General features: G+C 33.0%; 40 protein-coding genes, 1 pseudogene and 1 riboswitch. Of the genes and pseudogenes, 32 read left to right on the top strand and 9 right to left on the bottom strand.

The window, feature by feature from the left end; genetic code table 11:
* Positions 1 to 354 precede the first annotated feature (354 nt).
* From RWM24_RS06385 to RWM24_RS06355, 7 genes are all read left to right on the top strand, one after another.
* The gene (locus RWM24_RS06385; RefSeq protein WP_314112614.1) at positions 355 to 789 is read left to right on the top strand and encodes a NusG domain II-containing protein; all 435 of its coding nucleotides are present in this window, start codon (positions 355 to 357) and stop codon (positions 787 to 789) included.
* A gap of 366 nt (positions 790 to 1,155) precedes the next feature.
* A complete protein-coding gene (locus RWM24_RS06380) occupies positions 1,156 to 3,294 on the top strand; it encodes a PBP1A family penicillin-binding protein (RefSeq protein WP_314112612.1) in 2,139 nt (712 codons plus the stop codon).
* Between the two features lie 148 nt (positions 3,295 to 3,442).
* Positions 3,443 to 4,534 carry a hypothetical protein gene (locus RWM24_RS06375; RefSeq protein WP_314112610.1) on the top strand — a complete coding sequence of 364 codons (1,092 nt, stop codon included), beginning with the start codon at positions 3,443 to 3,445 and terminating at the stop codon, positions 4,532 to 4,534.
* Positions 4,535 to 4,661: 127 nt separating this feature from the next.
* Complete coding sequence (locus tag RWM24_RS06370) at positions 4,662 to 5,939, top strand: MFS transporter (RefSeq protein ID WP_314112608.1); 1,278 nt, start codon at positions 4,662 to 4,664, stop codon at positions 5,937 to 5,939.
* Positions 5,929 to 7,002, top strand: coding sequence for a winged helix-turn-helix domain-containing protein (locus RWM24_RS06365; protein ID WP_314112607.1), 1,074 nt, complete (start codon positions 5,929 to 5,931; stop codon positions 7,000 to 7,002). The genes RWM24_RS06370 and RWM24_RS06365 overlap by 11 nt, the downstream gene beginning before the upstream one ends.
* A gap of 43 nt (positions 7,003 to 7,045) precedes the next feature.
* Positions 7,046 to 8,851 (top strand): oligoendopeptidase F, encoded by a 1,806-nt coding sequence (gene pepF / locus RWM24_RS06360; protein WP_314112605.1) that lies wholly within the window; start codon positions 7,046 to 7,048, stop codon positions 8,849 to 8,851.
* Positions 8,852 to 9,502: 651 nt separating this feature from the next.
* Positions 9,503 to 10,864 carry an ABC transporter ATP-binding protein gene (locus RWM24_RS06355; RefSeq protein ID WP_314112618.1) on the top strand — a complete coding sequence of 454 codons (1,362 nt, stop codon included), beginning with the start codon at positions 9,503 to 9,505 and terminating at the stop codon, positions 10,862 to 10,864.
* 96 nt (positions 10,865 to 10,960) lie between these two features.
* Here the strand turns inward: RWM24_RS06355 and RWM24_RS06350 are convergent, their stop codons facing one another.
* Positions 10,961 to 11,956 (bottom strand): biotin--[acetyl-CoA-carboxylase] ligase, encoded by a 996-nt coding sequence (locus RWM24_RS06350; RefSeq protein WP_314112604.1) that lies wholly within the window; start codon positions 11,954 to 11,956, stop codon positions 10,961 to 10,963.
* A gap of 161 nt (positions 11,957 to 12,117) precedes the next feature.
* Between RWM24_RS06350 and RWM24_RS06345 the strand changes: the two genes are divergently transcribed.
* Positions 12,118 to 13,380, top strand: coding sequence for a UDP-N-acetylglucosamine 1-carboxyvinyltransferase (locus tag RWM24_RS06345; protein ID WP_314112616.1), 1,263 nt, complete (start codon positions 12,118 to 12,120; stop codon positions 13,378 to 13,380).
* A 1-nt stretch (position 13,381) separates the two neighbouring features.
* A complete protein-coding gene (gene rho / locus RWM24_RS06340; protein WP_314112603.1) occupies positions 13,382 to 14,647 on the top strand; it encodes a transcription termination factor Rho in 1,266 nt (421 codons plus the stop codon).
* 613 nt (positions 14,648 to 15,260) lie between these two features.
* Here rho and RWM24_RS06335 read toward each other — a convergent pair.
* The 7 genes from RWM24_RS06335 to RWM24_RS06305 all read right to left on the bottom strand — a co-directional run bounded on the left by RWM24_RS06335 (position 15,261) and on the right by RWM24_RS06305 (position 20,145).
* Positions 15,261 to 15,902, bottom strand: coding sequence for an HD domain-containing protein (locus RWM24_RS06335; protein WP_314112602.1), 642 nt, complete (start codon positions 15,900 to 15,902; stop codon positions 15,261 to 15,263).
* Between the two features lie 62 nt (positions 15,903 to 15,964).
* Entirely contained in the window at positions 15,965 to 16,696 is a 732-nt protein-coding gene (locus RWM24_RS06330; protein ID WP_314112600.1) for an amino acid ABC transporter ATP-binding protein, read from the bottom strand.
* A gap of 1 nt (position 16,697) precedes the next feature.
* On the bottom strand, positions 16,698 to 18,137 hold the full coding sequence (locus tag RWM24_RS06325) for an ABC transporter substrate-binding protein/permease (RefSeq protein ID WP_314112598.1): 1,440 nt from the start codon (positions 18,135 to 18,137) through the stop codon (positions 16,698 to 16,700).
* 118 nt (positions 18,138 to 18,255) lie between these two features.
* Positions 18,256 to 18,411 (bottom strand): YvrJ family protein, encoded by a 156-nt coding sequence (locus tag RWM24_RS06320; RefSeq protein ID WP_314112597.1) that lies wholly within the window; start codon positions 18,409 to 18,411, stop codon positions 18,256 to 18,258.
* Positions 18,412 to 18,478: 67 nt separating this feature from the next.
* On the bottom strand, positions 18,479 to 19,351 hold the full coding sequence (locus RWM24_RS06315) for an HAD family hydrolase (protein ID WP_314112595.1): 873 nt from the start codon (positions 19,349 to 19,351) through the stop codon (positions 18,479 to 18,481).
* Positions 19,348 to 19,692, bottom strand: a complete 345-nt coding sequence (locus RWM24_RS06310; RefSeq protein ID WP_314112593.1) for a YtxH domain-containing protein — start codon at positions 19,690 to 19,692, stop codon at positions 19,348 to 19,350. The genes RWM24_RS06315 and RWM24_RS06310 overlap by 4 nt, the downstream gene beginning before the upstream one ends.
* Positions 19,693 to 19,722: 30 nt before the next feature.
* Positions 19,723 to 20,145 carry an HIT family protein gene (locus tag RWM24_RS06305; RefSeq protein WP_314112592.1) on the bottom strand — a complete coding sequence of 141 codons (423 nt, stop codon included), beginning with the start codon at positions 20,143 to 20,145 and terminating at the stop codon, positions 19,723 to 19,725.
* Between the two features lie 156 nt (positions 20,146 to 20,301).
* Between RWM24_RS06305 and RWM24_RS06300 the strand changes: the two genes are divergently transcribed.
* The 11 genes and pseudogenes from RWM24_RS06300 to RWM24_RS06250 all read left to right on the top strand — a co-directional run bounded on the left by RWM24_RS06300 (position 20,302) and on the right by RWM24_RS06250 (position 30,899).
* Positions 20,302 to 21,045 (top strand): ABC transporter ATP-binding protein, encoded by a 744-nt coding sequence (locus tag RWM24_RS06300; protein ID WP_314112590.1) that lies wholly within the window; start codon positions 20,302 to 20,304, stop codon positions 21,043 to 21,045.
* Positions 21,038 to 22,270: an ABC transporter permease gene (locus RWM24_RS06295; protein WP_314112588.1), complete on the top strand. Its 1,233-nt coding sequence runs from the start codon at positions 21,038 to 21,040 to the stop codon at positions 22,268 to 22,270. Before RWM24_RS06300 ends, RWM24_RS06295 begins: the two co-directional genes overlap by 8 nt.
* 101 nt (positions 22,271 to 22,371) lie before the next feature.
* The gene (locus RWM24_RS06290; protein ID WP_314112586.1) at positions 22,372 to 23,169 is read left to right on the top strand and encodes a phosphotransferase family protein; all 798 of its coding nucleotides are present in this window, start codon (positions 22,372 to 22,374) and stop codon (positions 23,167 to 23,169) included.
* 5 nt (positions 23,170 to 23,174) lie between these two features.
* Entirely contained in the window at positions 23,175 to 23,840 is a 666-nt protein-coding gene (gene trmB, locus RWM24_RS06285) for a tRNA (guanosine(46)-N7)-methyltransferase TrmB (RefSeq protein WP_314112584.1), read from the top strand.
* Positions 23,841 to 23,852: 12 nt separating this feature from the next.
* Positions 23,853 to 24,185 (top strand): PepSY domain-containing protein, encoded by a 333-nt coding sequence (locus tag RWM24_RS06280; RefSeq protein WP_314112583.1) that lies wholly within the window; start codon positions 23,853 to 23,855, stop codon positions 24,183 to 24,185.
* Positions 24,186 to 24,283: 98 nt separating this feature from the next.
* Positions 24,284 to 25,369, top strand: coding sequence for a glutamyl aminopeptidase (pepA, locus tag RWM24_RS06275; RefSeq protein WP_314112582.1), 1,086 nt, complete (start codon positions 24,284 to 24,286; stop codon positions 25,367 to 25,369).
* A 27-nt stretch (positions 25,370 to 25,396) separates the two neighbouring features.
* Positions 25,397 to 26,011 carry a YtpR family tRNA-binding protein gene (gene ytpR, locus RWM24_RS06270; RefSeq protein WP_314112581.1) on the top strand — a complete coding sequence of 205 codons (615 nt, stop codon included), beginning with the start codon at positions 25,397 to 25,399 and terminating at the stop codon, positions 26,009 to 26,011.
* Between the two features lie 23 nt (positions 26,012 to 26,034).
* Positions 26,035 to 26,769 (top strand): hypothetical protein, encoded by a 735-nt coding sequence (locus RWM24_RS06265; protein WP_314112579.1) that lies wholly within the window; start codon positions 26,035 to 26,037, stop codon positions 26,767 to 26,769.
* Positions 26,770 to 26,790: 21 nt separating this feature from the next.
* On the top strand, positions 26,791 to 28,122 hold the full coding sequence (murC, locus tag RWM24_RS06260; RefSeq protein WP_314112577.1) for a UDP-N-acetylmuramate--L-alanine ligase: 1,332 nt from the start codon (positions 26,791 to 26,793) through the stop codon (positions 28,120 to 28,122).
* Positions 28,123 to 28,198: 76 nt separating this feature from the next.
* Positions 28,199 to 28,346: riboswitch (Lysine riboswitch) on the top strand.
* A 144-nt stretch (positions 28,347 to 28,490) separates the two neighbouring features.
* Positions 28,491 to 30,156, top strand: a pseudogene (locus tag RWM24_RS06255) (ABC transporter permease subunit).
* 5 nt (positions 30,157 to 30,161) lie between these two features.
* A complete protein-coding gene (locus RWM24_RS06250) occupies positions 30,162 to 30,899 on the top strand; it encodes an amino acid ABC transporter ATP-binding protein (RefSeq protein WP_314112575.1) in 738 nt (245 codons plus the stop codon).
* Between the two features lie 77 nt (positions 30,900 to 30,976).
* Here RWM24_RS06250 and RWM24_RS06245 read toward each other — a convergent pair whose 3' ends face one another.
* Entirely contained in the window at positions 30,977 to 31,219 is a 243-nt protein-coding gene (locus RWM24_RS06245) for a ferredoxin (RefSeq protein WP_314112573.1), read from the bottom strand.
* Positions 31,220 to 31,437: 218 nt separating this feature from the next.
* Between RWM24_RS06245 and RWM24_RS06240 the strand changes: the two genes are divergently transcribed.
* The 12 genes from RWM24_RS06240 to RWM24_RS06185 all read left to right on the top strand — a co-directional run.
* Positions 31,438 to 32,016, top strand: coding sequence for an SAG1386/EF1546 family surface-associated protein (locus tag RWM24_RS06240; RefSeq protein ID WP_314112571.1), 579 nt, complete (start codon positions 31,438 to 31,440; stop codon positions 32,014 to 32,016).
* An 80-nt stretch (positions 32,017 to 32,096) separates the two neighbouring features.
* Positions 32,097 to 32,756 carry a (d)CMP kinase gene (gene cmk / locus RWM24_RS06235; RefSeq protein WP_314112570.1) on the top strand — a complete coding sequence of 220 codons (660 nt, stop codon included), beginning with the start codon at positions 32,097 to 32,099 and terminating at the stop codon, positions 32,754 to 32,756.
* Between the two features lie 131 nt (positions 32,757 to 32,887).
* Complete coding sequence (gene rpsA / locus RWM24_RS06230) at positions 32,888 to 34,081, top strand: 30S ribosomal protein S1 (protein ID WP_314112568.1); 1,194 nt, start codon at positions 32,888 to 32,890, stop codon at positions 34,079 to 34,081.
* Positions 34,082 to 34,152: 71 nt separating this feature from the next.
* Positions 34,153 to 35,466: a ribosome biogenesis GTPase Der gene (der, locus tag RWM24_RS06225; protein WP_314112567.1), complete on the top strand. Its 1,314-nt coding sequence runs from the start codon at positions 34,153 to 34,155 to the stop codon at positions 35,464 to 35,466.
* Between the two features lie 138 nt (positions 35,467 to 35,604).
* On the top strand, positions 35,605 to 35,883 hold the full coding sequence (locus tag RWM24_RS06220; RefSeq protein WP_006702317.1) for an HU family DNA-binding protein: 279 nt from the start codon (positions 35,605 to 35,607) through the stop codon (positions 35,881 to 35,883).
* 102 nt (positions 35,884 to 35,985) lie between these two features.
* Positions 35,986 to 37,260: a tetratricopeptide repeat protein gene (locus tag RWM24_RS06215; RefSeq protein ID WP_314112565.1), complete on the top strand. Its 1,275-nt coding sequence runs from the start codon at positions 35,986 to 35,988 to the stop codon at positions 37,258 to 37,260.
* A 12-nt stretch (positions 37,261 to 37,272) separates the two neighbouring features.
* Entirely contained in the window at positions 37,273 to 37,800 is a 528-nt protein-coding gene (locus tag RWM24_RS06210) for a YpiB family protein (RefSeq protein WP_314112563.1), read from the top strand.
* 19 nt (positions 37,801 to 37,819) lie between these two features.
* Entirely contained in the window at positions 37,820 to 39,031 is a 1,212-nt protein-coding gene (locus tag RWM24_RS06205) for a CCA tRNA nucleotidyltransferase (protein ID WP_314112561.1), read from the top strand.
* 108 nt (positions 39,032 to 39,139) lie between these two features.
* Complete coding sequence (locus RWM24_RS06200; protein ID WP_314112559.1) at positions 39,140 to 39,613, top strand: hypothetical protein; 474 nt, start codon at positions 39,140 to 39,142, stop codon at positions 39,611 to 39,613.
* A gap of 251 nt (positions 39,614 to 39,864) precedes the next feature.
* Positions 39,865 to 42,612 (top strand): AAA family ATPase, encoded by a 2,748-nt coding sequence (locus tag RWM24_RS06195; RefSeq protein WP_314112557.1) that lies wholly within the window; start codon positions 39,865 to 39,867, stop codon positions 42,610 to 42,612.
* Position 42,613: 1 nt separating this feature from the next.
* A complete protein-coding gene (locus RWM24_RS06190; RefSeq protein ID WP_314112555.1) occupies positions 42,614 to 43,372 on the top strand; it encodes a hypothetical protein in 759 nt (252 codons plus the stop codon).
* Between the two features lie 427 nt (positions 43,373 to 43,799).
* Positions 43,800 to 44,388, top strand: a 589-nt coding sequence (locus tag RWM24_RS06185; protein WP_314112553.1) for a YSIRK-type signal peptide-containing protein, incomplete at its 3' end; no start/stop codon positions are given.

Here is a 44,388-nt window from a genome sequence, read left to right as displayed (position 1 = left end):
TACACTAAAATAGGGTTGGTGGATTTTCTCCATCAACCCTATAAATTATAGAACCCTTTTTTATCGGAAGTTTTAGGAGAGTGCGTAATAAATTAGACTTCTTTCATAGTAGTATTGGACGCAAGCTTCCTAGTAACAGTAGCCACAAGTGTGGCTGCTGTTACGCATACTGCTATAAGAAGTCTTTTCTGTTTTATTGGGTATTTATGAGAGTTCGTAACTATTTAGACTTCTCTATATAGTAGTAAAGGACGGCAGCTACTATGGAGAAGTCTTTTTTGTTTTGTCTTTTTGGTTGTGTAAATTTGTATTTTTTTGTAAAATAGAAGGGCTAATAATTTTAATGGAGGATTTATGAGAGAGAAATTTAAGAAGTATCAACATTTAGTGAAGCCTTATGACATTATTATTGTAATTGCCTTATTTATTTTATCATTTTTACCAAATGCTATTTTTGCAGTACAACAGATGACGACTTCAACTGAGGAAGCGAAGATTTATGCTGTTGTTACGATTAATGGTGAAGAAGTGCAACGTTTTGAATTGAAAGAGGATACTCCGAGAGAGGAATTTATTTATTTTCCTAGTGATGAGCAATATAATATTATTGAAGTAGATGGGACTAGAATTAGAGATAAGGAAGATAATAGTCCTGACCAAATTGCTGTTAAGACGGGTTGGATTTCAAGAGTGGGGCAAACGAGTATTTGTTTGCCGCATGGGTTGATGATTGAGATTGTTTCAACTCAGGAACCTACCGAAGAAACGGATACTATCATTCCCCTGTAAGAGGAACAGAATTTGACTTCCCTGTATAGTAGTATAGGACGCCAGCAAACCTACGGTTTCATGGCTAAACTTTGAGCCTAAGGTCTCAAAGTTTCCTAGTACAAGTAGCCAAAAGAGGCTACTTGTACGCATACTACTATGGGAAGTCTATTCTGTTTTGACGTATATTTATGAGAGAGCGAATAAAAGTTAGACTTCTTTCATAGTAGCAAAGGACGGCAGCAAACCTTCGGTTTCATGGCTTGCTACTATGAGAAGTCTTTTTTGTTGTTTAATAAATGGTAAAATCTTGTTCTATTATTTGTCAGGTAAATTTATTCATGATACGATAATATTATATTGAAATTAAAGAAATGAGAGAATTTTATGAATGACAATCAACCTTTAGAACCGCAAAAAATTCCTTCTCGTCATGACAAAATAGAGAAAGAAATTGGTTCAAAAGATAAATGGTATAAAAAAATATGGAATCATCCTTGGTTTAAAAAATTCAGAAAATTTTGGAAGAAATTTTATATTACAAAACTTTTTTGCACAATTTTTTTAACTTTCACAGCTTTCTTTTTAGCATATTTAGTATATGGAGCAAAGACTGCTGATGTGAGTGGTTTAAGAGCGGGGATGATCCAAGAAACTGTTATTTATGATGCGGATTTAAAAGAAGCAGGTGCTTTAAATATCTCGAAAGCAGAATATGTATCAATAGATAATATTTCCACTTCAATGAAAGATGCCGTCATCTCTACAGAGGATAAACGGTTTTATGATCATAAAGGTTTTGATCTGATTGGGATTGTTCGTGCTTTTGCTGGATTAATTCTTCATCGTGGAAATATTGTTGGTGGGGGTAGTACGTTAACACAGCAATTAGCAAAAAATGCTTTTTTAACATTAGATCAAACATTTTTAAGAAAAGCAAAAGAGTTATTTTTAAGTTTTGAAATTGAAAAGCATTATACAAAAGATCAAATTTTAGAGATGTATTTAAATAATGCATATTTTGGTAATGGTGCATATGGGATTGAAAATGCTGCTCAACGTTATTTTGGGAAAAGTGCTGCAGATTTATCTATTAGTGAATCAGCCATACTTGCAGGTTCTTTAAAAGCGCCAAGTTATTATAATCCTATTGATCATTATGATGCTACCATTAAAAGACGAGCTACGGTATTACAATTAATGGTGACAAATGGCAAGATTAGTGAGCAAGATGCTACTATTGCTTCAGAATCAGATATTGTTCTTGTAGATAGTTATGTAGCCAATTCAAGATATCGTTATCCTTATTATTTTGATGCAGTGATTAATGAAATTACTCAACAATATGGGATTAAAGAAGAGGATTTATTTAATAAAGGGTATCGTATTTATACTGGTTTAAATCAAAAATTACAAGCAGATATGGAAGAAACATTTGGAAATACGCAATTATATCCTGCTTATGATGATGGGACAAAAGCTCAAGCTGCTTCTATTGCAATGGAACCACAAACGGGGAATGTGTTAGCTGTCGTTGGAGGAAGAATTGATGGAGCAGGGAAGCATACGTTTAGAGGATTTAATCGTGCGACACAAATGAAAGTTCAACCTGGTTCAACTTTTAAACCATTAGCAGTCTATACTCTTGCATTAGAAGAAGGATATGAACCTAATTCAACATTAATAGATGAAAAACGTTCGTATGGTCCAGAAAAATATACTCCTGAAAATTGGAATCATCAAAATAAGGGAACTGTAACAATGACTGAAGCATTAAGTTTGAGTTGGAATGCTCCTGCAGTTTGGTTATTGGATCAATTAGGCTTGAAAAAAGGAATTGAAAAAGTTCATCAATTTGGAATTTCAACAGTTCCAGAGGATGAATATTTAGGCATTGCATTAGGGGGATTAACAAAAGGAGTTTCTCCAATGGAAATGGCATCTGCTTATACAACTTTTGCCAATAAAGGAGTCCGTGCAAAAGGTAGATTTGTGACTAAAATTGTAGATGCTACGGGTGCAGTGATTGTTGATAATACAACTCCTCAAACAAATAAAGTGACGAGTGAAACAGTAGCTGATAAAATGACAAGTATGTTATTAACGGTGTATGCACCAGGTGGTGGTGGAGCGAATGCTGCGCCAGCGGGTTATACGATTGCAGGGAAGACAGGTACAACAGAAACAGTAAATGGAGAAGATGGTGCTAGAGATCAGTGGATGATCGGATATACTCCGGATATGGTTGTTGCAACTTGGATGGGATATGATGATTCTGCAAAATATTCTCTTGCTGTATCAAGTACACATGGAGTGGGACCTTTATTCCAATTAGAAATGTATGGATTATTAAGTAGCTATCCAAAAAATACACCATTTGGAGTCGCTCCTGCTGTAACTACTGAGAAAAAAGATTCGTCATTAAATGTAGATGACTTGATTCAAAAAGTAGAGGAGACTGGTAAACAATTATGGTCAAAAGTCCAAGAATGGACAGGACAATTGTGGAAAAAAGTAGGGCAATAGGATACAATAGAAACGAAGAGCCTGTTTTGTATATAGAATTAATAGATAAGTAATGATATTAAAATGACATCAAATTGTTACATAACTGGTCCATGATTGACATTATTTTTGTGTATACTAGTTGCAAAGTTTGAATAGGGGGAAAACTATGAAATATAAAAAACTATTTATTGGCTGTCTCACAGCTTTAACACTTTTTACAGTTAGTACGTATAGTCAGAATACAACGGCATTTGCTGAAGAAACAGCTGTAAGTGGAACATATGTATCTGATAGTAAAGAAGCGATTATTAATCGTATTAATGAAATTCGTAAAGAAGCGTATGAGGAAGGGTTAGTAGACCGTTATGTACCCATTAAATGGTCAACTGCTTTAGAAAAAATTGCAGAAATTCGTTCTGTAGAAGCTTCAGTATTATTAGCACATAGTCGTCCGAATGGAGAAAGTGATCCATTTAGTATTGTAAAAGATAATGTCCGTAGTTATGGTGAAAACTTAGCTTGGAATCGTTCTGGAGTTCTGGAAGGAATTGAGTATTTCTATGGTGAAAAAGCTGCTTATGTTAAATCGAAAGTAAATAACCAACCATTAGAAGTTGGGGAACAAACAGGACATTATTGGAATTTAATTCGCCCAGATTTTACTCATACAGCTTTAGTAGCTTTCCAACAAGATGGAAAAGGAATTATTACTGCACAAGCTTTTACAAATACTGAGTGGCTAAAAGCAAATGGATTTGATTCAAATCTTGAAGAAAACTATTTAGGGAAAAATGGTTCTGCTACCGTTAATATTGAAATGAGTGGAGATACTTCAAAAATTTCTGCTTCAAAAGGAAATTATCGTAGTATTAGAACTGCCTTTAAATCTGCAACTTCAAATAAAGTGTTAAATGGTTGGGTAAATCGTCATTATTATAAAAATGGTGAAAAAGTTGTTTCTCAATGGATTTATGATGATAATTACTCAAGTTGGTTCTATTTAGATGAAAATGGAGAATACCTTGAAAATACGTGGAAAGGTGACTACTATTTAGAAGCTGGCGGTTATATGGCTAGTGGAGAATGGGTCTATGATTCGAATTATCAAAACTGGTTCTACTTACATGGTAATGGAAAATATGCTCGTGACTATTGGCAAGATTCATACTATTTAGGGCAAAATGGGGCATTAGCTCGTGATACGTGGATTGGAAGTTACTATGTAGATTCAACTGGTAAATGGAATCCTGAAATGTAATTATATTGAACGTCAACAAAAGTTAGATAAAAGTCTAATTTTTGTTGACTTTTTTATTTCTAGGTAGTAAAATTCTAATAAAGTTAGACAATCATCTAATTTGTTTAGAAAGTGAGGTTGAAATTTTATGGATATCATATTAAATAATGCGAATTTTAGAAAATTATGGTTAAGTAGTACATTTGCGGGAGCAGCAAGTAATATTATTCAATACGCTTTATCGCTCTATGTGTTAGATAAGACGGGGTCTGCAACGGCTTTTGCTAGTATTCTTTCGATTATTATCTTCCCTAGAATACTATTTTCTCCAATTGCTGGTGTGTGGGGAGATCGAGTGGATCGTCAAAAAGGTTTAGTATATACAACACTGATGACGGTTATTACGTTATTGATTTTTGGAGTGGGGACTTATTTGACAAGTAATTTATCTCTTGTAGCGATTTATTTTTTGGTCATTATTTTAGAATTAGTAGAGGTTTTTCAATCGGGTCCGATGATGAGTGTTTTGCCAGCAATTGTAGAAGAAAATCAATTAGCTCTAGCCAATACTTGGATGCAAGTGGATAATGGAATTGTGAATATTATTACACCGTTTGTTGCAGCATTTATTTATTCGACTTTTTCCATTACAGGTTCTTTATTTATTTCAGGAAGTATTTTATTTTTGACAATGATTGGTTATGCATTGATGAAAATTCCTGAGCGTAAAGTTCAAAAACAAATGGGTGAGGAGCAATCTGTTGTGAATAGTTTTTGGACAGATTTCAAAGATGGCATTAAAATTGCGTTCGACATTCCAAATCTTATTATTATTGTATTATTAGCCTTATTTATTAACTTTTTAATGTCTCCTATATTTGGTATTGTGATTACTTACTTTATCAGGGTTACGTTGGAATTTTCAAATACAGAATTTAGTATGTTTCAATCATTTGTAGCAGTAGTGAGTATGATTTCTCCATTAATTGCGTATCGTTTAATCAAAGACAGTAAAGAACCCGTTCACTTATTATTGAAATATACTGGGGGATTTGTCGTTGGATTATTTGTGGTTATGTGTGGAACAATGGCTCGTGATATTTTATCAATGAATCAATGGATGTCGTTAGCTGGTATTCTTGTTGGATTTATCCTTGTTTCTGTTTTAGCAACGTATATTAATATTCAATTATCAACTTTAGGTGCTAAAATGGTTCCAGAAGAGTATTTAGGAAGAATTGGAACAACAATGGGAATGTTAGCTACGATTTCTGTTCCAATTGGGCAGTTAGTTTTTGGAATGTTATTAGATATTTCGAATGCTACAGTTTGTTTAGTTGTTTCGATTGTGGGATTAGTGGTATTCTTAATAGTAGCGAATCGAATGTATCAAGATTCTAGTAAGGAGGCACAAAATGCAATTTAAACAAGAGCAAATGGAGTTTGTCAATCAGCTGCTGTATCCAATATTAATATTGAAAAAGGATAGAGATGAAGAACGTCCATCCTCACTATTGGAAGAGCAATTAGAAGTTATTGTGGAAGAAATGAGACAGATGAGTGTTCCTTTGGAACCTTATAAAGATAATATTCTTTATTTCTATAAGGATGATGCTTTACGAATGTTTTTTGTCAATGTAAAAAATGTACTTCGTTATCATTCATTTGAAGAGTATGCTAAAGTTTTACATTCGATGGATGAAGGTCAAATTAAGCAACAATTAATGACAACTATTGTGAAGCAAGATGAAGAGGAAGCGAGTGTCGAAGATAAAGTTACAGAATTATTAGGGAATCAATTTGCATTTTTAGATTTCTTAAAAAATCTGCCGATTGATGATACTGTACGTTGGAATTACTTTACGATTATGTCGCAGCCTAAAAAGTTTGTTGAAGATTTTATTTCTTTGCATCAAACATTGAAGCCGATATTTGAGAAAGTGTATGCGGAATATTTACCAATTTTAGAGAAATCTTATCAGGAATTTGAAACGACTATTCAAGAACACCCAACGATTTTAGCAGAAGCATTTTCAGGAACGAAAGTGATCAAGGAAATTGAGTGGGCTTCAGATGAAATTTCAGTCATTCCAACCTTATTATTATCTGACTTCTATTTTCAAGATTCAGAAATCTTAATACTAGGGGCAAAATCATTAGAAGTGATTCAACACGTAATCCAGACTAGATTGGATAAACAACAAGAACGGATTAATGTCTTCAAAAATTTAGGAGATAAAACAAGATATCAAATTTTTTGCGAGATTGCTAAAGGTACAAAGAGTGTGAAAGGAATTGCGGAACAATTGGGCATTACTTCTGCCACGGTTTCGTATCATATTAATGAATTAGTCTTATCTAATTTAGTTGTTCATGGTTGGAATAAGAAGGATTGTAAGCAGGCAATTCATACGGAATTGATTACAGAAGTGATGAATGGATTAATGGAAGATAGTTTTATGACGAATACACTAGAGAATGAAAAATAATGTGCTATAATAACAATACAAAAGATTGTATGGAGGGATACAGATGAGTGATGTAAAATTAGTAAAACGTAGTGAAGTCGATCAATCGATTACTTGGGATATGAGTCTATTATATCCAAATGATGAAGCATATCGTACAACATTAAAGGAAACAGAAGCTCAATTAAAGAGCTTTAAAGAAAAATATGAAGGTAAATTGGCAGATTTAGAAGTATTAACTGCAGCTACTGCAGAATATGAAGCTTTATATGAAACTTTTTATCGTTTATCTCATTACGCAGAATTGCCAATGACTGTTGACCGTTTCAATGATACAGTGGTTGAAAATGCGACTTTATTTGAACAAGTAGCTAGTGCATGGGCTTTGAATATGAGTTTCTATGATACTGAAATCGTAGGACTAGAAGAAAGTTTATTACGCCAATTTGTGGTAGAAAAACGTCCAGATTTAGCATATTTCATTGAAAAAATTATTCGTGCTAAAGCTCATACATTATCAAAAGATGCTGAACAAGTTTTATCAAATATGTCAAGTTTACCTAGTTTCTATCAATTATATGAAGTAACCAAACATGAAGATATGGAATTTGATTCATTTGAAGCAGATTGGAAAACGTTTGAAAATAGTTTTGTTTTATATGAAAACTTACATGAAATGGATAATCGTACAGAAGTTCGCCGTAATGCAGCAAAAAGTTTCTATAAAACATTAAATCGCTATAAAAATACAGTTGCAAATGAATATATTTCAACGATTAAAAAAGAAAAAATGCTTGCAACAATGCGAGGGTATGATAGTGTCATTGACTACTTATTAGAAAAACAAGATGGTGATCGTGAATTATATGATCGTCAAATTCGTACATTAATGACAGATTTAGCACCACATATTCAACGTTATATTCGTTTATTAGCAAGAGAACATAATGTAGAGGATATGCAATTTGCAGATTGCAAAATCAATTTAGATCCTAATTTTGAAGTGGATATGTCCATTGAAGAATCAAGAGACTATTTGAAGAAAGCTCTTGGGATTTTAGGGGAAGATTATAAAGATATGATTGATGAAAGTTACGACAAACGTTGGACGGACTTTCCACAAAATATTGGTAAGAGCACAGGTGGATTCTGTGCGACTGTTCCAAAAGTAGCGAGCTATATTTTATTATCATGGACTGGAAAAATGAATGAAGTATTCGTATTAGCCCATGAATTAGGACATGCTTACCACTTTAAACGTGTTGGAGAAGAGTTAACAATGTTTAATAATGAATGTTCATTATACTTTGTAGAAGCTCCATCAACTTGTAATGAAGTGATTGTATCAAATTATTTATTGAAAAATAGCACAGATGCTCGTTTCAAACGTTGGGTTATTAGTAATATGATTAGTCGTACTTATTTCCATAATATGGTAACTCACTATTTAGAAGCAGTATTCCAAGATCGTATTTACAAGATGGTAGATAATAATGAAATGTTAAATGCAGATGTGTTATCTAAAGTAAAACGTGAAGTGATGGAAGAATTCTTTGGTGATAGCCTTGTTGTGAATGAAGGAGCTGAACTAACTTGGATGCGTCAACCTCACTATTATATGGGATTATATCCATATACTTATTCTGCTGGTTTAACAATTGGTACAGCAATTGCAAATAAGATTGAGGAAGATCCTTCTCAAGCTCAAGTTTGGAAAGATACATTAGCATTAGGCGGTAGCCTTTCAGCGAAAGACTTAGCACGTCATGCTGGATGTGATGTTTCAACAGAACAACCACTAAAAGAAGCAATTGCTTATGTAGGAAAATTAGTGGATCAATTATACAACCTTACTGAGGAATTAAAATAGGACTTGTCTAATGTAGCAAAGGACGGCAGCAGCCTCGCTTGTGCGAGTCTCATGCCTAAATTTCGAGCCTAGGTCTCGAAATTTCCTTATGGAAGAAGCCAAGAGATGGCTTCTTCCATTTTTGCTACTGCGAAAGTCCATTTTACTTGAACGGGAATTTATGAGAGAACGTAAAAAATAAGACTTATCTGATGTAGCAAAGGTTATAAATCCTTATGGCAGGAGCCGATAGTTTGGCTTCTGCCATTTTTGTTACTGTTAAGAAATAATACATTGACATCACTCAAAATAGTGATATGATTGACATGAAAACGTTTATAAATAGGAGATGTTTCTTATGATTAAGTCAATAAAAAAATAGAAAAGTTAGATAGCTTACAACAATTTATATTAGGGTGTGGTGGTAATCATGATATATAAAGTATGGAATGTCCCTAAATATGTACTTATATTTTTTATTATGATATTGGCTTCATTAGATGGAGTTCTAATATCTTCGTTGTTTAAAAATTTAATTGACTTAACTAGTCAAGATAATTCTCAAGATTTTATGAAATTAATCATTAGTATTCTTCTGATTTATGCTATAGTGTTATTGTCAAATTACATTTACAACCGTATGAAATATCAGTTTGTTTTTGATGCTAATCTATATATAAAGCAAAAAATTATGCAAAACTTTTTGTTGCAAGATTCGAGGTCTTACTCAGAAGCAGAAGTAAAAAAAGAAACCATTTCTTTTTTTATGAACGATCTAAAATTATTAGAAACAAATTATATTATCCCTTTTTTGATATGTATTTGTATATTTTTTATGCCTTTACAGCTTTTGTTTATAGTTTTTTTATAGATTCTGCTTTAGCATTCATCTTTTTAGCATTTTCTCTCATTCCATCTATAGTACCAGTGTTGTTTAAAAAAGTCTTAGCGGATAGAACGAAGAATTGGTCAAATTTAAATCAAGACTATACTGAAACCCTAAACGAAACTATTGAATCTTCAGAAGAAATTAAAGAATTTCATACCGAAACTATCTTTATCAAAAGATTTTTTTCAAGAGTATTAGAAACAGAAAAATCTTTTTTGATGCTTAATAATATGCAATCTTTATCAATACTTGTAATTGGATGTATATCTATTTTATGTTATATTTTTCCACTTGTTATAGGGGGATATTTTGTGATGTCACAGCAAACAAGTTTGTCAAATTTAATTGCCGTATTTTTTGCCTCAAACAGAATTATCACACCCGTAAAATTAGCGATTAATATTTATAATCAATTTAATTCGGTAAAAACTATTAGAGAAAAAGTTGAGGAAGTGTTACAAAAGGATATTACTAAGTCTCAGCAAAAGTATTTGCCTGTAGAAAAAATATCAATAAAGTCGGGTAACGTTTCACTTGGAGGAAATCTGATTTTAAAGAATATCCAACTAGATTTAACTAATAAAGATAAGGTACTGGTGGTAGGAGAAAGTGGAGCCGGTAAAAGTATTTTATTAAACCTTGTTAAAGGGAACTTACCCTTAGATGAAGGAGATTATATTATTGAACCTAAAAATTCAATTTTAAATATAGCTTATCAAAAAGATTTTATCTTTAAAGACTCGTTAAGTTTTAATATTTTATTTTCTAATGAATTAGTTTCAGAAGAGTTGAATAACATTTTTGAAATTGATAATAAATTTCCAAAAATGATTGACTATCAAGGAAAAAATCTATCAGGTGGACAAATAAAACGTATTAATTTAGCAAGGATTTTAAGTCATGGAAGTAGCCTACTTTTAGATGAACCTTTTCAAGGGTTAAGTACTAAGCAGTCAAGTTCTATTGAAAAATATTTATTGAAACATACGGATTTCTTGATGATATCAAGTCATGTTCTTCATGAAGAAAATCTTTCAAAGTATTCTAAGTATATTGTGGTAGAAAATAAAACAATTACTGTATATAAGGAACTTTCTGAATTTAAGAAAACTAATTATTATCAACAGAATATTCATAGAATTTAAAGAAGAATTCTCTTAGAAAAGTTGAAAAAAAGAAGTTTCGCTTTTGCGAGACTTCTTTTCTCTATACAACTATTGATAAACCTATATATTCATTAATTATTTCGTACGAATACTAACCTCACCATATGACAATGTGTACAAACTGTTATCTTCTTTTTCGACAACCAAATGTCCATTTTCATCAATGTCTTTTGCATAGGCAGAATATGTTTGGCTTCCTTCGAATACATTCACAAATTTACCAATTATATTTGAATGTTCCTTATAAGTAGAGATAAATTCTCTCTTAGAAAGATTTTGATAATAAAATGTCCATTTTTCTAAAAACGTTGCAATAAAATGGTTACGATTGAAAGAAGATTCATTATATTCTTCTTTTGAAGAAAAAATACTGCCAACAACTGAGTGTAATTCTTCAGGGAATGATTGAGGTGAGTCAATTAAATTAATTCCGATTCCAACAATGAGTGCTTGAACTTGTTGAGATTCAAAATCACTAATTACTTCTGTCAGAATTCCACCGACTTTCTTTTCACGATAAAATAAATCATTTACCCATTTAATATCTAGAGATTTATCGGTTAATTGTTTAATCGTTTCTAAGTAGGCAACTGCTGTAGCACAAGTAATCAGTGATAAATCTTCCATTGGTGCAGTTGGGAATAAGCAAAGACTAATATATAAACCAGTTTTTGCAGGTGAAACGAATACTCTTCCTAATCGACCTCTTCCTGCAGTTTGTTCTTCACTAATAAAAATTGCAGGTGTAGTAGAGTGTTGATTCGCATAATTTTTTGCTAAATCATTTGTTGAAGTAGTGCATTCCATTGTTTGAATATGCCATTCAATAGGATGATGTAAATTAATTAGTTCTTGTAAAATTTCTTTATCGGATAAAACATCATTATTTTCTGACAATGTATATCCTTTATTAGTAGTAGAATCGATTGTATACCCCTCCTTTTTTAAAGATTGAATAGCCTTCCAAATGGTAGTTCTAGATTTGTTTAGTTCTAGTGCTATTTTTTCTCCAGAGATTGCTTCTCCTATATGTTCTCGAAGATATTGTAAAACTGCTTCTTTTGTGGTCATAAAAATCCCTCCCCTTATGTTTCTGATTTTATACAGGAAAAATACGATTGTCAACGCTATCTTTTAGGATGGTTGACAGCTAAAAAAGGTAGTTTTAAGTATGCCTTTTTACTGAGGCATGGTATAATGGAATAGAAGATGTTATGAGAGGATTTGAATCAATGAGAAAATTAGTCATTAATGGAGGGAAACCACTAACTGGAGAAGTAACCATTAGCGGTGCTAAAAATAGTACAGTAGCTTTAATTCCAGCTGCTATTTTAGCATCAGAACCAGTTGTATTAGAAGGTGTTCCAGATATTCAAGATGTAGCCGCATTAATTGAAATTTTGAAAGATTTTAATGTTCATACTACTTTTGAAGAAGGAGTATTGACCATTGATCCAACGAATATGTTATCCATTCCAATGCCAAGTGGAAAAATTCAAAGTATGAGAGCTTCGTATTATTTTATGGGTGCGACTCTTGCAAAATTTGGTGAAGGAGTTGTAGGACTTCCAGGAGGATGTTTCTTAGGACCTAGACCAATTGACCAACATATTAAAGGATTTAAAGCATTAGGAGCAGATGTTCGTAATGAAATGGGAGCCATTTATTTATCAACGAACGGACAAGGATTAACAGGAACTCGTATTTATATGGACGTTGTATCTGTAGGAGCAACAATTAATATTTTATTAGCAGCTGTTCGAGCAAAAGGTAAAACAATTATTGAAAATGCTGCAAGAGAACCTGAAATTATTGATGTCGTGAATTTATTAAATAAAATGGGCGCTAATATCAAAGGTGCAGGTACAAGTGTGATTCGTATTGAAGGTGTGGAAGCATTACATGGATGCCGTCATACGATTATTCCAGATAGAATTGAAGCAGGAACGTATTTATCGATTGCAGCAGCAGTGGGTGAAGGAGTTACTGTAAAAAATGTAATCTTCGAACATATTGAAGGATTTTTAGCAAAAATGGAAGAAATGGGCGTAAAAATGGCGATTGGTGAGGAAGATATTCATGTTTTCCCATCTAAAGAATTGAAAGCAGTGAGTATTAAAACTCTGCCTTATCCAGGTTTTGCAACAGATTTACAACAACCGATTACGCCATTATTAATGAAAGCCACAGGAGAAGCTAAAATTATCGATACGATTTATCCAAAACGTGTCAATCATATTCCTGAATTAAATCGTATGGGAGCATTAGGACGTGTGGAAAATGATGTCATTTCAATTACGGGTCCAACTGCTTTAACAGGATGTGAAGTAGCAGCTAGTGATTTACGAGCTGGTGCAGCATTAGTCATTGCTGGTTTAATGGCTAAAGGAACAACAAAAATTAGTAATATTGAACATATTTTAAGAGGGTATTCTCATATTGTTGAAAATTTACAACAACTAGGAGCTGATATCCAAATGATTGAAGAGGATTAAGATGTCAGAAACAATTGAAACAGTAACTTTACCCGTCTTGCAACAAAAGACTTTAAAAGAAATGTATGGTTTTGCTAAGCACTATAAAATCCCTTATTATGGGCAGATGAATAAAAAAGAATTAGCTTTAGCGATTATGAGAGCTCAAGAAGAAGCAACTGGCTTTTTCCAAGTAGAAGGGGTATTGGATATTAATAATGCGGAAGGATATGGTTTCTTACGTCCAATTAATTATTCTACTAGCCAGGAAGATATTTATATTTCTTCTTCTCAAATTCGTAAATTTGCCTTAAGAAATGGAGATTTAGTATCAGGTCCTGCCCGTCCTCCACGTACGGGGGAAAAGTTTAACGGCTTGATGCAAGTTGGTGCAGTAAATGGGAAAGACCCTGAAGAAGCAAAAGAACGAGATCATTTTCCAGGATTAACACCACTTTATCCTGAAAAACAAATGCAATTAGAAACAACAACAGGAAGAATTGCTTCAAGAATGTTAGATTTAATTTGCCCAATTGGTTTTGGACAGCGTGGCTTAATTGTAGCACCTCCGAAGGCTGGTAAAACAAGTTTATTAAAAGAAATTGCAAATGGGATTACAACAAACTATCCTAATGCGGAATTAATTATTTTACTAATTGATGAACGACCAGAAGAAGTAACAGATATTGAGCGCACAGTAGATGCTGAAGTTGTATTTTCAACTTTTGATCAAACACCGGAACACCATATTAAAGTGAGTGAATTAGTGTTAGAGCGTGCATTGCGTTTAGTAGAAGATGGTCGTGATGTGATTGTATTACTGGATAGTATTACACGTTTAGCACGTGCGTATAATTTAACGATTCCACCTTCTGGTCGTACATTAAGTGGTGGGATTGATCCAGCTGCTTTTTATCGTCCTAAGAGATTTTTTGGTTCTGCTAGAAATATTGAAGATGGTGGAAGTTTAACGATTTTAGCAACGGCTTTGATTGAAACCGGAAGCCGTATGGATGATGTCATTTATGAGGAGTTTAAAGGAACTGGGAATGCGGAAGTGCATTTATCTCGTGAATTAGCAGAAAGACGTGTGTTTCCAGCGATTGATGTGAAACGTTCAGGTACTCGTAAAGAGGAAATTTTACTGGAACCTCATGTTTTAGAAGCAGTTTGGAAAGTTCGAAATACGATGAAGGGTGACGGACTAGAAACAAGCGAGCAAATTGTGAAGCAATTAAGAGAAACAAAGAGTAACAAAGACTTTATAAAGCGTACCGAAATATTGTAAAAATTATTCGAAAGACTTTTCTATAGTAGCAAGAGGACAGAACTAGCTTGTAAATGCCAATCTCATGCTACTTGGAAAAGTCTATTTTTTTGGACGGACGAAAAGTGAATAGAAACAGAAAAATTTTCATGGTAGCCGGACGCCAGCAAACCTACGGTTTCATGGCTAAAAATTGAGCCTAGGTCTCAATTTTTCCTTGTAATAAAAACCACTGAACTTGTGGCTTTTATTACTGCTACTATGAAAATTTTTCTGTTTCTATTCACTTGTAAAGTTTTTCTCATTGTTTCGTATCAATCCTATTAGAAAAAAATTTTATATTTTTACGTGCTGTAGATAAGAAGGTTCAAAATATGAGAATTAGTTCCATGATTATAAAACAAATTTTATAGTATTAGTAAAGACAAATACGTCACTCACATCAAAGAGAGTGAATAGAAAGAAAAAACATTTTTACCGTAGCAGTAATATAAGCCACGAGAATAGTGGCTTATATTACGGGAAAATTTGAGACCAAGGCTCAAATTTTAGCCATGAGATTTGCTAAAGCAAAGCTGCTGGCGTCCCGCAACAGTAAAAATGATTTTTTATTTCTATTCACGAGTAAAAACTTTCACTTTAATCCTTCCCATTCTGCGAAAAATTGGGTTAAATATTCTTTCATAAATTCATGTCGTCCTTTTGCGATTTCACGAGCTTCGGGAGTATGTAAAGTATCAGATAAAGTTAATAATTTTTCAAAAAAATGTCCAATGGCAGTATCTTCAAGTTCATGAGCTTTTTCTAACACCTCTTGAGATTCTCCTGTATAAATCGGACGTTGGTGCGCACCTGAATAAACAAAAGTACGAGCAATCGCAATTGCACCAATCGCATCTAGTCGATCCGAATCCTGAACAATTTTGTCCTCAATTGTAATAGGTTGAAGCGGGTTTTTCCCATTACGAAACCCAACTGCATCAATAGAATAGAGAATTTTTTCAATTAACTCTTTGGTTAATCCATGTTGTACTAATAAATCTCTCACTTCTAGTTTGGCTTGTTCTACATTAGAAACAATTTTATGATCATAACGATCGTGAAGTAGGGCAGCTAACTCAATTTGTAATGGATTAGCTTCAGGATAATGTGCAGCAATTTTTTGGGCATTTTTCCATACTCTCTCAATATGATACCAATCATGCCCGGTAGTTTCTTGAGTAAAAAATTTTTTCATTTCTTTTTGAATCTCAATAATGATTTCTTTTTCGTTCATTCTTTTTCCTTTCCTATATCGAATAAAAAGACTTTTGGAATTCCAAAAGTCTTCTTTAATGATTAATGTAACACTTTGTTTAAAAAGTCTTGTGTACGATTGTGTTGCGGATTTTTAAAGATTTGTTCTGGTGTACCATCTTCCACAACATAACCGCCATCCATGAAGATTACACGGTCACTTACTTCACGGGCAAATCCCATTTCGTGGGTTACCACAACCATTGTCATCCCATCTTTTGCTAATTGTTGCATTACTTCTAATACATCCCCAACCATTTCAGGGTCAAGAGCAGAAGTTGGTTCATCGAATAATAACATTTTTGGCTTCATCGCTAAAGCACGGGCAATGGCTACACGTTGTTTTTGACCACCAGATAATGTTTTTGGATAAACGTCTGCTTTATCTTCAAGTCCAACCATTCCTAATAATTCTAAAGCGTGTTTGTCTGCATCTTCTTTTGTTTCACGTCCTAATTCAACAGGAGCTAATGTAATATTTTCTTTAATTGTTAAATGAGGAAATAAATTAAAGTGTTGGAATACCATTCCGATTTCTTGACGAACAAAGTTTAAATCTGTATTTTTATCGGTTAAATCATATCCATCAACAATAACTTTTCCTGCTGTTGTTTTTTCTAGACGATTTAAGCAACGTAAAAATGTTGATTTTCCAGATCCAGATGGACCGATAATACAAACGACTTGTCCTTCTTCGATTTCTAAATCAATCGATTTTAAGACTTCTAATTCACCATAATTTTTTTTAAGGCCTTTTACTTCGATAATTGCCATCTTATGCTTTCCTTTCTAAACGTGCTGAAATTTTTGTTAATAGAGTAATAACGATTAAGTACATCATACCAACAATAAACCACATTGAACTTGATTGTAAGTTTCTTGCAATAATTATTTTACCAGTTTGTGTTAATTCTACAAGTCCTATAATTGATAAAATTGAAGTATCTTTCAAAGTAATAACAAATTGGTTAATAAATGATGGAACCATTAAACGAATCGCTTGCGGTAAAATAATTTTTTGCATTGATTTGTAATATGGTAATCCTAAACTCATCGCAGCTTCGCTTTGTCCTTTATCGATTGCATTAATACCACCACGAACTATTTCAGCAATATATGCCGCAGCATTTAATCCTAATGTTGAAATAGCAGCAACTGTTGCATCTAAACGAAAATTAAATGCTTGTGGAATCCCAAAATAAATAAAGAATGTTAAAACAATTAGTGGAATACCACGCATAAAATCAATATAAAGTGTTGCAATTGTTTCTAAAATAGAAATACGACTAGTTCTCATTAATCCTAAAAGAACACCGATAATAGTTGCAATTGCTAGTGAAACAAATGTAATCCAAATGGTATTCCATAATCCACTTAAAAGAGTTGGAGCATTTGTTTTTAATAATCCTAACAAGCTTGTATCTTCAGTAGTGGCAGTAGTAGAATCATCTGTTCCGATATATTTGTTTAAAATTTTATCATATTCACCATTTGCTTTTAGAGTTGATAAGCCACGATTAAAAGCTTCAATAAATTCAGTATTTTGATTTTTTAATACCGCAACTCCATATTGAGTTACTTGTTCTTTATAAGATGTTAATGTCATTGGTAAGTGATTGCTGCGAATTGCATAACCTAAAACTGGATAATCTTCAAAAGTAGCAACACTATTTCCACTGACTACATCTTGATACATATTTGCTGAATCTTCAAATGTTGAAATTGTAAAACCATATTGCTCTTTAATAGAAGAAGCAAAACTTGTGCCTTGTGTCCCAATCTTAACAGCTACATTTTTTCCACGAAGTTCTTCGTATGTACTAATATTACTTGAAGTACTTACTGCCATTCCAATACCGCTATCAAAATAAGAATCTGTGAAATCAAATTTTTGTTTTCTTTCATCTGTTATACTCATTCCTGCAATAACCGCATCTACTTGTCCAGCTTCTAAAGCTTGAACGGCAGCATTAAAGCCAAGAGCTTTAATTTCAATTTCAAAATTTTCTTCTTTTGCAATTTTATTGATTAAATCCATATCAATTCCAACATAATTTCCAGAAGTATCTTGAAATTCAAATGGAGCAAAAGTTGTATCTGTGGCAATGGTATATTTTTTTGTCGAAGCTTCGATTGGAGTAGAGATAAGGAAGAATAATATTCCTAATAAGCTAATCCAGAAGCTCTTTTTCTTCATGTTCATGTTTAAATTCATAAGATCCTCCATATTGTTAAATATTAATGTGAGCCTATTTTACTAGACTCTTAACAAAAAAACAAAAAACAGGTCTCATGTCATGTTACATTTTCTGACATGAGACCTGTATCTCTGACTAATCGTTTTTTAAATGATGATTCAAATCACTTAATAATTGAATCATGGTATCTAACCGTTGTTCCATTCGATGCAGTAAATAAATACTCATTGCAATAGGAAATCCCACATTGCTAATTAAAGCAATGAGTGGTTGTAAAATATCTGCTTCCATGAAATCACCTCCTATATTAAAAAAGGAAATTCCATAAAAAAATTACCCCCATAAAGGAGGTAATGCGTTAATTTTGTTGTTCTAAACACTTTTGAATCGCTTTGGCGACTCCACCATGTTTGTTATCGTCTGTTTGATATTTAGCAGTGGCCATAGCTTCTTGGTTAGCATTTCCCATTGCGACACTGTATCCAGCAAGTTTTAACATAGATACATCATTTGAATTATCCCCAATCGTAAAAACTTCTTCCATGGAGATTCCTAAAGTTTCTGCATAATGGTGAAGAGCGATTCCTTTTTGAGCATCTTTGTGGGTTACTTCAATATTCGTTCTAAATGATGAAGTTGCAACGAGATTTGGTAATTGTGTATCGACAAAAGAACGAATCTCTAATAAAGCAGATTCTTGTTCATCATTGGATGTTAAAATTTTGTAAATTTTAACGGATGGATCTGCTAGTACTTCTTCAACACTAGAAACATCGATTGCTTCAAAGAGCTGTCTTAATTTAATGAGTTCTTCTTCTAATTTAGCAGGTGTTAATTCTGGATGATTATGTTTGAAGGTTTCTACTTTTTTAGCAAATTTTTCTTCAAAGTGTAAGGAATAGATTCCATTTGAAGTCATCATATCCCAATTGTTTTGATGCAATTCAATTTTTTGAATAAGTGCACGTGTATCCTCATGAGAAAGTGTAACTTCTTTTAAAATCGTACCATCTTCTTCATAAATAATAGCACCATTTAATCCGATAATGGGGCATTGTAAATTTTCAGGTTTTAAACAAAGAGATGCTTGGTAAAAATCTCTTCCTGTACAAATGATAAATGGAATGTTTTTATCTTGTAAATAACGTACCATTTTAACATTATCGGGATGAATAGTAGAGTGATCTTGTAAAATTGTGCCATCCATATCACTGGCAAATAATCGAATCATAAGTTCTCCTTTTTCGCTTCTTGAATATGCTGTCGAAGTGATGATAGATGTTCTTGAATTCTCTTAATTCGTGGTTGACTCATATGTTTGAAATTTTGAACATCTTCTATAATGTCTTGAGAAATTTCTTTAACTTGAGGGATAACATAATATTGTAATTGTTTCACACCGTGCTGAATAACAGGTACTCCTGTACTAACAGTAGAAATTTCTTCAGATAAAGTTACGATATTGTCGTATAGTTGTTCACGATTTTTTTTACCATTTTGCTTTGTTGTTAGTAGGGCAATTGTTCCTCCAACAATACTTCCAAAAAGTAATCCCTTTACGAATTTTTTCATAAGTTTTTCTCCGTTTTTTGAATTTTTTGTTTATTGTTCTACATGATTAGCAATATTTTGGGCAATCGTTGCTAATTCTTCGTGAGAATAGTCATGAGTTTCCCATTTTAATCCAAAGCCCTCTTCATGTTTGTAACGAGGAATTAAATGGATATGAGAGTGGAAGACGCTTTGGAAAGCGACCTCACCATTATTATTTAAAATATTTACACCTTTTACTTCGGGGTTCATTGCTTTTAAAGCACGAGCGATTTTTGGAATTCTACTGAATACGGCTGCTGCTAATTCTTCATCGTATTCAAAAATATCTTTTACATGTTTTTTTGGAACGACTAATGTATGACCTGGAGTTACTTGTCCTAAGTCTAAAAAGGCAATCACAACTTCATCTTCGTAGACAATATGTGCCGGAATTTCTTTAGAAATAATTTTATCAAAAATGCAATCTGACATAATAAAAAAACCTCCTTAAATTGTATAGGCAAATCGTACCACGAGTAGTGAAGGAATGCAATGAAATTGCGAAGTTTTTCTTTAAATGAAAGTTTCTAGGAACTAGACTGAATTTTTGATATAATAATGCTAAATTGTTTAGGATTGGAGAAAATTATGACATTAAAAGTAGAACATATAACAGCTGGTTATACTCAAGTTCCTGTCATTAAAGAAGTTTCTTTTGAAGTGAAATCTGGAGAAATTTGTGGACTCATTGGATTAAATGGTGCAGGAAAAAGTACAACGATTAAATGTATTACAAATTATATTCAACCATTTTCAGGGAAGATTTCGATTCAAGGACATACAGTTGAGGAAAGTGTCAGAGATTATCGTTGTTTAATTTCAGTTATTCCTGAGACACCTGTATTATATGAAGAATTAACCTTTAGAGAACATATTGAATTAACCGCTCGTGCATATCAACAAGATACTCCAGAAACAATGCATCGTGCGATGGAATTAGTAGAACAGTTTCGTTTAACGAAACAATTAGATTGGTTTCCAGCATATTTTTCAAAAGGAATGAAGCAAAAGGTACTCATTGTTTGTGCCTTAATGTTAGACGTTCCGTTATATGTGGTCGATGAACCATTTTTAGGATTAGACCCACTAGGGATTCGTACATTATTAAAAGTGTTAAGAGAGAAAAAAGAATCTGGTGCTGCCATTTTAATGTCTACGCATGTGCTAGATACTGCAGAAAAATATTGTGATCGTTTCATTGTGCTACATGATGGATTGGTTCAAGCGCAAGGAGATTTAGAAACGCTTAAAAGCGAAGTTCGAATTGAAGAAACTTCTTTAGAAGACGTGTATTTTGCATTAACAACGAATACAGGTGATCATCATGAATAGTGAACAATTGTGGGGAAGTCGTTTTAAGACTTATCAGAAAAAAGTAATGAAATATGCCAAATATATGATGAATGATCATTTTATGATTGTGTTCTTTTTCTTATTTGGCTTTCTATTATTTCAATATTCAACATGGTTAAAAACCATTCGTATTTTAGAATGGCCTTTAATGTTAATTGTTAGTTTATTTTTAGCTATTTTTCCATTGTTAGGTGAAATCGCTACTTATTTGGAAGAGGCTGATGTCCACTTTTTAAGTGTCATTGGTGAAGATTTTAAACCTTATTTTAAACGTGCGATTCGATATAGTTGGATTTTTCCATTAGTGATGAATATTATCGCAACGATTTTTGTATTACCGATTTTTATGCAAGCATTTGGAAATGGAATAATGGCATTTATTGCTATTTTTTTAACGCTATTATCTTTAAAAGGATTCCATTTTATGGTTCAAAAATCAATTTTCGAAGGGAAATTGCCGAAGAATTCGTTTTATACTGTAGCACTATATATCGTAAATAGTATTTGTTTATTCGGAATTCTTTTACTTATTCCAAATAGTTTTTCACTATTGTTAGCTTTCGTATTGTTAATTCTTTCAATTGGATTGAATCGCTTTGCTGCTACTAAACCGGTACATTTTAAGTGGAATGAAATGATTCATTGTGAACAAGTGCGTCAACAGAGAATTTTTCGAGTGATTGCTTTATTTGTAGATGTACCATTTTTGAAGAAACATCAAGCTAAACGTAATCAATCATTAGATATTTTCGTGGAAAAACTAACACCAAATCGGATTCATCCTTATCGTTACTTATTAGTTCGAACAGCGTTAAGAAGTTCCAATTATGTGACGGTGTTACTTCAAATGATTGTTGCAACGATCTTATTATCATTTGCTAGTTCGATTTGGTACTGGATCATGGCAATTCAGTCGATAATGGTTTTAGTGATTTGTTTCCAATTTGCTTCTTTATACAAACATCCAAAAGCTCATTCGATTTATATTCATTCGTTATATGAACCAAAGGAAATGATGGATGATTTTATTGGAGTTGTATTACAATTGGTATTTGGCTCAAGTGTTATTATTACCTTATTAACGGTATTAGTTTCAAAAAATATTTTTGTATTAGCAGGACTTGTATGGTATCCCGTTTTGTCAGCAACTTTCTTATATGGGTATTTAAAACCACGTCTAAATCGAAAAAAGAAAAGACGTTAAAAAAGAAATAGAAATTTGCCTATAAACTTGACGAGAACAATAGGACAGCATACAATGAAAGATAACGAATAAACTCAGAAATGGTCGGTAGGGATAGAAATATGGAACAAAATATGGATGCAGGATGGGAATTACATCCAATTGGGGGAGATACCGGTCAAGCTTATATGGCAGTTCGGGCTCAGGAGAGAGTCTTTTTAAAAAGAAACTCATCCCCATTTTTAGCTGCTTTATCTGGTGAAGGCATTGCCCCTAAATTAATGTGGACCAAACGAGCAGGAAATGGAGATGTTTTGACTGCTCAAGAATGGTTATCTGGTCGATCCTTAACAACTGAAGAAATGAATTCGATGGAAGTGATTGATTTATTAAAGGAAATCCATCAATCTCCAAATTTACTATTAATGCTTCAAAAAATTCAAGGGGAAGAATATACTGCTCAGCATTTTATTGAAGATTATTTAGTCAATTTACAGTCCGGTTTACAAACGCATCGTTTTTTATCTGAAGTGTTAGATTATTTAAAAGAAACATTACCGCTTGTATTAGAAGCAGGGAAAACCGTTTGTCATGGAGATTTAGATCGTCGTAATTTCTTATTGGCAAATGATAAATTATATTTAATTGATTGGGAAATGGTTCGTTTAGCTGATCCTGTATCGGATTTGACAATGATTTTGACCCAATATATTCCTGTTCATCAGTGGGGAGAGTGGCTAGATGCCTATGGTTTAAACTTATCAACGAATATTTACCAACGAATTGAATGGTATGCGTTAATGAATTGTTTAAACTTTATTAAGAAAAGTCATTTTGAAGGTCGTTATTATGAAATGAATGAAAAGATTTTAGTTGTAAAATCAATTTACAATCATCGTTTGATGAAAGAAGAGGAGTAACAAGATTGCGTTTAAGAAATAAACCATGGGCTAAAGATACTTTATTAGCTCATCCAGAAATGGTAATTCAAAATCCAGAAGAATGGAAAGGACATTGGAAAGAGCGTTTTGGAAATGATCATCCAATTCATATTGAAATTGGTTCTGGAAAAGGTCAATTTGTTAGTGAGATGGCTAAGAAAAATCCTAATATTAATTATATTGGTATTGAAATTCAAACAAGTGTGATTGTTGTTGCGCTAGAAAAAGCATTAGCAGCTGAAGTTCCGAATTTACAATTATTACATATTGATGGTGGAACAGTGACAGATTATTTTGAAGATGCTGAAGTTGATCGAATTTATTTGAATTTCTCTGATCCATGGCCTAAAAAACGTCATGCTAAAAGACGCTTGACTCATGCAGATTTTCTAAAAGCATATGAACAAGTATTACCACTAGAGGGTGAAATTCATTTTAAAACAGATAATCGAGGCTTATTTGAATATAGTTTAGCTTCGTTCTCTCAATTTGGAATGATTTTAAAACAAGTGTGGTTAGATTTACACCAAGTAGAGTTTGAAGGCAATGTGATGACCGAATATGAAGAAAAATTTTCTGCTAAAGGACATCCAATTTATCGAGTAGAAGCAATTTTTCCAAAAGAACGTCATCCCTATGAAGTAAAGTAGAGGAGTGGTAAAATGTCAAAAAATAAATCATCTTTTACAGCAGGATTTTTCCTTGCAACTGGAGCTTTTCTAGGAGCATGGCTTGTTTCTAAATTTTATGAAAAGAAATTAGTCAATGGGGATGTTATTGTAGGGAATGTTCGTCGTTTATTTACTGTTGTAGGAACGATTGAAGGTTCATGGATTGAAATGGAACCCGTGTATATTGAACAAGAAGATTTTAGTGGTTATGTATACTATGGTGGCATTACTCGTAAAGAACAAGAAGAATTAGTGCAATATGAATTTTTTGCAGATGCAAAAACGGGTGCAGTTCTAGATTTATATAAAATAGCGTCAGCCTAATGGTGAGGAAAGCTCATAGAAAGAGCGACGTAAAAAAGGAGCTCTGAAAGGACTGGGAACGGTACATTCGAGCTTTTTATTCTTATGGAGGTAAGAAAATGGAAAAGAAAACAGAAAGTTTAATTAAAACTTTAACAGAATTACAATCAACTAGTGGACATGAAAAAAATGTTCGAGAATTTATGAGAAAAGAATTGGAACCATTAGTCGATCGTATCGAGCAAGATGGTTTAGGTGGGATTTTTGGGGTTCGTGACCATAAAGATGCCAATGCCCCTAAAATTATGATTGCCGCTCATATGGACGAAGTTGGATTTATGGTAACCAATATTACTGCAACAGGTTTATTAAAAGTAAGCCCGTTAGGTGGATGGAATCCATATGTCGTTTCTGCGCAACGATTTACATTACAAACTCGTAAAGGAGATTATCCTGTAATTTCAAGTTCAATTCCTCCACATTTATTACGTGCGGCTGGTGGGCAACAAGCATCTGTGAAAGTAACAGATATTTTATTTGATGCTGGATTTACTTCAAAAGAAGAAGCTGAAGAATATGGAGTTCGTCCTGGAGATACCATTGTTCCAATGGTTGAAACGATTTGGACAGCGAATAAAAAACGAATGATTGCAAAATCATGGGATAATCGTTATGGTTGTACTGTAGTATTAGAAGCTTTACGTGAATTACAAAATGAAGCATTACCAAATACATTAATTGCTGGAGCAAATGTTCAAGAAGAGGTTGGATTACGTGGAACAGGACCGAGTGTTACAAAATTCAATCCTGATTTATTCTTTGCGGTAGATTGTTCTGCTGCGGATGATTTAACAGGTTCAAAGGATACATTTGGACATTTAGATCAAGGATTTTTATTACGAATTTTGGATCCAGGCATGATTACTTTACCTCGTATGAAGGAATTTTTAGAAGATACGGCTTTAACTCATAATATTCCATTCCAATACTTTGTTTCTCAAGGTGGAACAGATGCAGGAAAAGCTCACTTAATGAATCAAGGAGTTCCAAGTGCAGTTATTGGGGTATGTGCTCGTTATATTCATACGCATCAAACAATGTTCTCCATTAAAGATTATGAAGCAGCACGTGAAATGGTTATTCAAACGATTCGTGCATTAGATCGTAGTACGGTTGATACTATTTTAGATGGAAGAACAAATTAATAAAAAAATACTTTTAAGGAGATTACTATGTGGTTAAGTTTTTATAATCAAGAAGGCATTTCAGATACATTATTATTAACATCAGGGGCGGCAAGTCGTTATGATGTTACAATTGAAACAAAAAATGGAGTAACACGTGGATTTGATGAAAAAACAAATACAGTGATTGGTTACAATATTGCAGGAATTTCAAATCATATCCGTTTTGAAAAAGCGGGACAACAATTTTTATCAGAGGAAGAACAAGCAATTGTGAAATCATTAATCCAAGAAGCTGGATTTGATGGTGAAGCATTAGATTTATCTCCAAAAGATACTTTAGTTGTTGGATACGTTGAAACTTGTGTTCCTCATGAAGACTCAGATCATTTACATGTTACACAAACACGTGTTAGCCAAGATACTGTATTACAAATTGTTTGTGGAGCTCCAAATGTAAAAGCAGGACAAAAAGTTGTAGTAGCTACACCAGGAACTGTAATGCCAAATGGAAGTATTATTTGGTCAGGAGAATTACGTGGCGTAGCAAGTCACGGAATGTTATGTTCTGCTCGTGAATTAGGATTAGAAAATGCTCCAGCTAAAAAAGGAATTTTAGTATTAAATGATGATGCTGTTATTGGAGAGCCGTTTAAAGGTTAAAAAATCGAAGAGGAGTGGTATTATTGTCAGATAGCCATCGTTCGATCAGAGAGATTAGTAATCAATATTTACCAAATAAACAAAGTTCCAAAAGAAAGTGGGTAGATTTTCCAAATTATTTACACCCAAAAGAAGAAATTTATTTTGGAACAAATCAAGACAGTGAACAGGAAACGACTGTGGAACATTATTTGCCCTTTTCAAAGCAACAGAAATCTGCTTTAGAAGAAAAAGATGCTCCTCAGACAAAAGATGGAATTTTCCAATCCTTTAAAGAAAGTAGTCAAAGAGGAAATAATCGGGAGAAATGGCGTAGTTTTTTACAAGAAAAGCCTGCAAGAAAACGATTCACTCCTTCTACAGTTCCTTCTATTCTAAAAGGAATGACACCGTCAATACCGAAAAAGGTAGAAATACCTTATGAAGTATTAGAAGAAAGATTAAGAGTGGAGGCAGAGGATTTGTTAATTTTTTCGAGTGAAGAAACGCCTTTGGTTATGGTGGAAGAGGTAGCTGTAGCTCAAGAGGAAGTTAAAAAAGCAAATCATATGCCATCAAAAATTCAATCAGCTTTATCTTCAGTTCAAATGGTTCAGGATACATTATTGAGTAGTTTACCTGACACACAAGCAATGGAAGTTTTAGCACCAGAATTACACCCTTTACCTGGAAAACAAAGAAGAGCAATGAATCGAACATTATCTTGGATTATGGAGCAGGAACAAGGAAAAGATACATTACCATATAGTCAAAAGTAAAAATAGGAAGTGGAATTGATCATGGATAAAAGTAAAATTTATCATTTTACGGGTATAAAAGGTTCAGGAATGAGCGCATTAGCCTTAGTATTGCATGGAGAAGGATATTCTGTTCAAGGTTCTGACTTGGAGAATTATTTCTTCACTCAAAAAGGCTTAGAAGATGCGGGAATCAAAATGTTTCCGTTTAGTGCAGATAATATTCAAGAAGGACAAGTTGTTATTGCGGGGAATGCTTTCCCAGATAGTCACGAAGAATTAGTAGCAGCACGTGAAAAAGGGATTGAAGTGATTCGTTATCATAAGTTTTTAGGTGAATTATTAAAAGGATACCAAAGTGTTGCAATAACAGGTTCGCATGGGAAAACAAGTACAACAGGATTATTAGCGCATGTTTTAAGTGCAATGGAACCAACAAGTTATCTAATTGGTGATGGTACAGGACATGGAGTAGAAGCATCTGAATATTTTGTATTAGAAGCTTGTGAATACAAACGTCATTTTATGGCGTATAAACCTGATTATGCCATTATGACGAATATTGATTTTGATCATCCTGATTATTACACGGATATTGACGATGTTCAAAGTGCTTTTGAATCATTTGGTCGTCAAGTGAAAAAAGGAATTATTGCATGTGGAGATGATACAAGACTACGTGAGTTAGATGTGACAACGCCAATTACCTATTATGGAATTGCAAAAGGGAACGATGTTGTAGCTGAAAATATTGAAAAAGATACACAAGGAAGCCATTTTGATGTTTATATCCATGGACAATTTTATGGTAAATTCGATATCCCAACATTTGGAACCCATAATATTTTGAATGCATTAGCAATTATTACATTCTACTACTTAAATGATTTTAATCCAGAAGAATTGGCAGCTAATTTAAAAACATTTGGTGGAGTAAAACGTCGTTTTTCAGAGAAAAAAATTAAAGATATTACAGTCATTGATGATTATGCACACCATCCGTCTGAAATTCGAGCGACATTAGATGCAGCAAGACAAAAATATCCTACAAAGAAAATTGTAGCTGTTTTTCAACCACATACTTTTACAAGAACGATTGCTTTGTTAGATGAATTTGCTAAAGCCTTATCATTAGCGGACGATGTCTATTTATGTGATATTTTTGCATCTGTTCGTGAAAAATCAGGAAATGTTTCGATTGAAGATTTAGCAGCGTTAGTAGAAGGTGGAGCTAGTGTGTTGAAAATCGAAAATGTTTCTCCATTATTAACTTATAAAGATGCTGTTATTGTCTTCATGGGAGCAGGAGATGTACAAAAATTTGAATTTGCTTATGAGCAATTATTAAGTAGTACTTCTCCAACACAAAATTAATATGAAAATTTAATGAAAACAGTTGACATCATATTTTCATTTTGCTAGAATAACATTACTTAATTAAATATATGGTTATTGAACTTGAGGCGCGGATGACAAAAGTACGTGATTACGGAAAGGGGATTTCGCCGAAATGTAGCAAAGCTATGTTGGGGGCTGGTCATAATAGGTCAGTCACTGTCACACTCTCTGCCCAGACCAGTGTGAAGTGCAATCAATTACCGGGCAAAAGCAGTTTATGTTAATTTTTTCTGTACACTTTTTTTAGGATAAGAGTCTATTCAGGGGAGATTGCGGACCTTTTGTTCGTAATCTCTCTTTTTTATTTGAGTCCTGAAGTTGATAGCCAAGAGGAGAGGATTTTTATGAAAAAAAATTTATTAAAAGGATTATTAACTGTAGCAATCGGTTTAGGGTTAGCAGCATGTGGTAGTAAATCATCAAGCAACCAATTAGTGGTTGGGATGGAAGCGGGCTATCCTCCATTTAACTGGACACAACAAACAGATGCTAATGGTGCTGTAAAAATCCAAGGAACAAATGATTATGCTGGCGGTTATGATGTTGAAATTGCAAAACGTGTCGCTAAAAAATTAAATAAAGAATTAGTTGTTGTAAAAACTGAGTGGGATGGCTTAACACCTGGTGTTGTTTCTGGTAAACTAGATGCAATCATTGCTGGTATGAGTCCAACTGCTGAAAGAAAAGAAGCTATTGATTTTTCTGACAACTATTACAAATCACAATTAGTAATGATTGTTAAAAAAGGAAGCAAATTTGAACAAGCTAAAACATTAGCTGACTTCTCAGGCGCTAAAGTAACTGGACAATTAAACACTTTCCACTACAGCGTAATTGATCAAATTCCAGGCGTTGCAAAACAACCTGCAATGGATAACTTCCCTGCAATGCGTGTAGCATTACAAGCTGGAACAATTGATGCGTATGTTTCTGAATTACCTGAAGGTGTTTCTGCTCAAGCTGCAAATTCAGATTTCGTTATGATTAAATTAACAGATGGATTCCAAGCAAGTGATGAAGATACAGATACAGCTGTTGGATTGAAAAAAAATAGCCCATTAAAAGATGCTATTAACAAAGCTTTATCAGAAATTTCTGATGCAGAACGTCAACAAATTATGGATGAAGCAATCAAAAATCAACCTGCAGCAAACTAACGGCAAAATAACATATTTTATTAGACTAGAAGGGGGAACCCTTCTAGATACATAATTAAAAAAAGAAAGAGGACAAAAGATGAATATTGAATGGATTATCAAAATTATACAAGATAATTGGCCAATGTTTCTAAATGGAGCTTGGGTGACATTATATATTTCTATTATCGGTACAATTATTGGAACAGTTATCGGTTTATTAATTGGTTTAGTAAAAACAATTCCGATGCCAGAAAAAGGATCAAAAAGAATTACTTTAAAAATTGCTAATGCGATTTTAACAGCTTATACAGAGTTCTTTAGAGGAACTCCGATGATTGTACAAGCAATGGTTATCTATTATGGTTCAGCTTTAGCATTTGGAATTGATATGGATCGTACATTTGCTGCAATTTTCATTGTATCCATTAACACTGGTGCTTATATGTCTGAAATTGTTCGTGGAGGAATTATTTCTATTGATAAAGGACAATTTGAAGCGGCTCAAGCTATTGGGATGACGCATACTCAAACAATGATGAATGTTATTTTCCCTCAAGTTATTCGTAATATTTTACCTGCAACAGGAAATGAGTTTGTAATTAACATTAAAGATACTTCTGTGTTAAACGTAATTTCTGTTTCTGAATTATACTTTGCAACAAAAACAGTTGCGGGAGCAAATTTCCGATACTTTGAAACATTCTTTGTCACATTAATTTTATACTTCATTATGACAACAGTTTTAACACAAATTTTACGTTATATTGAACGTAAAATGGACGGTCCAGATAACTATGAAATTATTCATTCAGATCCATTAAACTCTAATTCAATGGCATCTGTGTACGAAAAAACGAAAGGGAAAGGATAAGAGTCATGAGTCAAGAAGTAGTAACGATTAAACATTTAAATAAAGTATTCGGGACTCATGAAGTCCTAAAAGATATTTCATTTTCAGTGCAGTCTGGTGAAGTAGTAACGATTATTGGTTCTTCAGGTTCAGGAAAATCTACTTTATTACGTTGTGTAAACTTATTAGAAAAACCAACTTCAGGTGAAATTTTATATAACGGGAAAAATATTTTAGATGAAGATACAAATATTTATGAATATCGTACTCATTTAGGAATGGTTTTCCAACAATTTAATTTGTTTAATAACTTAAATGTATTAGAAAACTGTACAGTTGGTCCTATTAAAGTGTTGAAAAAATCTAAAGAAGAAGCTGAGGAAATTGCGAAAGGTTTCTTAGAAAAAGTTGGTATGAGTGCATACTTAAATGCTCGTCCTCGTCAATTGTCTGGTGGACAAAAACAACGTGTAGCAATTGCTAGAGCATTATCAATGCAACCAGATGTATTATTATTTGACGAACCAACTTCTGCATTAGATCCAGAGATGGTAAATGAAGTTTTAGAGACAATGAAGAGTTTAGCTCATACTGGATTAACAATGATTATTGTAACTCATGAAATGGAATTTGCTAGAGATGTCAGTGACCGTGTTATCTTTATGGATAAAGGGGTTATTGCTGAAGAGGGAACTGCAGAGCAAATCTTTACAAATCCACAAAAAGAAAGAACAAAAGAGTTCTTAATGCGTGTATTGTCTTAATTTGACTTTTCTGATAGTAGTAAAGGACGGCAGCAGTTATCGAAAGGTATCTGCTGCCGAACTGTTTTTAAAGTAAACTAAAAAGGAGAGTTTTTTCGTTTAATGGCTCCTGTTGGGCAATGAGTATAGGCCTCTTTAAAGGCTTCTCTTTCTTGTTCTGGAATTGGAAGGCTTCCGGTATTATTATCATGTTTCATAAAAGCTATGCCATCAGTATCGTACTCAAAAAGTTTGCTAGCTTTTAATTGACAAATACCGCAGGCAATACAACTCTCACAATCGACTTTTCCATAAATAGGTTGTATTTTTTTTGAATTCATATGAGAGCCTCCATTTCTAATAGTAATTTATGATTATTGTAAGTTTCTCATATTTTTTAAAAATTTTCAAAATATTTAAAAAAGCGATGACAATACTAAAAAATATGCTAAAATACTATCTAGAGAAGGAAAAGATTGCATATTATAGATGAAATATGCTATAGTTTTATATGAGTAAAGTCTAATGACGACAGTGGTTGAATTTAGGAGGATTTTTAATGACAGATAATTTAAATAATGAAAGAGACCCAAAAAAAGAGCAACCATGGGATCGCCAATTTGGTGAAGATACGCAAAAAGCACGTCAGTATTCACGAAGTGCTCGTAATGCTAATGGTAAAACATCAGCACCATTGTTAAGTGTGCTATTATTTGTATTTATTGTTGTAGTTGTATCACCACTTTTATTTATGATGTGGTTCTATTGGACAAGTTCTAAGACTGAGGTGAAGCCTCGTACTGCAGATGAAGTAATGTTAACAAAGGTAGTTGAAACAACTGCTGCAGAAACAACTACAGTTGAGACAACAGCTTCTACAACAAATGCTAACACCACAACTTCATCATCAGCTTCAAGACAACAAAATAATCAAAGAGAACAATCAACTTCTGAAACACCAACTACTCAAAATCAAAATGGTACTTATGGAAGTTATACAGTTCAAGCTGGTGAGACATTATATAGAATTGCAGTGAATCATGGGATGGATGTAGATACATTAAAATCGATTAATGGATTAACAAGCAATAACATTTCACCAGGAATGCAATTAAAAGTATTACAACCAAGACAATAACAGCTAAAGGCTGGGCAGCAAGTCCAGCCTTTTAGGTTGTTATAAGGCAAAAATATAAAAATTTAAAGGAGATATGCTATATGCAAGTTGCAATTGATGGACCTGCTTCATCTGGAAAAAGCACTATTTCAAAATTAATTGCGAAAGAAAATCATTTTGTTTATCTAGATACTGGAGCAATGTACAGAGTCGTAACATTGGCAGTACTAAGAAATCATATTTCATTAGATGATCATGAAGCTATTGAAAATTTAGTTCAAACAATTGAAATTGGTTTTTCAATGCAGGACGGTAAACAAAGTGTATTTATGAATAAAGAAGATGTTACAGATGAAATTAGAAGCTTAGAAGTGACTAAAAATGTTTCAGCGGTTTCTGCATTAAAAGAAGTTCGTACTAGATTAGTTGATTTACAACGAGAAATTGCGGAAAATCATTCGATTATTATGGATGGAAGAGATATTGGTACAGTTGTACTTCCACAAGCAGAGATTAAAATTTTCCTTGTGGCGAGTGTAGAAGAAAGAGCAAAACGTCGTTTTATTGAAAATCAAGAAAAAGGCATTGAGATGTCTTATGAAGAATTAGTAGAAGATATCCGTCGTCGTGATTATATTGATTCAACTCGTAAAGAATCTCCACTAAAAAAAGCAGAAGATGCTATAGAAATTGATACAACAACAATGACAATTGAAGATGTTGTATCAACAGTCACTGAATTAATTCGAAAAAAACAATAACAAGTGGTTCACTCATAGGATATTACTAGTATTGTGAAAGAAATAGTGATATGATGTATAAAGGAGAAAAAATAAATTATTAGTATTATTTTTTCGTTCGAATGAATGGTTGCGTAATAGGAGGAAGTCAAATGTCAGAATTACAAACAATGCAAGATGCACTTGATATTGTAAAAGATATCCAAGTTGGAGACTTAGTTCAAGGAGAAGTACTAGTTTTACAAGATAAACAGGCCATTGTTGGTATTATTGGTGGAGGAGTTGAAGGAGTGATTCCTTTTAATGAATTATCAGCAACTCCATTTGAAAAAGTTGAAGATGTTGTAAAAGTGGGAGATGTATTAGACTTAGTAGTCATTAAACCGATTAAAGATAAAGAAAACGGTAGTTTCTTACTTTCAAAACGTCGTGTAGATGCTCGTAAAGTTTGGGAAGAACTTCAAGCTAAAGCAGATAATCATGAACAAGTTGAAGGAACTGTTAAAGATGTAGTGAAAGGCGGTTTAGTAGTTGATGCAGGCGTTCGTGCATTTGTTCCAGCTTCAATGATTTCTGACCACTTCGTTTCAGATTTAAAACAATTTAAAGGACAAACATTATTATTTGATATTGTTGAGATTTTGCCAAGTGATAATCGTTTAATTTTATCTCGTAAAGAAATCGTAGCGAATGAAAAAGCAGCAAAACGTGCTTCTGCGTTAGAATCTGTTTATGAAGGTGCAATTGTTACAGGTAAAGTTGCTCGCTTAACAAACTTTGGTGCGTTCATTGATTTAGGAGGCATTGATGGATTAGTTCATGTTTCTGAAATTTCTCATGAACATGTATCAAAACCAAGCGATTTCTTAGCAGTAGGACAAATTGTTGAAGCAAAAGTTATTGGATTAGATGTTGAAAAAGGTCGTGTTTCTCTATCAATCAAAGAAACAGTTGCAGGACCATGGGACAATATTACTGAACGTGCAGCAGTTGATTCTACATTAGTTGGAACTGTTAAACGTTTTGCAGCATTTGGTGCATTTGTTGAATTATTCCCTGGAGTAGAAGGATTAGTTCACATTTCTCAAATTGCTCATAAACATATTGCAACTCCTCAAGAAGTACTTCAAGTAGGACAAGAAGTATCTGTTAAAGTTTTAGAAGTAAATGAAGCAGAAAAACGTATTTCATTAAGTATTAAAGCTTTAGAAGAAGCTCCAGTTGTTGAAAAACCTGAAGTTGAAGAAGTTGTGGAAGAAGAATATGTATTACCTGAAGAGGATGTAACATTTTCATTAGCAGATCGTTTAGGTGATCAATTATCTGAATTAGTTGTTGAAGACTAATTGAAACTATTAAATTTGGGTGAGGTTGGGAAAAACTCCCAGCCTCATTTTTTGAGAAAGGAGGAATTTTGATGTCAACACCAGTTATTGCGATTGTAGGTCGTCCTAATGTTGGAAAATCTACCATTTTCAACCGAGTTGTTGGTGAAAGAATTTCGATTGTAGAAGATATTGCTGGAGTAACGAGAGATAGAATTTATTCTGAAGGTGAATGGTTAGGACATCCATTTCATATTATTGATACAGGTGGTATCGATATAACTGATGAGCCATTTATGTCGAATATTCGTATGCAAGCTGAAATTGCAATGGAAGAAGCAGATGTCATTATTTTCTTAACAAGTGTTAAAGAAGGTGTCACATCAACGGATGAACATATTGCAAAAATGCTATATCGTACGAATAAGCCAGTATTATTAGCAGTTAATAAAGTGGATAATCCAGAATTAAGAGCCGATATTTTTGATTTTTATGCATTAGGATTTGGAGAACCATTTCCAATTTCAGGAAGTCATGGTTTAGGGCTTGGAGATTTATTAGATGCTGCAGTGAAGGCTTTTCCAGAACATGATAGTGAAGAAGATGATACAGATGTCATTCGTTTTAGCTTTATTGGTCGCCCAAATGTAGGGAAATCTAGTTTAGTAAATGCAATGTTAGGGGAAGAACGAGTAATTGTATCAAATGTTGCAGGAACAACTCGTGATGCCATTGATACAAGCTTTACGGACGAGGAAGGTACAATCTTTAAAATGATTGATACAGCTGGTATTCGTAAAAAAGGACGTGTTTTCGAATCTACTGAGAAATACAGTGTTTTACGTGCATTAAGAGCGATTGAACGTAGTGATATTGTTTGTGTTGTCTTGAATGCCGAAGAAGGAATTCAAGAACAAGATAAGAAAATTGCAGGATATGCTCATGAAGCAGGTAAAGGTGTCATTATTTTAGTGAATAAATGGGATACTTTAGAAAAAGATAATTCAACTTTTAAAGAGTTTGAAGATAATATTCGAAAAGAATTCCTATACTTATCGTATGCACCAATTTTATTCGTTTCAGCTAAAACAAAACAAAGATTGGTCAGAATTGCACCATTATTAAAAGAAATTCATGAAGTTCGTTCTAAACGTATTTCATCATCGATTTTAAATGATGTATTAATGGATGCTATTGCAATGAATCCAACTCCAACAGATAAAGGAAATCGATTGAAGATTTATTATATGACGCAAGTTGCAATTCAACCACCAACTTTTGTTGTTTTCGTAAATGATGTAGAATTAATGCACTTTTCATACGAACGTTTCTTGGAAAATCGAATTCGTGCTGCCTTTGGATTTGAAGGAACACCTATTCATATGATTGTTCGTCAAAGAAAATGATAAAATCCTAGTATTATTCGTTGAAAGTCCGTCAATCAAATGGTATACTTGTCTAGAAATCAACAGTAAGGTTTCCAGTATTATTGGACCACTCAATAACTACTGAATTATTTCTTATGTGATGGAGGTGAAACTAACATGGCAAATAAAGCAGAATTAGTAGATCGCGTAGCTAAAAAAACGCAATTAACAAAGAAAGATGTTTCAGCAGCTGTTGATGCATTATTCGAAACAATTCAAGAAGCATTACAAGCAGGTGAAAAAGTACAAGTTATCGGATTTGGTAACTTTGAAGTACGTGAACGTGCAGCTCGTAAAGGACGTAACCCTCAATCAGGTGAAGAAATCCAAATCGAAGCAAGCAAAGTTCCTGCATTCAAAGCAGGTAAAGCTTTGAAAGATGCTGTAAAAAACTAATCAGTTTATTATGACATTTTCATAGAAACTATTTCATAAAGGTGCTATATTAGAGTTAAATCAATATAGCATCTTTTTTATTATGTTAGAAATGGAGAAAATATGAAATCAATTGTTGAACAAATTCAAAATGCATTAGAAGAACAAGAATTAGAAAAAGTATATTCACTTTTTCATCAATTTATGAATGATGTGACCGAAGACAAAATCGAAGAATTAATCGAGTTAGCTGTATTTAGTGCTAGTAGTGGATTTTTTGATGAAGCAAGACAGGCGTATTTATTATTAACTCAATTTGAACCTGAAGAATCATCTTGGACTATTTTACTTGCAGAAATTTTAGTCAATCAAGGGGAATATGATCAAGCCTTATCTGTTTTATATGATATTCCTGAAGATAACCCGAATTATCCAAGTGTTTTAGTAATTTTATCTGAGTTATATAAAGCGCAAGGCTATTATGATGTTGCTGAAAGAAAGTTATTAGTCGCAAAAGAATTAGCTCCTGAAGAAGCTATCTTAGATTTTTATCTTGGGACTTTATTATTTGAATCTGGTTCGATGGAAAGAAGTGCACAGTATTTAGAAAGGTTTCTAAAAAATTCAACTGAAGAAACAGGAGAAGAGAATCGTGCAAGAGAATTATTAGTGGAAGCTTCTTTGGAGATTGGAAATGATGCACCTTTACAAGAATTTGTATCCGATGACGGATTAGAATCATCTTCTAATGAATTATTAATGAGTATTGCAAAACATGATATCAAAGAAGGAAATTATGACCATGCAAAAAAAATATATCAAGAAATTTTATCTCGTGATGAAGAAAACTATGAAGCCTTACTAGGATTAAGTCATATTCAAATGTTTAAACATGATTATTTAAAAGCGATTATGAGCTTATCTAAAATTACAGAAACTTATCCATATGAAAAAGAACCATTCTTTAGTTTAGGTGTGAGTTATTTATCAATTGGGCAAATGGAAAAAGGACAAGAAGCCTTAAAACAAGCTTATGAATTATCTCCTGAATCATTTGACATTATGCAAGCTTATACAGAAATATTATTATATCAAGAAGAGTTTGAAGAAGTACAAGATATTTTAGCGCAAGAGATAGAAGAAGGTTTAGAAAATGGGCAAATTTTCTATTTAATGGCAAGAGCAAAAGAAGGTCTAGAACAATTTGAAGAAGCATTGGAATTCTATCAAAAAGCTAGTGTTGAATTAGAAGATTCAGTAGAGTTTATTGTTGATTATGTAAGATTCCTTCGTGAAGAAGGTAGAATTACTGAAGCAAAAGAATGGTTAGAACATGGACAAAATTTAGAACCATTAAATGAGGATTTACAAGAATTACAACAATATTTTGAAGCATAAGGAGTGAAGAAGATGTTTCAACCAAGTTTAGAAGATAAGAAAAATTTTATTTCATGGTTTGTATCGAATCATGCTTTAAAAAGAAGAGAAGCGCTATGGATTTTAAATTATTTATTAAATCATGAACTATTATTAAAACAAATTCATTTTGTGGAAAGAGTGGATTGTACACCAAAAGGAATGTGGTTTTCAACAGATCAAGCGCCCGATGAATCGTTTTATTTTTATAAAGCAGGAACACGTTTTAATAATCCAGAACAAGCATTCCATGATATTCGTTTGAATTGGAAAGAAGAATGTTATATTGAAATGGAATTTGAAGATGCTTACTTAACTATGGTTAAATTTGGTATACTAGAAAAGAATCCTTTTTATGAAGAGGAAAGTTCTTCAGATGAAGAAGTCCATCAAGCATTAACAGAAATTCAAACGGATGTCTTAAAAAAGGAAATTTTAACGCAAATTGATCAAGCGTTAGAAACTGGTAATCAAGAGTTATTTATAAAATTAACCGAACAATTAAAAGAATTAGAAAAGTAAGAGAAAGAGAGGCGAGTGAATGTCGATTCAAAAAGAACCATTATTTTTAAAAGCATTACCTGTGATGAAACAATTGGTAGATGCTGGATATGAAGCTTATTTTGTAGGTGGTTCCGTAAGAGATATGCTCCTTCATAAGCCTATTTCCGATGTAGATATTGCTACTAGTGCTACTCCGCTTGAAGTTAAAGAAATCTTTCCTCATACAGTAGATGTGGGAATTGAACATGGAACAGTGATGGTGATTCATCATAAAGAAGGTTATGAAGTCACTACTTTTAGAACAGAAGAAGGTTACGAGGATTTTAGACATCCAGATAAGGTAACTTTTGTTCGCTCGTTAGAAGAAGATTTAAAACGACGTGATTTTACGATTAATGCTTTAGCAATTGGTATTGATGATCAATTGATAGATTTTTTCGATGGAATTGGTGATATAGAACGTCAATGTATTCGCTGTGTTGGAGATGCCAAAGAACGTTTCAATGAAGATGCGTTACGAATGTTTCGTGCGGTACGTTTTGTCGGTCAATTGGGATTTCAAATTGAAGAAAAAACAAAAAATGCTATTTCACTACTGAAGATGAATTTATCTAAAGTAGCTGTTGAACGCATGAAAGTTGAATTTGAAAAAATGATTCAAAGTTCTCATCGAAAAGAAGCGATGCAACTATTTGTTGAAACGGGCTTATACCAAGCGTGTCCATTATTTGATGGAAAAGACAAAATTCTTTTGAAATTAGCTGAATTTCCTTTAAAAGAGATGAGTGTCTTGCAAGCTTGGATTTTATTCGTAGATGAACTAAATTTGAGTGATAAAGAAGTAACTCACTTATTGAAATCTTGGAAGTCTTCAAATGAACAAATTCGAGATGTATTAGTTGGATATAGAACGTATCGTGAAAGAAAAGAAGAAGAGTGGAATTTCTTTTTAGCGTATGCTTGCCCATATGAAGTTGCCTGTGAAGTGGAGCAATTATTGATTGCTCAAGGTGAGAGTGAATCCTTGAGAGATTTAGAAGGAACTTATGAAACATTACCGATTCGTTCAATGAATGATATTCAATTAAACGGACATGATATTATTCGTATTCTTCAGTTAGAAAAGAAAGGTCCTATTATTGGACAAGTTTTGCAAACAATTGAGAAAATGATTTTAGAGCAAAGTATTTCTAACGAAGCAACAGAATTGGCAGCGTATGTGTTGTCCCACTTTGGAAGTGGAAAATGAATAATCGTTGAAAATATTTAATTTCAATGGTAAAATTTGAATGTAAAGAATAAAAAGTGTTTTCACTATTCAGAACAGTGAAAGCATACTTAAAAAGGAGAGACTTTTATGAAAAAAGTAATGTCAGGATTACGTTTTGTATTCCGTAACGGAGAAACATGGACGATTAACCGTCGCTTAATTGGAGATTTATGGATCAAACAAGTTACAACATCGTTTGGTCGTATTAATGGAAGTGAATTCCAAGAAATTCATCCATGTGAATCATTACGTATTGAAGTGTTTCCTGAAGCAGACCACGTAATGTCTGAAGATATTAACTTAGGTGGATTAGAGTTAGGAATGTTCGAACGTGTTAAAAAATATAGCGATATCGAATTAATGGATATTTTATATTTAGATAGTGATCATCCAAAATCAGACGTGATTGTTTCAACTGATCGTGTTTACTTCCCTTATAGTCCAGTGGATGAAGATGGTAATGACAATAAATACCAAAGTTCAGCTATTGGAACACATGGTCACTTATACATTGTAATTGACCCAGCGAAAACTGTGGAAGATATTTACCCAGAGATTTAAATTACGAAGGACTTCTTTGTATAGTAGTATAGGACGCCAGCAGCTTCGCGAAGCGAATCTCATGCTTAACATACTACTATAAGAAGTCCTTCTCCATTTTTTTGTGAGGCCAATAGGGTCTCTTTTTTGTTTGTATGTTCATTTCATTCCTTTATTGAAGAAACGTTCGAAAACAGTTGAGAATAAATTGACAATAAAGAAGAAAAACAGGTAAAATAACGATGATTGAAACAAAAAAAGAAGGTGAGTAAATGCCGACTTATCAAGTAGGGTATGATGAAAATACTTGGGAATTTAATGATGCCATTGGAGCTGCTAACCCAGGGGATGTATTAGAAATTCAAAAAAATTATTTTTTAAATTTTTCTACAGATACTGCCTATGAAATTGATAAAAATCTTACTTTTTTAGGATTATTAGATGAAGAAAATGGAGAATTTTTCTTTACGAATAAATTTCAAGGAACCATTTCTCTAGATTGCGGTGCTTCTGTAGTTTTTGAAAATATTTGGTTTACAAATGTTAACAATACTACATTAATGACTATTAACGAAAATTGTTCAGTCACGTTTAAAAATTGTGTCTTTGAATGTACAGAAGAAGATAACGAATATTATTTAATATTTGCAAAAGATGATTCGTTTGTTACATTTGAAAATTGTAAAACACATTTTATTAGCGATAAAAGTAATCAAACCATTTTTCTAAAAAATTGTTCTTTAACGGAGAATGATTGCTTTTTCCAATGGAGAACTTTTTGTGAAGGTTCACAATTGAAATTTACGAATACCATTTGTGAGAACTACTCAGGGAATGCCGTTTCTATAAAAAAAGATTCAAGTTTAGAAGCTAATAATTGCCAATTTTATGGTGGAGATATACTGAAATCTTATCCACTGATTTGGATAGAAGATTCTTACTTTAGATTGGAAACAGGAACTATTGGTAAAATGAAACGAGGACAAGGGTTATATGCTGACGATAAGAGTGAAGTGTCACTAACAAATGTAACAGCTCAGGCCTTGGATATTCGAAAAAGTATTTGTCTTTTAGAAGATTGTAAAATTCTGGATTTAGTTTTCTTAGGACCATTTGCTTACTGTTATGCCCAAACGGTTTTATCTTTCCTTTGTGAGAGTGAATCGAGTATACCATTGAGATTATATAATGGCTCAACGATTTTTGCAGATCAAGTGTTATTTGAAAAAGCTCTTGATGTTAATATTGAAGCAACTGCGTCTTCATTAGTTCATATTTGTGAATTAATGTATGCTAATGGTAGTTCAAGTGAGTTAAACATTCATACGGATGAATTTTCAAAAATGTCTGCTGATGTTCGTCATACAACAGCTGCTGGAGCAGAGGGAAATGAGAATGCAGCTAAAGAATTAGACAGTTATGAAGAATTACAAAACTTAGTTGGCTTAGAAGCAGTTAAAAAAGAAATCGATACATTAATTGGAATGGTCGATTATAATAAACAACGTGTTTCTAGAGGAGAACCACCTCAACAATTAGTATTACACTCATTATTCATGGGAAATCCAGGTACGGGTAAAACAACCGTTGCACGTTTAATGGGTAAAATTTTATTTGAACGTGGAGCATTGTTTGGAGATACTTTTAAATTTGTGGAAGTTTCTGAATCAGATTTATTATCTGGATATGTGAACCAAACAACAACTCAAACATTAGCGAAATTAGAAGAAGCACGTGGTGGGGTACTATTTATCGATGAAGCTTATTCCTTAGATAAGAAGAGTACGAATGATACCGGAAAAGAAGCTATCACAACGATTCTTAAATATATGGAAGATCACAAAAATGAGATTATGATTATTTTTGCGGGATATACGAAAGAAATGGAGCAATTTTTACAAATTAATCCAGGATTAACTTCACGTGTTCCGAATCGATTAAATTTTGAAGACTATAATCCAGAACAAATTGTTCAAATGGGAATTAAGGGTCTACAAAAAAACAGCTATGAAATTGCAGATGTGGAGTACTATAGACGTAAAGTGACGTTGGAATATAATCGTTCGTTGGATCGTAGTAATGCACGTTGGATTCGTAATTTTAACGAAAAGATAATTAAACAATTAATTGCTCGTGTTATTGCTGAGAAAAGTGAAGATATTTCGCTCATTACAAATGCAGATATTGATGCTGTTCTAGATCTTGGTAAGTATCAAGATAATGGTACGAAGAAAGATGCTTGGGAAGAATTACATCAATTAATTGGTCTTCATAAAGTGAAAGAACAAGTAGAAGACTTTATTGCTCAAGCTGAAATGAATCGTAAACGTGAACAAGAAGGTTTTGCAACTTCTGTTGCGACTTTACATTCATTATTCTTAGGAAATCCAGGTACAGGTAAAACAACGGTTGCTAGAATTGTTGCGGAATTATTGTACCAAAAAGGCTTAATTGCTACGAATAAATTAATTGAAGTATCTCGTGGTGATTTAATTGGTGGTTATCAAGGACAAACAGCTATCAAAACAAGAGAACATTTACATGCAGCACTTGGTGGAGTTTTATTTATTGATGAAGCTTATTCTTTAAAACATGGTTCTAGTGATAATTTTGGACAAGAAGCCATTGATGAAATCTTGAAATTTATGGAAGATCATCGTCAAGATATGGTCGTGATTTTTGCTGGATATCATAAAGAAATGGCAGAATTTTTAGAATCTAACTCAGGATTGAAGAGTCGTGTTCCTACGACATTTGATTTTGAAGACTATAGTCCAGATGAAATCGCACAAATTGGTGAATTTATCTTACAAGGTCAAGGATATCAATATGATACTGAAAGTTATAGAGCAGTGGTTAAGGAAGCTTATGCTGAAACTGATGATCATAGTAATGGACGTTGGATTCGTAACTTTAACCAAAAATTATTGGCGCATATGTCTCGACGTGTGACAAAAGATGAATCAAGTGATTTTAATACGATTACAAGTGAAGATTTAGAAAAAATGAGGGAGGTATAAGATGACAGATTATGTAGCACCACCAAAAAAGAAAAAAGATTCTGATAATGATAATAAGGACTATGTAGTACCGCCGAAAAAAGATGACTACGTAGCTCCGCCTAAAAAGGATGATTATGTAGCTCCTCCAAAAAGAGATGACTATGTAGCGCCTCCTAAGAAAGGTCAATCAAATTCTTCTGATGAATGGAAAAAGAATCCAACTTTTCAAACTAAACCATCTTCTGAATATCCAAACGATTCAGAATTAGATCCTCAAATCATTCCTTATTCAGGATATGGTGGATATTTTGATACACCAAAACAAGATTTTAGTTTTTATTTAACTGGATATTTAGTGATTTCACTGTTATATTACTTTGCTTCTTTTCAAGAAATGGGATTTTTTGGAAAAATCTTCTGGTTTGGGTATATTCTTCTTTCAAATTATACTTATAGTTGGTATGCTGATTATCGTCGTTTCAAAGGTGGGATTCTAGGATGGTTCTTTACCCCTTATGGAGGAATTCGTGCTGGATTTGCTGCTTCTTCGATGATGGATTATAGTACTGGTAAAGTAAAACGTGGACTTTTCGGTGGCTATAAGATGAAAATGAAGAAAGATATTTGGTCAAATTTGTTTTCATTTGTGATTTTTACGATTATTATTGAATCTATTAAATATATGATTACAACTCCGATTGCATTTATCTCATTATTCTTCCATAAGAGTACAGTACGTAAATATGTAAGGGCTAGTAAAGAGGCTGTTAGAGGATAGAAATTGACTTTTTGAGGTAGCGGTGGACGTCAGCAGCTTTGCAAAAGCAAATCTCATGGCTAAATTTTGAGCCTGAGGTCTCAAAATTTCCAGTGATAAAATCTGCAATTGCAGTTTTTATCACTTGCGCTACAGCGAAAAGTCATTTCTATTTTGGCGTGTATTTACAAGAGCACGAAAAGAAATTGACTTTTTAAACTGTAGTGAAGGACGTTAGTTTCTATCATAAAAGTCATTTGCATTTGGTTTTGTATTTCTAAAAGAATGATAAAAACTATTGAGTACCGACTCCAATTTGGAGTCGGTATTTTCGTTGAAGTGCAATACAGATGAAGAACATTTTTTTATATTTTCAAGTCGAAATATTTGACAAAAAATTCGGGGGGGGGGTAAAATTAATTTCACTAATTTTATTTTGAGGTGTACAATGTTAGGTAAAAATAATCAATTTATGAATCAAAAAAAGTCTGGTAGAAAGTTTGAAAAATATTCTATCAAAAAATTAAAAGTGGGAGCTGCTAGTGTACTAGTCGGAGCAGGTTTCTTTTTAGGCTTCCATGTTGAAGCTAGTGAAGTGAATGAACCAGTAACAAATGAAGTTGTAAGTTTATCAACAAAGGAAAATAAAGAAAAAGTTGTTACGGTTGAAGAAAAATCAATTGAAACAACTCCATTTGCTGAAAATAAACTATCGAAAGAAAAGAATTCAAAACTTGCGGTAGAAAAACTAAGTTCAACAGATGAAGTTAAAAAAACAGAACAACCATCTGTTGAGAGTAAATCTACGGTTGAAACAAGTCAATTAACTGAAAAAATAACAGCTTTACAAGAACAAGTAAATCGTATTCGTTCAAATGAAAAACAAAAATCTTTTATTGAAAAAGCTGAAAAATTATTAGAAGAAGCAAAAGCTTTACAAATTTCGTCGACTGCGACACAAATAGAAGTAGATGCTAAAGCAAAAGAAATTAGTTCATTAACTTCTATCTTAAAATCAATTAAAGCTGAAGAAACAC

It is taken from the genome of uncultured Granulicatella sp., assembly GCF_963516875.1.
GTDB lineage: Bacteria > Bacillota > Bacilli > Lactobacillales > Aerococcaceae > Granulicatella.
The sequence above is the reverse complement of the archived record's forward strand: the minus strand, read 5'-3'. Positions and strand labels throughout refer to the sequence as shown.

Excerpts from the sequence above, each read along its gene's own strand:
- RWM24_RS06345 (WP_314112616.1), top strand. The coding sequence starts at position 12,118 with ATGAGAAAATTAGTCATTAATGGAGGGAAACCACTAACTGGAGAAGTA.
- RWM24_RS06350 (WP_314112604.1), bottom strand. The coding sequence starts at position 11,956 with ATGACCACAAAAGAAGCAGTTTTACAATATCTTCGAGAACATATAGGA.
- RWM24_RS06250 (WP_314112575.1), top strand. The coding sequence starts at position 30,162 with ATGAGTCAAGAAGTAGTAACGATTAAACATTTAAATAAAGTATTCGGG.
- pepF (WP_314112605.1), top strand. The coding sequence starts at position 7,046 with ATGAGTGATGTAAAATTAGTAAAACGTAGTGAAGTCGATCAATCGATT.
- RWM24_RS06335 (WP_314112602.1), bottom strand. The coding sequence starts at position 15,902 with ATGAACGAAAAAGAAATCATTATTGAGATTCAAAAAGAAATGAAAAAA.
- RWM24_RS06280 (WP_314112583.1), top strand. The coding sequence starts at position 23,853 with ATGTCAAAAAATAAATCATCTTTTACAGCAGGATTTTTCCTTGCAACT.
- RWM24_RS06365 (WP_314112607.1), top strand. The coding sequence starts at position 5,929 with ATGCAATTTAAACAAGAGCAAATGGAGTTTGTCAATCAGCTGCTGTAT.
- RWM24_RS06240 (WP_314112571.1), top strand. The coding sequence starts at position 31,438 with ATGACAGATAATTTAAATAATGAAAGAGACCCAAAAAAAGAGCAACCA.
- RWM24_RS06220 (WP_006702317.1), top strand. The coding sequence starts at position 35,605 with ATGGCAAATAAAGCAGAATTAGTAGATCGCGTAGCTAAAAAAACGCAA.
- RWM24_RS06305 (WP_314112592.1), bottom strand. The coding sequence starts at position 20,145 with ATGTCAGATTGCATTTTTGATAAAATTATTTCTAAAGAAATTCCGGCA.
- RWM24_RS06200 (WP_314112559.1), top strand. The coding sequence starts at position 39,140 with ATGAAAAAAGTAATGTCAGGATTACGTTTTGTATTCCGTAACGGAGAA.
- RWM24_RS06320 (WP_314112597.1), bottom strand. The coding sequence starts at position 18,411 with ATGGAAGCAGATATTTTACAACCACTCATTGCTTTAATTAGCAATGTG.
- RWM24_RS06300 (WP_314112590.1), top strand. The coding sequence starts at position 20,302 with ATGACATTAAAAGTAGAACATATAACAGCTGGTTATACTCAAGTTCCT.
- murC (WP_314112577.1), top strand. The coding sequence starts at position 26,791 with ATGGATAAAAGTAAAATTTATCATTTTACGGGTATAAAAGGTTCAGGA.
- RWM24_RS06325 (WP_314112598.1), bottom strand. The coding sequence starts at position 18,137 with ATGAATTTAAACATGAACATGAAGAAAAAGAGCTTCTGGATTAGCTTA.
- der (WP_314112567.1), top strand. The coding sequence starts at position 34,153 with ATGTCAACACCAGTTATTGCGATTGTAGGTCGTCCTAATGTTGGAAAA.
- RWM24_RS06210 (WP_314112563.1), top strand. The coding sequence starts at position 37,273 with ATGTTTCAACCAAGTTTAGAAGATAAGAAAAATTTTATTTCATGGTTT.
- RWM24_RS06295 (WP_314112588.1), top strand. The coding sequence starts at position 21,038 with ATGAATAGTGAACAATTGTGGGGAAGTCGTTTTAAGACTTATCAGAAA.
- pepA (WP_314112582.1), top strand. The coding sequence starts at position 24,284 with ATGGAAAAGAAAACAGAAAGTTTAATTAAAACTTTAACAGAATTACAA.
- RWM24_RS06375 (WP_314112610.1), top strand. The coding sequence starts at position 3,443 with ATGAAATATAAAAAACTATTTATTGGCTGTCTCACAGCTTTAACACTT.
- RWM24_RS06380 (WP_314112612.1), top strand. The coding sequence starts at position 1,156 with ATGAATGACAATCAACCTTTAGAACCGCAAAAAATTCCTTCTCGTCAT.
- RWM24_RS06385 (WP_314112614.1), top strand. The coding sequence starts at position 355 with ATGAGAGAGAAATTTAAGAAGTATCAACATTTAGTGAAGCCTTATGAC.
- rho (WP_314112603.1), top strand. The coding sequence starts at position 13,382 with ATGTCAGAAACAATTGAAACAGTAACTTTACCCGTCTTGCAACAAAAG.
- RWM24_RS06215 (WP_314112565.1), top strand. The coding sequence starts at position 35,986 with ATGAAATCAATTGTTGAACAAATTCAAAATGCATTAGAAGAACAAGAA.
- RWM24_RS06315 (WP_314112595.1), bottom strand. The coding sequence starts at position 19,351 with ATGATTCGATTATTTGCCAGTGATATGGATGGCACAATTTTACAAGAT.
- ytpR (WP_314112581.1), top strand. The coding sequence starts at position 25,397 with ATGTGGTTAAGTTTTTATAATCAAGAAGGCATTTCAGATACATTATTA.
- RWM24_RS06195 (WP_314112557.1), top strand. The coding sequence starts at position 39,865 with ATGCCGACTTATCAAGTAGGGTATGATGAAAATACTTGGGAATTTAAT.
- RWM24_RS06290 (WP_314112586.1), top strand. The coding sequence starts at position 22,372 with ATGGAACAAAATATGGATGCAGGATGGGAATTACATCCAATTGGGGGA.
- RWM24_RS06190 (WP_314112555.1), top strand. The coding sequence starts at position 42,614 with ATGACAGATTATGTAGCACCACCAAAAAAGAAAAAAGATTCTGATAAT.
- cmk (WP_314112570.1), top strand. The coding sequence starts at position 32,097 with ATGCAAGTTGCAATTGATGGACCTGCTTCATCTGGAAAAAGCACTATT.
- rpsA (WP_314112568.1), top strand. The coding sequence starts at position 32,888 with ATGTCAGAATTACAAACAATGCAAGATGCACTTGATATTGTAAAAGAT.
- RWM24_RS06330 (WP_314112600.1), bottom strand. The coding sequence starts at position 16,696 with ATGGCAATTATCGAAGTAAAAGGCCTTAAAAAAAATTATGGTGAATTA.
- RWM24_RS06370 (WP_314112608.1), top strand. The coding sequence starts at position 4,662 with ATGGATATCATATTAAATAATGCGAATTTTAGAAAATTATGGTTAAGT.
- RWM24_RS06310 (WP_314112593.1), bottom strand. The coding sequence starts at position 19,692 with ATGAAAAAATTCGTAAAGGGATTACTTTTTGGAAGTATTGTTGGAGGA.
- RWM24_RS06205 (WP_314112561.1), top strand. The coding sequence starts at position 37,820 with ATGTCGATTCAAAAAGAACCATTATTTTTAAAAGCATTACCTGTGATG.
- RWM24_RS06245 (WP_314112573.1), bottom strand. The coding sequence starts at position 31,219 with ATGAATTCAAAAAAAATACAACCTATTTATGGAAAAGTCGATTGTGAG.